Below are 56499 nucleotides of genomic sequence, written 5' to 3'. Positions count from 1 at the left end.
TTGGCCGCGTGACACCCCACATCTGTATCCGAAAATGAGAGGACTTTATGCCACTATTCATTGTCGTGGCAGGTATTGCTGTACTCCTGCTTTTAACCATAAGAATTAAATTAAATACCTTTGTTTCGTTAATCATTGTCTCTATCGGCGTTGCCATCGCCAGTGGCATGGGGCTGCATAAAGTGGTCGCCTCGGTGGAGTCTGGCCTCGGCGGTACGCTCGGCCATATTGGTTTAATCTTTGGCTTCGGTGTCATGCTCGGACGATTATTATCCGATGCTGGGGGCGCGCAACGGATTGCCCTTACCATGCTGAAATATTTCGGCGCGAAAAAGCTCGACTGGGCGGTTGTCTGTTCGGCGTTTATCGTCGGGATTGCTCTATTTTTCGAAGTCGGCTTGATTCTGCTGGTGCCGATTTTGTTCGCCATCGCCCGGGAAGCGAAAATCTCGCCGATGTACATGTGCGTGCCGATGCTCTCCGGTTTGCTGGTGGCACACGGTTTTCTGCCTCCGCATCCCGGCCCGACCGTGATCGCCCGTGAATATGGTGCGGATGTCGGGATGGTATTGATTTACGGCATTATCGTGGGCATCCCGACCTTTATTTTGTGTGGCCCGTTGCTGAATAAAGTGTGCCAGCGGTTAATCCCCGAGGCGTTTAAAAAAGAGGGCAATATTGCCTCTCTCGGCGCCAGCAAAAGCTTTACCGAGAGCGAAATGCCGGGCTTTGGTATCAGCTTCTTAACTGCCATGCTGCCGGTAATTTTGATGGCGCTGGTGACCGTTATGCAGATGGTTCGCCCGAAAGGTGCCGGTGACCCGGGCGCGCTCTACAATCTGTTCCTGTTTTTGGGGAACTCCACCATTGCAATGCTGATTTCGCTGCTCTTTGCCCTCTATACCATGGGCGTGGGCCGTGGGAAAACCATTGCTGAACTGATGGATTCATGCAGCAAAGCCATTGCCGGGATTGCCGGTTTGCTGTTGATCATCGGCGGTGGCGGTGCGTTCAAGCAGGTGCTGATTGATTCAGGCGTCGGGCAGTATATTTCCACGCTGGTGGCGGGTATGGACATTAACCCCATCCTGATGGCGTGGGGAGTAGCCGCGTTCCTGAGGATTTGCCTGGGGTCAGCCACCGTGGCGGCGATCTCCACCGCCGGGTTGGTTATCCCCTTACTGGCGTCGCATCCAAACATCAATCTGGCGCTGATCACCCTCGCGACAGGCGCAGGCTCCTGCATCTGTTCTCATGTGAATGATGCCAGTTTCTGGATGATTAAGGACTTCTTCGGTTTGACCACCAAAGAGACGTTGCTGTCATGGACGTTGATGTCCACGCTGCTCTCGATCTGCGGTCTGCTGTTTATTTTGCTGGCGAGTATGGTGATGTAAGCTTGCCCTGCCCCGGTCAGTCGTGCCGGGGCAAACTTTACACGCTCTTCAACGCCCTCAGTTAATCCTTCAGTTTGCTTTAATGCTGCCTTAAAAACGCACCCATGCTAATCTTAATAAAAGTTAATAACTTTTATTAAGGGAGAAAAGCGATGCCCTCATCGATGAAACAGACTATCAGTGCACAAATCCCTATCGAACTTGCTCAGGCAGTGGAGAGAATGGCTGAAGAGTTAGACCGGTCTAAAAGCTGGATAATCAAGGAAGCATTGACATCCATGTTGGCCGAAAGAGAACGTCGACATCAGGAAATCTTGACAGGCCTTGCAGACGTAGAAACGGGTCGTATCGTACGTCATTCAGAAATAATGGATTTTGCGGCAACATTGAAAAAAGAGTAATGCATGGAAATCTACTGGACACGTAAGGCTAAGGATGACCTGGAACGGATTTATCGTTTCGCATGCCAGTATAACCGCCTCCATGCGAATGCTGTCCTGGATCGTTTGATTGAGGGAGTGCAGAAACTTGCTATGCATCCGGCCTTAGGGGTGATGCAAATCCGATATGAACCTCGTGAAGTGCGCAAAATCCTTTTTGACGATTATGAAGTTCACTATGAACTAAAGGATGGCGATATTTATATCGTCGATCTCTGGCACACCAAAGAAGATCGTTAATATTTATTTTTCTGGCGAATATTAAAAAACAATCCCCCCTTAAATGCATTCACAAAAGAAATATAAAGCAAACCTCAACCATCCTTTCATTTAATTCATAAAACAAATAACTCAAAAATTCACAATTTAAGCATGTGACCGACCTCAATAAATTAGTATGGAATACAAACTAAATAAGCAAAATAGCTTTACAAGCTGTGCATCCCAGGCAATAAATACGCAAAAAAGGACATCAGGGAAGATTCATTTTCTTGATTAAGTATGGAAAGCAAACGAAAAGAGTATTCATGATGAATGCAGGCATTCCCAATACCTTAAGGCAGATGAACGCCACGCTGGTGGTAAATATTATTCGCCAGCATGGGCCGCTATCCAGAGCGCAGGTGGCCAAAATAAGCGGCATAACCAAAGCCACGATTTCTGACATTATTAGCGGCTTAATTCAGGAAGGCACCATTTATGAGGGCGGTGTCAGCGAGCAAACCGGACAGGGCAGAAAAGGCATCCTGCTTAATTTTGACCCCTTTGCCAGACTGGGGGTGGGGATTGATTTAGGCGGAACCAAAATCACCTATTCCATCTTCAACCTGGACGCCGAAATCTTATATGAGAAGCGTGAAGCCACATGGAAAACCAGCGATCGGGACACCTTTATTGAGCAATTGATCAACGGTGTGGCCAGCTTTATTCGTGAAAGCGGCGTGGACAGGAGCCGGGTAAGCGTCATTGGTCTCGCAACGCCTGGGATTATTGATATCAGCAGCGGCGTGGTACTGGAAGGTTCCCCCAATCTGCCCGACTGGGGCAATCTTGCCCTCGCTGACGCGCTCACGCGGAGTCTCTATATTCCGGTGGTACTGGAAAACGACATTCGGGCGGCGCTGGTCGGCGAAATGTGGTGTGGAAAATGCCGTGATATCAGCAGTGCCGCCCTGATCGGTATTGGTACCGGGCTGGGTTCAGCCCTGCTTATTGACGGTAAAATCATTCGCGGGGCGAATAACGCAGCCGGCGAAATTGGCTATATGATTTTTGGCCGTGAACAGCTCTTTCAGGACTGGCGAAATAAAGGCTGTTTTGAAAGTTACTGTTCGGGTTCAGGTCTGAGTGAACGCGCCATGACGCTGCTACGCCAGCCGATGACATTAGAGCAGATCATTCAGAACGTTGAGCAGAACGATCCGCTCGCCTGCGCGCTGATTGACGAAATGGCCGATTATCTGGCGATGGGCATTATTAATCTCGCCGCTATAGCGAATTTGCAAAAAGTAATTTTAACCGGGGGCGTTACCCATGCAGCGAATTATTTCCTGCCACGGGTACAGGCGATTCTCGACAGGCAATTGTCGACCAATATGCACGTTACGGTTGAATTATCAGAACTTCGGGAGAAAGCCCCGCTTCACGGCATTGCTATTCTGGCGCTTTCAACGCTGTACCCCTCAATCGAATTTATTCCAGAAACACAACTTTAATAATGCTGGTGAATTAACAAGGAGAATAGGATGGCAGGAATCCACTTACACCCGCACGATATTCTGGACGAAGGCATGGACGCTATTCTGCAGCGCATTGACGGCATGCAGAGTGTTGAACATCTCTTCGTCGAGCTCAATACCATTTTCGAGCGCAATCCCTACCCGACAGGCGTCTTGCCGCACAACCCGGTTCACGATTCGGTGATGGGTAACGGCATGTTGCACGTCAATATTTACAGTGGCGACGCACGTATCCAGCAAAGTATCGATCCTGGCGTCCTCGCCGGAGATGACCCTCTGTTAGCCGTGAAGCACGCCACCGAAGGCACACGTTTCAAGGTCATTCCGTGGGTCAATATTCTGAATGGCGACTTTGCCGGAGATGTAAAAAGTAACCACGTCATTGATTACCGTGGGCGGATTATTAAATATTGGCTGTGCCCGAACGCGCCGGACGTCGCGGATTACTGGCAAAAAACCTTCAGCCGCATCAAGGAAAGATATGGGTATGACACCTTCCTGATTGACCGCATTCGCTTCCCGGACTGGGCGGGCAAAGAGGTCAACCCGGCCGGACTGTTCACCTGCTTCTGCCCACACTGCCAGAACGCCATGAAGGAACAGGGGATTGACCCGCAAGCGGTAAAAGCGGAGCTGGAAACCCTCTCCGATGCGCTTGCAGACGGCAATTTCGATGTGCCGGTCGAGGCATTTCGCAACAACCCGCTTATCGCCCGCTGGATTGCCTTTCGCCAGCAGAGCGTCACCGGGCTGGTTGAACGCATCCTGAAACAGGCCAAAGAGAACATTGGCGACATCCATTTCTGGCTCGATCTCTGGCCGCCAGCCTGGAGCTGGATCCTCGGTCAGGACTACCACGCGTTGACCCGCCACGCGGATACGCTCAAACATTTTCCCTATCACAAGCTGGGTGGGGGCGCGGATGTGCAGGGGCTGGTTAATTTCTTCGCCGGCGATGAAGACACCCAGGAGCTGGCCTTCTCGGCTGTGAAAAAACTGTTCGACCTGCCCTACGACCTGACCTACGCCGACTTCAAACGATCTGGTTTCCCGATTCGTTTCGTCAAAGAACAAAACGATCGGGTGCGGCAACTTTCTCAGCCGGGCACCTTTATCTTCAGCGGTATTCAGATGTGGAATTTACCGCCCGATGAACTGCTTGACGCCGTGCACGCAGCCAAAGCGAGTGCCTGCGACGACCTGCTTTATTACTGCTATGGATGGGCCGACCAGGCGCTGTTTGACGCTATCGGCGAGGAAGAAAAAAACAAAGGAGCTGAACAATGACTAACGCGCAGAAGTGGAAGGTCTTTTTCCTGCTGTTTATGACCATGTTTTTACTGGGCGGCATTCAAAACACCAAAGGGCTGATTCTCGAACAGGTACAACACAGCATCGACCTCAATTTGGGCCAGGTGGGTACGCTTATCACGCTATTCCAGATTGGCTTCCTGATCTCCAGTTTACTGACCGGCTACCTGACCGATAAAAAAGGCCTCAAGGTGATGATGCTGATTGGCTCATTGCTGATGATAGTCGGCCTGATGGGGACCAGCCTGGCCTACACGGTCGCGCTGTTCTTCGGTTTCTATCTGGTTATCGGCCTGGGAATTGGCTCAATGATGGTATCGATCGTGACCGTCATTCCGACGTTCTATAAAGAAAAAGCCGGGATGATGTTCAACATCTCGAATGCGATGTTCGGCGTCGGGATGATTGTGACCCCGCTGATTTTGCACCAATTGTTCGCCAACAGCGTCTCATGGCGCAGCTTCTATGTCGGCATCGCCGTGATTGTGGCAGTACTGGTACTGGTGTTGAGCACCCTGAAATTAGAAAACAGGGCCCAGTCTTCCATGCAGGTCGGTGACTTTGTGCAGCTGCTGGGGCAGAAAGATGTGATGATTGTTATCGCGTTTTTGCTGTTCTACGTGGCCGCCGAAGCCGCATTCCTGAATTTCTTCCCAATTTTCTATGCCGCGCTGGATATCGACGGGCTGGATGCCGCCGGCAAAGCCGCCAAAGCCGCTTATGTGATCTCTTCCTTTGCGGGCCTGTTTACCATTGGACGCGTGATCGGCGGATTTATCACTCTGAAGCTGGGCGAGCGCAGGACATTAATCTGGTTCTCAGTGCTGTCGCTGGCCTCCATCATCGTCAGCCGGATGCTGGCCGTCGAGTTCGTCTATCTGTTTATGTTGTTCGGATTTGCCATGTCGGTGCTGTTCCCAACGGCGGCGGCCATTGCTACCCGTTTAACCACCAAAAGCGGTTCGGTGATGGGGCTGATTTATGTCGCCTCAGGCTTCGGCGGCGCGCTGGCAGGTTCAGTGATTGGTCAGATATCTGACAGCTACGGTATCGCCACCGGCTTTAACTTCATCATCGCCTTCGTGGTCGTCTTCCTTATCCTTGCAATGATAATAAGAGAAAAAGCGCAGTAACCGCAGTGCCTGTTTGGCGGCAGTCTGGACTCCACCCTCCTGAACGACTGCCGCCTTTTTTATCCCGCAAAAGTTTGCCTGTCTTCTTCATTAGCCTCGAAAAGGCTCCCCGCCATGACAGCGGGGGAGCGGCTTATTTTGAGACGTCCGTGCCAAAATAGGTGTTGGAGATTTTCTGGTAAGTCCCGTCAGATTTAATGCTCTCCAGCGCCTTGTTGATCGACTGCTGCAACGCTGCGTTGTCTTTACGAATCAGCACCCCAACCTGTTCTGCATCGCTTTGCGACGCCACAATTTTCACTGGCGCATCCGGCTTGTGCTTTTTGAAGTCGAGGAACGACAGGTTGTCGTTGATGGTGGCATCGGCACGGCCTTGCGCAACCAGTGAAACGGATTGATCGAAGCCATCGGTTCCCACTACTTCGGCACCGTATTTACGCGCCAGTTGCGCATAGTTACTGGTCAGGGTATGGGCAGATTTCTTCCCTTTCAGATCGTCAAACGTTTTGATCGCCGTGTTATTACTGTTGACGATCAGCACCGCTTTAGAGGAGATATACGGCTCGGAGAAATCGAATTTTGCCTTTCGTTCAGGGGTAATAGAGACCTGGTTAATTACCGCGTCATAACGTTTGGCATCCAGTCCGGCCACCAGGCCATCCCATTTACTTTCAACAAACTCTACCTTCACGCCGATACGTTTGGCAATTTCCTGGCCGATCTCCACGTCAAACCCCACCAGTTTGCCGGAGGCATCATGGTAGGTGAACGGCGGATAGGTGCCTTCGGTACCGATTTTAAACACCCCGGCAGACTTGATGCTGGCCAGATCGTCAGCGGCAAAGGCCGCATGAGAGGCACTCAGTTGAATGGCGGTCGCCAGTAGTGCAGTCGCGAATACTTTCATCATTAACTCCTAAATAGTGAATGCCGTGTTGTTGTTTTAAATTTCCCAGGAATCGGGAAGCGTGTCGGTCAGGGTGGAAATAAACAGCTGCGTTCGCGTTTTTTTCGCCTGGGTGAAAATGGCCTTTGAGGTGCCACTCTCCACAATGTGCCCGGACTCCAGAAAGACCACCTGATTGGCAATATTCGCCGCCAGGCGTAAGTCATGGGTCGCCATCAACATGGTGGTACCTTCCTGCGCAAGCTGGCGCAGGACAGCAACCACTTCCAGCGACAGCTCAGGGTCGAGTGCCGAGGTGGGCTCGTCGCAAAGGAGGACTTTGGGCGAAGGGGCCAGCGCACGGGCAATGGCCACACGCTGTTGCTGACCACCGGAAAGCATGGCAGGCCACGCATCGCGCTTATGCAACATGCCGACTTTGGTCAGCAACTCTTCAGCGCGAGCGGTCGCTCTTGCGACTGGCCATTTTTGCACCACCACCAGCCCACGCATGATGTTTTCCAGCACCGTTAAATGCGGGAATAACTGGAAATTCTGAAAGACCATCCCGGTCTGCTGGCAAATACGCCGAATATCTTTTTTCTTTGTTTTAACGTGGCCGTTAAATGAAATATCTTCACTACCGATTTGTACCGTTCCGGCCTGCGGTATTTCCAGCAAATTCACACAGCGTAATAGTGTGCTCTTGCCACTACCGGAAGGGCCAATTAATGCCGTGACGCTCCCTTCCGGCAGGGAAAGAGAAATATCGTGTAAGACTTTTTGCGAGCCAAAGCTTTTCTCAAGTCCGGAGAGTGTTATCATTATAATTTTCCTTCACCACGGTATTTCTTTCTAAGCGAACTTCCAGACGCGACTGTAAATACGATAAAACAGAGCTGATCAGTAAATAAAGAATGGCGGCTTCGGTATACAAAATTAATGGCTGGTAGGTTACCGCGGCAATACGCTGGGCGGCGAGGAACATCTCCGGCACGGTAATGACCGAGGCCAGCGAGGTGTCTTTCACCAGAGAAATAAAGGTATTGGAAAGCGGTGGCACCGCGACGCGTGCAGCCTGCGGCAGGATGATATGGCGCAGCGACTGGCTCCAGCTCATGCTGATAGAGTGCGCCGCTTCCCACTGCCCTTTCGGCACGGACAGCAGCGTGGCGCGGATCACTTCTGAGGTGTATGCGCCGATATTCAGCGTAAAACCAATCACTGCGGACGGGAACGCATCCAGGGTGATACCGGCATTAGGCAGCGCATAGAAAATAAGGAACAGTTGCACCAATAAAGGTGTGCCGCGAATAATCCAGACATAAAAGCGCACCAGACTTTTCAGCGGCGCAGGTCCATATAAGCGAATTAATGCAACAATAAACCCAAGAATTAACCCGAGAACAAAAGTAATAAGCGTTAAGGGAATAGTAAACGTCAGTCCGGCGTACAGCATCGGCCAAAATGAATCGAGCGCTAAAGACAACCAATCAGGCACACGTCACCTTCCCTGAAATTATTATTTTCAGTTGTAATAAGTTAAACGACATAAACTATATTAATGAGATGGAGTCTACCACGAGGTAATTCGGGACGTATCTAGATATACCAGGAATGCTTATGCGTTTAAGGCATAAGGGATTGTTTGGGATTTTATAAAAACCATTTCCTTGATTTGATGTGTTCCAAACCCGGCTTAAATTATTCGCCAACCTGACACGAGTTGCCCCGTATTTCACACAGCCAACACGGGGCAGTTTCTTCATCAAATCTGTGCCAGGCCGCCGTCGACGAACAGTTCGATGCCGTTGATATAACTTGCGTCATCGGAGGCAAGGAACAGCACCGCGCTGGCAACTTCAGACGGTCGACCAATGCGCCCTGACGGGACCTGCTCGGAAAGCCAGGATTTGGTGCCTTCCGCCTGTTCACCGCCGCCGAAGAGTTCATTCAGACCGGCGGTGTCGGTCAGGCCCGGGCTGACGGCGTTAACGCGAATACGGCGCGGTTTGAGATCCAGAATCCAGCTACGCGCGAAGTTACGCACTGCTGCTTTGGTCGCCGAGTAAACGCTAAATCCTGGGGTGCCTTTGACACTGGTGGTGGAGGCGGTCATCACGATGGAAGCGCCGTCTTTCAGCAGCGGCAGGGCTTTTTGTACCGTAAAGAGCACGCCTTTCACGTTGGTGTTAAAGGTCTGTTCGTAGTGCTGCTCGGTAATTTCGCCCAGTGCGGCAAAGTCACCGCCACCGGCGTTTGCCACCAGCACATCGATCTGCCCGTGCTGCTGTTGAATCACGTCGTACAGGTGGTCGATATCGCCCAGTTTACCCATATCGCCCCGCACGCCGACCACGCTGCCGCCAATCTCCTGCACCGCTTTGTCCAGCGCTTCCTGACGACGGCCGGTAATGAAAACTTGCGCGCCTTCATTCACGAACGCTTTTGCTGTTGCCAGGCCAATACCGCTGGTGCCACCTGTTACCACGACCACTTTATTGCTGTATCTGTTCATTTTACGCTCCGGTTTGTTCCGTTGGGTGAGTGATAATGAAGATACCAGTGGAACGATGGTGCAAAAAGAGAGCAAATATGCTACCTATCGTTCTACGAATGGAACGATGGAAAGACGATGCGTACCGACCTGAATGACTACCGCTATTTTGCCGAAGTGGTGCGCCACGGCGGGTTTGCCGCCGCAGGCAGGGCCTTGCATGAGCCCAAATCGAAGCTCAGCCGCCGGGTGGCGGAGCTGGAGTCACGTCTGGGCGTGCGGCTGATTGAGCGCACCAGCCGCCGCTTTCGCGTTACCGAGGTGGGCGAGGCTTTTTACCAGCGCTGTCGGGCGATGTTGCTGGAAGCGGAGCAGGCGGAAGCACTGATCGTCAACGCTCACGCTGAGCCACATGGTCTGGTGCGTTTCAGTTGCCCGACCGGTATGGTGGAAGTGGTGGCCGACACCTTAATGGCCTATATGCGCCGCTACCCGAAGGTGCGGCTACAGATTGTGGCCGTTGACCGGGCCGTTGATTTGATTAACGAGCGCATTGATGTTGCCCTGCGCGTGCGTACGCAGCTGAACAGCGATGCGGAACTGATTATGCGCACCCTGGGCATCTCGCATCGGATTCTGGTTGCCAGCCCGGAACTGGCGCGCCGTGCCGGGAACGATATTGCTGCTCTGAATAATTTACCCACCCTCAGTACCAATGATGACGATCTGGAAGTCGAGTGGCCGCTGGAAAACAGCGACAAGCAAAGTCTGGTACTGCGCCATACGTCAGTGATGAGCTGTAGTGATTTTTCTGCCGTCCGCTGTGCGGCGAAAGAGGGTCTGGGCGTCGCCTTTTTACCGGAGCACTATTGTCAACGCGCCCTGGAGTGTGGAGAACTGGTGCAGATTTTCCCGGCGTGGCGCAGCGTGCCGGGGATTGTTCACCTGGTGTTCACCACCCGTAAGGGCCTGCCGCCTGCGGTGAGGGCGCTGATTGATAGTCTGGCGGCGTCGTTTGCGGCACTGACGCGGTTGTGAGTATGCCGATATTTCTCCTCACACTGGCTCTCACGTTTTACAGCGATAACATTGCTCAATGAGAATAAAACTGTCACCGCGATGACAGGGTCCGGCTGAAAATCGACGAAGCGTATCCGCAAGGCCGGGGCGACGCGCAGGGATGCGCGGCGAGGGCGATTTTACACGGACGTTACCTTCGCCCGTCCCCGATTAGCCTGAAGGAATACGCGTAGTGGACCGCGTCAGCGGCGATTTTCCTGGCCGGGAGCCCGGGTCGCCAGGGTGGCGGCGGCGAGCCACCCTGGCACGTTCACGGGTTCTGGCGTGACAGAAAAGCAAGGAACATAAGGTGAACGGAATAACCATCAGAGCTGCATTTTCCCCCTCACCCTGACCCTCTCCCCGGTGTGATCTGAACCCCATAACCTGGAACAGATTCAGGTCTGAGCGTGCCACTGAGTCCGGTAATTTACCGGGCTCAGCCCTCCCAGTCCCATCTTTATTCTGTCATGGTTATAGTAATGGATGTATTTCCCTGTCGCCGTTTCCAGCTCCGACACGTTTTCATACCTTATTCCGTAGAACATCTCCGTTTTCAGCACCGCGAAGAAGCTCTCCATTGCCGCATTATCCAGACAGTTACCCCGTCGCGACATGCTCTGGTGGAGCCCGTGTTTCTCCAGCGTGCTTCGCCATTGACGCATCCGATACATCCAGCCCTGATCGCTGTGCAGTACCGCTCCCTGTCTGACAGTGCCTGAACTCAGCAGGGCATCCAGCATTTTTTCCGCCAGCACATACGCCGGACGCGATGCCATATTGGCCGCCACTATTTCCCTGTTGTAAAGGTCCATTACCACAGACAGATACAGTTTCGCGTTGCCCACCCGGAACTCCGTCACATCGGTTACCAGTTTCACTCCCCACGTGTCAGCGCTGAAGTCCCTGTTTAACAGATTGTCGACGGGCTCCAGTTCAGCGGCCCCCTGCCAGCTCCGGTATTTCTTCCTGCGTGTCAGCGCCTGACAGTCCAGCTCTCTCATCAACCTCGACACTTTTTTATGGTTAATGCGGTGGCCCTGCGCCTGCAGCTCATTTGTCACCCGCCGGTAGCCGTAGCGCCGTTTATGGCGAACAGCAGTGGACATAATGAGGTCGCATATCGGATCCGGACTGACCACACGTGCGTCGCGCTTTTGCCGGTCATACCATGTGCTTTGCGCAAGCTCAGCCGCTTCCAGCAAGCGGGACAGCCGGTGTTCGGGGATCAGTGCCCTGACGATAAGGGCTTTTTCTTTCCCTTTTGCGCTTTTTCTTTCATCAGGGCGTCCAGCTTTTCCAGATAAGCTTTTTCGGCACGCAGGTAAAGCACTTCATCAACCAGTTGTTCCGGTGTCATTTCCTCAGGCGGTTTACCGCGATGTGATGGCTTACGGATCATATGTTTATCCTCGTGACTGTCTGGCGCTAACTGTCCGTTTGCTGCGCGTCTGGCCCAGCTACTGACTGTTTTGTGATCAGGAATATTAAACCGTGCAGCCGTCATTCGCACAGAGAGATGTTCACGCTGCATGGTCTGGATGACCTGAAGGCGAAAATCATCGGAGTAAGAACGGCGTGAGGGGCGAAGTGCAGCCTCACCATGAAAGCCGTAAGCGCTGACCCAGGCACGAAGAGAGGGCTCGGGACAGCCGTACTGGCGTGCAGTGGATGTGAGGCTGTTGCCGCCCTCCACATACGCCCGGACGGCGGCCAGCTTAATGTCGAATGTGTACTTCATAAGAACCTCCGAAAAACTGGTTTGGGATTCCAGGTTTCGGGGTTCAGATCAGTGGGGCGAGGGGACCGATCGTGCTGGCATTTTTTTGTGGGGATTCCTTTCCCCAAAGGGGAAAGGGAGAAAATCAGTACCCGCGCGTTAGTTCTTAAGGCGCATCGCCTCAACAAACAGCGAAAAGGAGGTGGTGTGCTGCCGTCGGCTGGGGTAATAGAGATAATAACCGGGGAATGGCTCGCACCAGGCGTCCAGCACCCGGACCACCTCACCGCGTTCGATCTCCCCGGCCACCGCATCTTCCGGCAGGTAAACCAACCCCACACCGGACACCGCCGCTTCAATGCGATGGCGCAGCGCATTAATAGTGAGCTGCCCTTCTACCCGTACTTTCAACTCCTTGCCGTCTTTCGAGAACTCCCAGGGCAACAGGCCGCCGAGGGTCGCCATCCGCATGTTGATACAGCGATGATGTTGTAGATCTGCCGGGGTTTTGGGTGGCGGATTACGACGAAAGTAGTCCGGTGACCCGACAATCGCCATACGCATTGGCGGACTGACGGGAATCGCAATCATGTCTTTTGCGACGGACTCACCAAGGCGAATACCGGCATCAAAGCGCTGGGTGACGATGTCCATCAGCGCGTTATCGACGGTCACTTCGACGTTGATATCGGGCCAGCGAACGAGAAAATCCTTCAGCACCGGCCAGAGCACCGAATCCACCGCATGTTCCCCCGCCGTAATACGAATGTTCCCGGCGGGGACATCGCGCATCCCTTTGAGTATGTTGAGCTCGGTTTCGATGTCGCGAAAGTGTGGCCCGATGCGCTCCAGCAGCGTCTCCCCCGCTTCGGTGGGCGATACGCTACGAGTGGTACGCGTTAACAAGCGGATGCCCATACGCTCTTCCAGCCCACGCATCGAATGGCTTAACGCCGACTGCGATACGCCCAGTTTGGCAGCGGCACGGGTAAAGCTGCGCTCTTCGGCAACAACCAGAAAGGCGATAAGATCATTAAAATTTTCTTTTAGCACGGGCAATTCCGGGGCGTACGGGAAAGTAAAAAAGTATATACCCTAAATAATTCGAGTTGCAGGAAGGCGGCAACGCAGCGAATCCCCAGGAGCTTACTCTGGTAAGTGACTGGGGTGAGCGAGGAGAGCCAACGCACATGCGACTTGAAGTATGACGGGTATTTGAAGTATTAATGAATTTGCCTCATAGGTCCTTTCTGATTTACCCACTAACCCATTCTCGCCACGCTGCGTAAGCTTATCAGGACCCTTGGTTTGCGTTCTGGAGAAAAAATGAAGATTACCCGCAGTGCATCCGTGCCCTCAGCCGCTGGCCCAAAAGATTACTTCACTGGCCGTGTGCGTATTGATTCCCCCTTCAGTGCCGATGCGCCTGCTCGCGTTGGCGGTGCGACCGTCACCTTCGAAGCGGGTGCGCGCACGGCGTGGCACACCCACCCGCTTGGACAGACGCTGATCATCACCCACGGTAAAGGCTGGATTCAGTGTGAAGGCGAGGAGATTCAGGAGATGAACCAGGGCGATATTGTCTGGATACCGGAAGAGGTGAAGCACTGGCATGGGGCCACCCCGGATAATGCCATGACCCATATCGCCATTGCGGAGTCGCAAAACGGCAGCCCGGTCACCTGGCTTGAGCAGGTCTCTGACGAACAGTACCGCCGGTAAGCGGCAAACGGCACCTGACGCGGGGTCAGGTGCCTCGTCCAGTTTATTTACCTGCGTGGTTCAGTGCCGCAATTTCATCGGCGGAGAGCGTCAGGGAAAGCGCGGTGACGAAGCTGTCCACCTGCGGGATTTTGGTCGCACTGGCAATCGGTGCGGTCACGCCTGGCTGGGCAATCAGCCATGCCAGCGCCACTTCTGCCGGTTTCACATCGTGTGCTGCCGCCACCTTGTCCAGCGCATCCAGAATGCGGAAGCCACGGTCATTGAGGTATTTACCAACACCCTGACCGCGTTGGCTCTGGCTCAAATCTTTTTCGCTACGGTATTTACCGGAGAGGAACCCGGACGCCAGGCTGTAGTAGGTCACCACGCCAATGTTTTCCCGCACCGTTAACTCCTGAAGTGCGCCTTCGAAACTTTCGCGGTCATACAGATTGTATTCCGGCTGCAACACCTGGTAGCGCGGTAATCCTTTTTCATCCGCCACCGTCAGAGAAGCCTGTAGCTGCCCGGCATTCAGGTTCGATCCGCCTACGGCACGAATTTTCCCGGCCTTCAGCAGTTTTTCATAAGCACCCAGGGTCTCTTCGTAGGGGGTCTCGCTGTCTGGCCAGTGGGAGAAATAGAGATCGATATGATCAGTTTGCAAACGACGCAGCGAGTCTTCCACCGCGTCGGTAATCCAGCGGGCAGACAGCCCTTTTTTACCCGGTTCGCCGAGATCGGAACCCACTTTGGTAAACAGAGTGACTTTGTCGCGTGCGCCCGGATGGGCCGCCAGCCATTTACCGATAATAGTCTCTGATTCACCGCCTTTATTGCCCGGTGCCCAGGCGGAGTAGACATCGGCGGTGTCGATCGCCGTTAGCCCTCTTTCCAGCAACGCATCCAGTAAGCTGAAACTCTGCTTTTCATCCACGGTCCAGCCAAATACGTTACCGCCAAAAACCAGCGCGGGGATCTGTAAACCGGTGGTGCCCAGTGTTCGTAAGGTCATGCGCAACGCCCTCTCAGATGGTGGACGGAAGCGGGCATTCCCTGCCTGTCCGGTCCACAATACTCAACCGGATCATCACTGAACCGGAATCGTGATCTTTTGTTCGCGTTATACAATAGTCGCCTGGTATCAGGGCCAGGGTTAGCAAAATGTGGCTTTTTAACCGTCAAATTTCGGCTATCGATAGCAAAATGAAGGCAAAAGCAGCGCCGGTTTTAGCGCGGCGAGCGGAATACGGACAGCGTGCTGAGCTGCGCGGTAATCGCACGCAGAGGCTCGCGCAGCGCGCCGTGTAACTGGCGAATCGCCGGAGAAAACTGCTTACGATGTGGGCAAATCAGGTTCAGTGGTGCCGCTTCACCCGGCTGCTGGGGTATCAGTACCTCCAGACGCCCCGCCTGCACATCCTCACTGATATCAATCCAGGATTTATAAACAATTCCCATGCCGTCAATGGCCCAGCGACGGGCGACATCGGCGTCATCACACAGCATCCGACTTTTGACGATCAGCTGACGACGCATGCCGTCCTGCACAAAGCTCCATTTGTCATAAACATGGCTGTTCATGGTGAACAGCAGGCAGTGGTGGTTAACGATATCGTCGAGGGTCTGCGGCCTGCCGTGTCTGGCCAGATAGGCGTGTGAGGCGGCAAGCACCCGCCGGTTATCTTCCGCCAGCGGCAGGGCCACGTAGCTGCTGTTATCCAGCACACCGTAGCGGATAGCGATGTCCACCGGATCGCGAAAGACATCACTGATCTGATCCGAGAGCGATAAGCGCAGCGAAATTTTTGGGTGCTGTTCGCAAAAACGGGTGATGAGCGGTAACAGCACGTTACGCCCGATATCCGAGGGCACCGCCATGCGCAATTCTCCCTGGATGTCATCTTCGCTGCTGTGCAGGCTCTCTGCACCCGCCTGTACCACCGCGAGCATCTCCTGAGCAAACGGCAGGTACTTCTCGCCTTCTGATGTCAGGCGCAAGCTGCGGGTAGAGCGCACGAACAGGCGTTTATCGAGATCCCGCTCAAGCCGATGCACGGCGGCACTGACCTGCCCTGGCAGCAAACCTGCCTCTCTTGCTGCATTGGAAAAACTGCCCAGTGCCGCGGAACGGACAAACAGCGTGACATCTTCAAGGCGAATCATGGCGGCTCCCGGGCCGAAATATACGTAGCCCTCTTTGTGCCAGAAAACACGCGCAGCGGACAGTAGAAGCACGGTTATTTTCACTGCAAATGTGAAAGTGCTGCTCGATTAGGGCAATTTATCTCGTCGTCATTTGCGTTTATTCTCGACCCACCAGACGGGGCGGCACGCCCCTTATTTCCATTTTGCGCCAGGAGAAAGATGATGACTTTAGATGATGCGGTAGTCGCCCGTCACACGGTGAAGGCGTTTGAACCCGGTAAGTCGCTGCCTCAGGATTTGATTGATACGCTGCTGAACGTGCTGCACAACAGCCCTTCTTCGGTGAACTCCCAGCCGTGGCATTTTGTGGTGGCCTCAACCCCGGAAGGCCGCGCAGCGATGGCGAAATCCACCACCGGCGCCTTCATTTACAACGAACCGAAAGTGCTGAATGCGTCCCATGTGATTGCGCTGTGTATGCGCACCGACATTACCGAACAGCACCTGCAAAACGTGCTCGCGCAGGAGAACAGCGATGGCCGCTTCGTGGCTGACGGTGCGCAGGCCGGTCAGGATAAGAGCCGCCGCTCCTATGTCGATATGCACCGCTATGAGTCCCGCGATGTGCCGCAGTGGATGGAAAAACAAGTGTATCTGGCGCTCGGCGGGCTGCTGCTGGGTGCAGCGATGCTCGGTATCGATGCCACACCAATGGAAGGGTTTGATCAGCGCGAGCTGGATCTATCCCTCGGCCTGCGTGAAAAAGGGCTGACCAGCGTGGTGCTGGTGTCGCTGGGTTATCGTAGCGAAAAAGACTTCAACGCCGCCCTGCCGAAATCCCGCCTGCCGCGCGAAGAGGTGTTTACCTTTATTTAAGGCTTGTTTGCCGGGGGCGATACATGCCCCCGATTTCTCTTTATGAGATATTTGAGTCTCATCACACTCTGCGTTTTTTATTCTTCCGAAAAACTGTTTATCAAAAGTAGCGGTCAGCGAATTCATTGATCGCACCTATGCATTTTTCGCGCTTTGAAATTCTCGTCGCAATTCTTCTAATTATTTAGGGCATATTTGCAAAAAATTTTTAGGTGGTATCCTCACTGAAAAGTGAGTCTAAGGATGGCCATGATGAAAAAAGAACATAATGATGTCAGTAAATTTCTCAGCTACGTTCTCCGTCATCAACCAGAAGCGATTGGCCTTGAGCTGGACAGCGAAGGCTGGGCGAGCATTGATACGCTGATCGCGGGAGCGACCAGCCAGGGGCAGCAGTTGGATAAGCCCCTCATTGAAGCCGTCGTGGCAAGCAGTGATAAAAAACGCTTCGCGCTCTCCGCTGACGGGCTGCGCATTCGCGCGGTGCAGGGACACTCGACGGCTAAAGTCGATATAACGTTCAGCGAAAAAAGACCGCCGGACACCTTGTACCACGGCACTGCCAGTCGTTTTCTTGCTTCGATTCTTGCCGAAGGTCTGACCCCGCAGTCGCGACAATATGTGCATCTCTCTGCCGATCGGGAGGTGGCGATTCAGGTGGGGCAGCGTTACGGTACGCCGGTTGTCCTGGAAATTAATGCACTCGCGATGTTTGAGCAGGGGCATCAGTTCTTTCAGGCAGATAATGGCGTGTGGCTGGTCCGGCAGGTTGCAGTGGAATTTATTGGTCAGTGATGCTGGAACGCCTGCTGGCGCTTCGCTTACCAGGCCTACAGGCGCTTGCGCCGGCATTCGGAAAACAAAAGCCTCCAGGCGGAGGCTTTTTTCAGAGTTAGCGCTCAGGAATAATTAAATCCCCGCGTACCACGCAGGAACCCAGCACGCTTTTGGTTTTTTCATTGAGCCACGCCACAATGCGCGCCGCCATGGCATCCATTGAGTACTCAATGGCCGGTATTTTCGGTATGCCCGGCAAATGCAACGAACCGGCGAGGCTGAAGACCATGATGTCCCCCGGCACGGATTTATTGAACGCCTGCAATTGCGGAATGACCCGCTGGGCTTCCTGTTCGTCAGCCACCAGCAAGGCATTGAAATTCAGGGTGGTGGCATTATTGAGCAGCACCTGCAGCGCCACGGACGATGAGGTATCGTCCATGAAAATCAGATTGCGATTAAACGGCAGGAAATTGTTTTCCAGCGCGTGTTTATAACCGAGCAGCACCTGATCGGCAGAACCGCGAGCATCCGGGTGAATCAGTGCGATTTGTCTTCTGCCCTGGCTTATCAGGAAGTTGCACGCGGTTTCGGCAGCAAAAGCGTGATCAAACTGAATACTGTTGGGCGTATCCGATTCTGCACAGTCCACCAGAATGACATTGTCGTCGCTGATATCGAGCGGAAAACGCGCACCGATAATCAGGATGTCGTCGCACAGGCCGCAGGTCAGTTCATCCAGCGCGTTCATCACACCCGCTTTGGTATTCGCAAAGCGCAGCAGCAGGTGCTTTTGACTCTGGCTGAGGTGTTTTTCCAGCGCGTAGAGATAGCCCGTTGTCTGGTTGATATTTTCCTGGGCGCAGATAACGCCAATGCACCCTGTCGACTGACTCAGTAAGGACTGGGCGATAACATTAGGCCGGTAATTCAGCTCATCAACGGCTTTTAATACGGCGAGGCGACTGGCTTCCTTGACCCCGCGCGAACCACTCAACACCCGTGAGACTGTGGCTTTGGACACCCCAGCTAAACGCGATACGTCGTTGATTGTAGACATCTTTCTCCCCTGACAGACGACTTCATTGCGCCTGCAAAAACCAAGTACCACAACGGTTCATAATATAACCATCCGAAGTATATCCTTTTCTTTTTTTCATGGAAACCGATTTTCCGTTTGGACTCACTTGCTATCAAAAAAGCGTTAAATTCCGTGACCTGAATCCAGAAAAAAGACCTTATATCATCGAGATTTTGATGACTATCACACTTCTCTTGCGATCAAATGGAAACCGGTTTCCATATGTTATCCAATCGTCTCCGCAATAACTTTTTACATTCGAGGATGGTAACGATGTTCAGGATTATGTTGTGTTGCTCCGCAGGGATGTCCACCAGCTTGCTGGTGCGGAAAATGTTGGATGAGGCGAAGGAGCGGAATTTACCGGTCGAGATCGACGCCTTTGGCGTTGCCGAGTTTGATACGCAATTTCCACGATATCAGGTCGTGCTTCTCGGACCGCAGGTCAAATATATGTTAAACACGCTGTCAGAAAAGGCCGCTGCCGCCGGCATCCCAGTGCAACCCATCAATCCGATGGACTACGGGATGCAGCGTGGCGATAAAGTACTGGACTATGCCCTGTCGCTGATCGAAGCGGCGCACTAAAAGGTGAACCCATGAGTTCGTTATATCAGTCAATGATTGGCGTTATTGAGCAGTCCATTACCCCGCTGGCGGGCAAACTCGGACAGCAGAAGTACGTTATCGCCATTCGCGATGGCTTCACGGCCGCCCTGCCGTTCATGATCATCGGCTCGTTTATGCTGGTCTTTATCTTCCCGCCGTTCTCACCGGAAACCACCAACGGTTTTGCGCGTGGGTGGCTGGATTTTTCCACGCAGTACCGTGAACAACTGATGTTGCCTTTTAACCTCAGCATGGGCGTGATGACGTTCTTTATCTCGGTGGGCATTGGCGCCAGCCTGGGTCGCCAGTTCAATCTGGATCCGGTGATGACCGGCTTACTGGCATTTATGGCCTTCCTGCTGGTTGCGGCACCCTACCATGAAGGGCAGATCTCCACACAGTATCTCTCCGGCCAGGGCATCTTTACCGCACTGCTGACGGCAATTTACTCTGCCCGCGTCTATGCCTGGCTCAAGCAGCACAACGTGACCATTAAGCTGCCGAAAGAAGTCCCGACCGGCGTGGCACGTTCATTCGAAATCCTGATCCCGGTACTGGTGATTATCGGTACGCTGCACCCGCTTAACCTGTTTATTGAAGCACAAACTGGCATGATTCTGCCGCAGGCGATCATGCACCTGCTGGAACCGCTGGTCTCGGCGTCTGACTCCCTGCCTGCGATTCTGCTGTCTGTTCTGTTGTGCCAAATCTTCTGGTTTGCCGGTATTCACGGCTCGCTGATTGTTACCGGCATCATGAACCCGTTCTGGATGGCAAACCTCTCTGCAAACCAGGCAGCACTGGCGGCTGGCGCAGCACTGCCCCACGTCTATCTGCAAGGTTTCTGGGATCACTACCTGCTGATTGGCGGCGTAGGCTCGACGCTGCCGCTGGCCTTCCTGCTGCTGCGTAGCCGCGTACTGCATCTGCGTACCATCGGAAAAATGGGCGTGGTGCCGAGCTTCTTTAATATCAACGAACCGATTCTGTTTGGCGCGCCGATCATCATGAACCCAATGCTGTTCCTGCCATTCGTCTGCGTCCCGCTGGTGAACGCCGTACTGGCTTACGGTGCGACCCGCATGGGCTGGCTGGCACAGGTGGTTTCGCTGACGCCGTGGACCACGCCTGCGCCTATCGGTGCTTCCTGGGCTGCCAACTGGGCGCTGAGTCCGGTAGTGATGTGCCTCATCTGTATGGTGATGTCCGCCCTGATGTACCTGCCGTTCCTGCGCGCTTATGAGCGCTCATTGATGAAAACCGAAGAACAAAAAGCGCAGAGTAGCGCACCGATGGCGGAAACCGTCGGCAGTAACTGAACAAGGAGAGAACCATGAAATACGCATTTCCTGAACACTTCTGGTGGGGCAGCGCCTGTTCCGCACTCCAGACCGAAGGGGAAAGTACACAAGCGGGAAAAAGCGCAACCACCTGGGATGCCTGGTATGCCAGCCAGCCCTGGCGCTTCCACGGCCAGATTGGGCCACAGGATACGTCGACGTTTTACCAGCACTGGCGTCAGGATATCGCGCTGTTAAAGCAACTCAACCATAACAGTTTTCGGACTTCGTTGAGCTGGGCGCGCCTGATCCCGGACGGTACGGGCGAGGTGAATCCGCAGGCGGTGGCGTTTTATAACGACGTTATCGACGAACTGTTGGCGCAGAACATTACGCCATTCATCACCCTGTTCCACTTCGATATGCCGATGGTGATGCAGGAGAAAGGGGGCTGGGAGAGCCGCGAAGTGGTCGAGGCTTTCAGCCGTTACGCCCAGATCTGTTTTGAGCTTTTCGGTGATCGGGTTAATCACTGGTTTACCTTTAACGAGCCGATTGTGCCGGTTGAAGGCGGCTATCTGTATGATTTCCATTACCCGAACGTGGTGGACTTCAAACGTGCGGCCACCGTCGCGTACAACACCGTTCTGGCACATGCCAGCGCCGTGCGAGCGTTCCGTACCGGGCACCATGCCGGAGAAATTGGCATCGTACTGAACCTGACGCCCTCCTATCCGCGATCGCAGCATCCGGCGGACGTGAAGGCATCACATCATGCCGATCTGCTGTTTAACCGCAGTTTTCTCGATCCGGTATTGCGTGGCGAGTATCCCGCGGACCTGGTGGCGCTGCTTAAGGAGTACGGCCAGCTTCCCGCCTGCCAGCCGCAGGATGTGGCGCTAATTGCAGAAGGCAAAATCGATCTGTTAGGGATTAACTACTATCAGCCGCGCCGCGTGAAGTGTCGGGAAAATGCGGTTAACCCGGATTCCCCGTTTATGCCCGAATGGTTGTTTGATTATTACGAGATGCCGGGACGCAAAATGAACCCCTATCGCGGCTGGGAGATTTATGAACCCGGTATTTACGATATCCTCGTAAACCTTCGTGATAATTATGGCAACCCGCGCTGCTTTATTTCTGAAAATGGCATGGGCGTCGAAAACGAACAACGCTTTATTGAAAACGGTCAAATAAACGATCAATACCGTATTGCGTTTATTTCGGACCATCTGAAATGGCTGCATAAAGGGATCAGCGAAGGGTGTAATTGCCTTGGCTACCATATGTGGACATTTATTGATAACTGGTCATGGTGTAATGCGTATAAAAACCGCTACGGTTTTGTGCAATTAGATCTGAAAACCCAACAACGTACCATTAAGAAAAGCGGCGAGTGGTTTACTGCCACCGCAGGCAATAATGGTTTTGACGAAGAGTAAATGAATATGGTCGCATTAGAAGAAGCGGTAATGGAAATTATCGTTAACGCCGGTCAGTCACGCAGCTTGTGTTTTGAAGCACTGCGTGAGGCCCGTCTGGGTAACTTTACCGAAGCCAATAACCTGCTGCGTGAAGCAGACGGCTATTCACGACAGGCGCATCAGATGCAGACCAAATTAATTGAACAGGATGCCGGCGAAGGCCGGCAACCTATGACATTAATTATGGTGCATGCGCAGGATCATTTAATGACGTCATTACTGGCGCGTGAATTATCGGAGGAAATTATTCATCTTTATCAGCGTTAAGAGTGGAGAAGTGATTACGGTAAATTAGTTTAATCTGTACCCAAATTAAAAATAACAAAATCAGCTTGTTTTGATAAAGGCATGTTGTTCTGTCACATCAGGACGGGATGGTTATTGTCTGAAAACAACAAACTAAAATGAGATAATCATGAAATTAAATAAAACACTTCCAGTGGCACTGGCGGTTGCGGCTGCTCTTTGCTCTGGTTCGGTGATAGCACAAGAATTTACTCAGGAACAAATTGATGCCATCGTGGCGAAAGCGGTGGATAAAGCGCTGGCTGAACGTCAGGCGAAAATGGACGCTGCCATCAATAAAAAAGCGGACGTCATTACTGAACCGCAAACCACCGCGCAAACGCCGGATCTGGCGATCCCTTATGGCGTGAAATTCAGTGGTTATGCCCGTTACGGTGCCCATTACCAGACCGGCGATCAGAAATACGTGGGGGTCGACGGCTCGTACAACGGCTCCTCCGCGATTGGTCGCCTGGGTAACGAAGGCAACGGCGGTGAATTCCAGCTCTCCAAAGCCTTCAAAAGTTCGCACGGCGCTATCTGGGACGTCAACGTGATGTTTGACCACTGGGGCGACGAAGTTAACCTGAAAAAAGCCTACGCTGGCGTCACCAATCTGCTGGCATCCAACCCGAACGCCTACTTCTGGGCCGGTCGTGACTTCCATCAGCGTCCGCAACAGGGCATTAACGACTACTTCTGGATGAACCATGACGGCCAGGGTGCCGGGGTGAAGAACTTCGATATCGGTGGCGTACAGTTTGACGTTGCAACCGTCGCCTCCGTCGAGTCCTGTAATCCTGAAATGATTGATGATGGTGATAACCCGTCACGTATTTCCTGTACCGGCAGCTCTGGCACCGGCGACAAAGGTAACTATGCCGTCACCTCAAAAATTCACGGCATGAAAGTCGGCCCACTGGATCTGGAAATTTATGCCAACTACGGCTTTGATTCCAAAGCGATCGAGAGCGACGATCGCCTGAAAGCCTGGCAGGGCGGCGTGGTGCTGAGCCATACCAATGACAGCGGCGTGAATAAAGTTATCGCCCGTTACTCTGATAACTCAGATAACAGCGTTTACAACAAAACCGACGATCTGCAAACCATCTATGCCAGCTTCGAAGGGCTGCACAAGTTTACGCGTCAGATGCAGGTGGAGTATCTGCTTGCCTTCCATGACTACGACAACAGCTCGATTAAGACCGACAACCGTAAGAACTACAACGCCATCGTGCGCCCGATGTACTGGTGGAACGATGTCCATTCAACCTGGCTCGAACTGGGCTGGCAGAAAGTGGCGTATGACAAAGGCGGCGATAACGACGGCTGGAAAGCTACCCTGTCGCAGAACATCTCCATCGACATGGGACCGGAATTCCGCCCAATGCTGCGCTTCTACGTAACCGGCGGCGAAGTGGATAACAAGCGCACCGCGCGCGTGAACGGTACCGACGATAATAATCTGGATTCGTTTAATATCGGCGCGATGTGGGAAGCCTGGTTCTAATTGCTTATATGTATGGGGATACGGGGTTCCCGGAACAGAATACGAGCACGGACAATCCCCTCTCCTCTTTGGGGAGAGGGTAAGGGTGAGGGGAATATGCGGCTGTGAGGGCCATTCCGTTCACCTTATGTTCCTTGCTTTTCTGTCACGCCAGAACCCGTGAACGTGCCAGGGCGGTTCACCGCCACCGCCCTGGCGACCCGGGCTCCCGGCCAGGAAAATCGCCGCTGGCGCGGTCCACTTAGCGTATTCCTTCAGGCTTATCGGGGACGGGCGAAGGTAACCTCCGTGTAAAGTCGCCCTCGCCGCGCATCCCTGCGCGTCGCCCCGGCCTTACGGATACGCTTCGTCGATTTTCAGCCGGACCCTGTCATCGCTGTAAGTTTTTTATTCTCATGCCAAATAGCCATTGCAGCGAAATGAAAATTACCGGAGAAGTCTCTCCGTTTGAGGAGCACGGATGCGACCCCGATCACAATCTCCTTATGCTATGATGCGCGGCTTAATAATAAGCAATCAGCATGGCAGGACTGGAAAATGGGTTCCACAAAGAAAGGGATGCTTTACGTACTGGCGGCCGCCGTTCTATGGGGTAGTTCAGGCGTATGCGCGCAGTACATCATGGAGAGAAGTCATATTGATGCCCCGTGGCTGACAATGGTGCGTCTGTTGTCTGGCGGTGTGGTACTGCTCATCCTCTCGTTCTTTAACGGCGACAAGATTTTCTCGATCGTTAAAAATCGCAAAGACACCCTGAGCCTGCTGTTTTTCTCACTGTTTGGTGCGCTTATCGTGCAACTGACCTTCCTGGTCACCATCGAAAAATCCAACGCCGCCACCGCGACCGTGCTGCAATTTCTCTCGCCAACCATCATCGTGATGTGGTTTGCGCTGGTGCGTAAAAAGAAGCCCAGCCTGCCGGTGACGGCGGCCATTGGTACCTCGCTGCTTGGCACCTTCCTGCTGGTAACCCACGGCAACCCGACAACGCTGACCGTCTCTACCGAAGCCTTGATCTGGGGTATCGCCTCGGCCTTTTCTGCGGCGCTTTATACGACTTATCCGTCGGCGCTGATTGCCCGCTACGGTACGCTGCCGATTGTGGGTTGGAGTATGTTCCTGGCCGGTCTGATGCTGACGCCGTTTTATGCCGGACGTGGCAATGACTTTGTTATCGACGGCAACCTGGTGATGGCGTTCTTCTACCTGGTGATGATTGGCACCGCGCTGACCTTTAGCCTGTATCTCAAAGGGGCGCAGATGATTGGTGGATCCCGCGCCAGCATTCTGAGTTGTGCCGAACCGCTGAGCAGCGCCCTGCTGTCGGTCGCGCTTTTAGGCATCGCTTTCACCCTGCCGGACTGGCTGGGCACCTTGCTGATTGTCTCATCCGTGCTGCTGATTTCACTGGATTCCAGAAAACGGGTTCAGGTTTCGGCCTGAGACCCTCAGAGCCGCATGCTTCCCCCCTCACCTTCAAGGGCTAGGGAATCCCCACAAAAAAATGCGTGCACGAGCGGTCCCCTCACCCCACCAGCTGAGGAATCCCCAGAAAAAATGTATGCACGGACAGTCCCCTCGCCCCTCCGGGGAGAGGGTTAGGGTGAGGGGGAAAATGCAGCGCTGAGGGGCATTCCGTTCACCTTATGTTCCTTGCTTTTCTGTCACACCAGAACCCGTGAACGTGCCAGGGTGGTTCACCGCCACCACCCTGGCGACCCGGGCTCCCGGCCAGGAAAATCGCCGCTGGCGCGGTTCACTCAGCGTATGCCTTCAGGCTTATCGGGGACGGGCGAAGGTAACGTCCGTGCAAAGTCGCCCTCGCCGCGCATCCATGCGCGTCGCCCCGGCCTTGCGGATACGCTTCGCCGATTTTCAGCCGGACCCCTGTCATCGCGGTGACAGTTTTATTCTCATAAGGCAGTGTTATCGCTATAAAACGTAATATTACCAGGGATCCCTCAGCCCTCAGGGAGAGGAGAACGCTCTTGCCCGGATTAGCGACTCACTTCACCTTCACTTTGCTCGCCACCAGCAGCGCGGTGAGCAGCATCAGCGAACCGGCCAGCACCAGCGGTGAAAGCAGGCCCAGATTATCAATCGCATAGCCACCCACGGCGGCGCCACAGGTATTCGCCAGTTGAATCACTGCCACCTGAATCGACCCGGCTTTTTCAGCCTGGTCAGCCAGCGAACGGGTAATCCAGGTCGACCAGCCCACCGGAATCAGCGCAAACGCCAGCCCCCAGACAATGGCAATGCCTGATGCAACGACCTTATCGCTGCCCCAAAGAATCAGCACCAGCGCGCTAATTGCCAGAATCAGCGGCGCGCAGGCTAGCGCCAGCTTCACCGAGCGCTTTAGGATGTGCGAGGAGAACGAGGTACCCACAAAACTGGCAATACCAAAGCTCAGCAGCACCAGCGTCAGGCCGTCGACGTCGAACCCGGCCATATTCATATAAACCGGGCGAATATATGTAAAGAAGGAGAACTGCCCGGCGAAAGCCATAAAGATGGCGATCATTCCCGCCAGTACGCCGGGGCGCTTAAGCAAACCGAACATATTCTGATGATGTTCGGTTTGCCCCGGCATCGACGGCAGCGCTTTCCACACCCAGGCGATGCACAGCAGACCCATCACTGCCGCGCCGTTAAAGACATGACGCCAGCCGATAATGCCGCCAAGAAAACTGCCCAGCGGTGCGGCAATCACCAGCGCAATCGACACCGCACCGAAAATCACCGATAACGCTTTCGGGATCGTACGCGCCGGAACCAGACGCAGGGTCAGTGACGCGGACATCGCCCAGAAACCGCCGAGTGCCAGCCCCAACAGGGCGCGGCCGACCAGCATCAATGCAAAATTACTGGCAAACGAGACCAGCAGGCAGGAGAGCGTCAGCAGAATAGAAAAGGCGATCACCACATAGCGCCTGTCCGTTTTGCCGATGATGTTGGTAATAAACAGGCTGGCAAACATAGCAACAAACGCCGTGACGCTCACCGACTGACCGGCCACGCCTTCAGAAACGCCTAAGTCTTGCGCCATTGGCGTCAGCAGGCTGACCGGAAGAAACTCCACGGTAATTAAGCACGCGACACAAAAAGCCACGGCAAAAACCGCCGACCAGTTGGGCCGGGTGACGCCGTTGTGTAGGGGTTGCGCGCTGGATGTCTCAATCATTTTTGTAACCTGCCGTGGTGTTTTACCGTGAAAGTCGCGCAGTGTAACAAACAACGATGTGATCTATTTAACAGTTTGGCAACTTTTTGCTGCCTTTACGTACGACAATCAGTGAAGCCAGTGCACCCCGTCTTCGGGAACGAACAGGGTGTTGTAACGCATCTGGAAGGCGTTAAGTTCTGACACCTCTGGCTCCAGCTCTCGCAGAAAACCGAGGGCGAGGCGGATTTGCGCATCGGTTATGGGTACGGCCAGGCGCGCTTTTTGTAAGATCCGGTGCCAGTACTGCAGGTTGCGTTCGCTGCCGTCAACGATAAACACTTCCCAGATAAACAGTACCTGAGCGGCATTTTGCAGATGGGCTTCGTCCGGGCGGGCTAAGTAGCGGATAAATTCGTTGCCCGCACTTTTTCCCATCTGGTCAATCATGGTTTCTACCGGTACGGGCGTAATAGACAGCCGCTCACTTAAACGGCGCACGGCTCTGCGTGGTTCAGACGTTAACACTCTGAATCCGATGATAAAAACCGCAACCAGCGTCGCGAGCGTTAACCAAATCATGAAAACTCCTGCCACGTCATAGGAGGCACATCATAAAAGTAAATCGGCCAAAAAGAACAGCCTTAACCGCAGGTTACGGGGTAAATTGTCGCGTGAGGATCAGGCAGATGAGTGAAGTGGAGCGCTAACGCTCATAAAAAGGCCCGGTCAAGCCGGGCCAAGGATCGGAGCGTATCTTACTCGAAGAAGACCGCCAGCTTATTAAACATGCCTGGCGACGACTGATTGCGCACCACCTGCACCACATCTTCCAGTTTCTCAATCTGGCTTATCATCTGCTGCAGACGTTGATCGTCATTCACCAATAGCCAGATGCGGCTGTGCTCACTCTCTTTAATCGGCAAACAGAGGATGCCTTCGACGTTAAAGGCGCGGCGGGCAAACAGGCCGCAGACGTGGGTCATGACACCCGGATGGTTGCGCACGGTGAGTTCAAGGATGACGTTGTCAGAAGTTGTCTGTTGCATGGCTTATTCCCCCACCATTTCAGTATTAGCCGCACCCGGCGGCACCATCGGATACACTTTTTCTTCAGCGTCGATGCGCACATGGATCAGCGCCGGACCCGGGCGCGAGATAATCGCCTGCAACGCGGCATGCGGGTCAGATTCCGCATTCAGGTCGCAGCTTTGCAGGCCAAAACCGGCGGCAATCTGCATGAAGTTGATCATTCCCGGGTAGGTCGCCGCGAACACGCCCTGCTTGTAGAACAGGCTTTGTTGCTGATGCACCAGTCCCAGCGCTTCGTTGTTCATCAGGATGATTTTCACGTCCAGATTGTTCTCGGCGGCGGTCGCCATCTCCTGAATATTCATCATCAGGCTGCCATCGCCGGAGAAACAGATGACTTTACGGTCCGGGTTCCCCAGCGCCGCACCAATGGCCGCAGGCAGGCCAAAGCCCATGGTCCCCAGCCCCCCTGAGGTCAGCCATTGACGCGGGCGGTTCAGCGGATACGCCTGCGCGGTCCACATCTGATGCTGGCCCACGTCGGTCGAGATAATGGCGCTGTCGTCCACACAGGCGGCAACGGCGTTGATCAGGCCATAGTGCGTCAACGGATCGCCCGCCTGCGGAATGGCCGACGGGAACTCCTGCTGCAACTGGCTCACCGTGCTGCGCCACGCTTCACGCGCCTGCGCGTCAATATGCGGCAGCAGTTGCGCGACCACGTCACCCACGTCTCCCTGAATGGCGATATGCGGCTGCTTGATTTTGCCAAACTCGGCACGGTCGATATCGACGTGAATGATTTTGGCATTCGGGCAGAACTGCTCGGTTTTGCCGATCGCCCGGTCATCAAAACGTGCGCCCATAACAATCAATAAATCAGACTCTTGCAAAATAAAGTTGGTGCTGCGCGCGCCGTGCATCCCCAACATGCCCAAAGACAGGGGATGCGCTTTTGGCAATACGCCCAGCGCCATCAGCGTCATGGTGGTCGGCAGGTTGGCTTTTTCTGCAAGCTGACGAACGGCTTCTGCCGCATTAATCACCCCGCCGCCCAGGTAGAGTACCGGACGTTTTGCCGCGTTGATCATCGCCGCCGCGTCCTGCACGCTTTGCGGTTCGAACGCCGGGGCTGGCGCTTTATCGCCCGGCTCTGGCAACTCGCTCAGTTCGATAGTGGCGGTCTGAACATCTTTAGGAATATCTATCCACACCGGGCCTGGACGACCGGACTGCGCAATGCGGAAGGCGTCACTCACAACCTGCGGAAGCTCGGTGATGTCGCGAACCAGATAATTGTGCTTGGTGATGGGGATAGAAATACCGTAAGTGTCGACCTCCTGGAACGCGTCAGTGCCAATCATCGAAGCCGGAACCTGGCCGGTGATGCAAATCAGCGGGATGGAGTCGAGCCGCGCATCAGCGATGGCGGTCACCAGGTTAGTGGCACCCGGCCCGCTACAGGCAATACAGACGCCCGGTTTGCCCTGGGTACGCGCCATACCCTGCGCAATAAAGCCGGCACCTTGTTCATGGCGCGCCAGCACGTGACGGATTTGGGTGCTCTGACTTAATGCATCGTATAACGGGAGAACCGTGCCGCCAGGAATACCCGTTACCGTGGTAATGCCCTGGCGTTCCAGTAAATGAACGATCAGCTGTGCGCCGGTGTAGCGTGTTGTTGTGCCCGAACTTGCCATGCTCCAGTCCTTTTTCTTCTGGGCCGACTTTCCGGGCTGGTTAAAACAGAAAACCCCGCCCGGTTTGCGCCGGCGGGGTTTTGGAATCGTGTGTTGTTCCAGTCCCTACGGCGCGTTGCCGACGACCACCACCACACGCACGACGACCACCGCGGCGTTGTGCGCGGTTTTTAGTAGGTTCATCGTCATAGTGGAAGCGTTCATTTAGGAACTCGTGTTTGAATGAGTTAACAGGATTTATACAACCACAGGAAATCTTTTTGAACAACCGGTTTTTAGGGCTCAAAAAGAAAGTGGGTTATTGATCACATTTCCCTGGCCGGTGTCTGAAAACAAAAAACCCCGCCGGAGCGAGGTTTTAAGCCAGAGTATTGCGGGTGGTAGCCGCAAAGCACACTGTGTTACGTCAACAGTGAAACTATACGATTAATTCACCCTGTACGCAATTTCAGCACACAATTCAGGCAGTCTGAGTATGTGACAAGATATAAATTTCGTCCAGAAATAACTGTAAATATATACAGTGATTATTTATACTGATTCTGCTTTTCACAGTGTGAATAAGGGGCCGCGTTGATACTGGCGCATATCAAGTCCTGACTGAAACGGGTGGTGCCGTCAGTGCCTTAACCCCTTGAGAGCACACTGTGTTACGCCAACAAAACGGCTAGTTACAGGCAGCGGAAAGGTACGCCAGCCGGTCGTGCTCCTTTTGCCGAAAGGAGAAGCGTATGAGCAATACGGATATGGTTGTTCTTATCCTTAAACTCATTGTTGCTTTGTTGCAACTGCTTGATGCGGTCCTGAAATTTTTGCAGTAGTTCAGGTTCAAGTCGCACCAAAGGGGGACGGGAAACCGTCCCCCTTTAATAACCCTCATCAGCACAGGAAACCCTGGCCGATACCAAAATTCGTGTTACATTTTTATGACATTCACCGCGAATTTCTGCTTATGACCCTCTCGGTTTTTTGTATTTTACTGTTCGCCGCCCTGCTGCATGCCAGCTGGAACGCCATCGTTAAAGCGGGCAGCGACAAGCTCTACTCCGCCATTAGCGTAAGTGGGACTGCCGCCGCCATGGCACTGGTTATTTTACCGTTCTCGCCGCAGCCTGCGCTTGCCAGCGTGCCTTACCTGGCCATCTCCTGTGCTTTACAGGTGGTCTATACCGTTCTGGTCGCCAAAACCTACCAGGTCTCTGATATGAGCCAGACCTATCCGCTAATGCGCGGAACAGCCCCGCTGTTGGTGGCGATGATCAGCGTGATATTTCTCGGCGATGCTTTGTCCACTCTGGCCTGGGGAGGCATTGGCGTTATCTGCTTGTCCATTCTCGGCATGGCCTGTAACGGGCGAAACAGCTCCCGAAAGGGGATCTGGCTGGCGCTGTTGAATTCCTGCTTCATCGCCGGTTATACGCTGGTCGATGGTACCGGGGTGCGGCTTTCCGGCACCGCGCTGGGTTACACCCTCTGGACGTTCTTCCTGAACGGTTTTTGCTTACTGCTTTGGGCAATGCTGATGCGCAGGCAGGAGGTCTCACGCTACCTGCTTACGCACTGGAAAAAGGGCGTGCCGGGCGGCATTGGCACTATGGGTTCCTACGGGCTGGCGCTCTGGGCAATGACGCAGGCCCCGCTGGCCGTGGTGGCCGCGCTACGTGAAACCTCGATTCTGTTCGGCGCTTTTATCGCCTTCGTCCTCTTGAAAGAGAAAGTCTCCGGCCTGCGTATTTTTGCCGCCTGTGGCATTGCGCTGGGGGCAATTCTGCTGCGTCTCTCGTAATCTCAGACTGGCAACAAATCTTGCCGGACATCGTTTATAAAACCTGCCTGTCTTGTGCGGCATTAAATGGCCGCCCTGCTTGCCTTGTCACATTGCCGTGGTAGATTCCTCTCGCATTTCACGGTTATGGCAGCAGCCTGTCCTTTAATATCTACTTTTTACGATGCAATCAACGAATGAAAAGAGAACGTAACGTCAGTTTGCTTCTGATGCTGGTCCTGCTGGTGGCGGTTGGGCAGATGACGCAGACCATTTATATCCCGGCGATTGCCGGTATGGCGCAGGATCTGCACGTGCGCGAGGGGGCAGTACAAAGCGTGATGGCCGCTTACCTGCTTACCTACGGCGTCTCACAACTGTTTTATGGCCCACTCGCCGATCGCGCGGGGCGGCGACCGGCAATCCTGTTTGGCCTGAGCCTGTTTATGCTGGCCACCCTGGTCGCACTGTTTACGCAGAGCCTGACGGTGCTGATTGTCGCGAGTGCTTTTCAGGGAATGGGGACCGGCGTCGGTGGCGTCATGGCGCGCACACTGCCACGAGATCTCTACTCTGGCACCGAGTTGCGTCACGCGAATAGCCTGTTAAATATGGGCATTTTGATAAGTCCGCTGCTGGCACCGCTGATCGGCGGATTGTTGACCACGGCATGGAGCTGGCGTGCCTGTTACCTCTTTTTACTGGTGCTCTGCGCGGGTGTCACCTGGAGCATGGCGCGCTGGATGCCGGAAACCCGCCCCACGGGCACCTTGAATATGCGCCTCATCACCCGCTACAAGACCCTGCTCGGTAACGGCATGTTTAGCGGCTATTTGTTGATGCTGATTGGCGGGCTGGCGGGTATTGCAGTGTTCGAAGCCTGTTCAGGGGTGCTGATGGGCTCGGTGCTGGGGCTTTCCAGCATGGCGGTCAGCATTCTGTTTATTCTGCCCATTCCGGCGGCCTTTTTTGGCGCGTGGTTTGCTGGTCGGCAAAACAAGCGCTTCTCAACGCTGATGTGGCAGGCCGTCGGCAGTTGCCTGCTGGCAGGCGTGATGATGTGGATACCCGGCTGGCTTGGGGTGATGAATCTCTGGACGTTACTGCTGCCCGCTGCCCTGTTCTTCTTTGGCGCAGGCATGCTGTTTCCGCTGGCCACCAGCGGCGCCATGGAGCCGTTTCCCTTTCTTGCGGGTACGGCAGGTGCGCTGATCGGCGGGCTGCAAAATATGGGTTCCGGCGGGCTGGCCTGGCTTTCTGCAAAACTGCCGCAGACCAGCCAGTTTAGTCTCGGGATGCTGATGACGCTCGCGGGGCTGCTGATTCTGCTGAGCTGGTTGCCGCTGGCGATGCGCCAGGGGCAACATGAGCAGACTGTCTAGTATTACGATGGCCCGGCCTCGCGTCGGGCGTGTCGCATTCAGGCGAAATCATCAGCTTCAGTAAGGGCTCGGTGGTCGGACGCCAGTCCCCTTCTTCCCCATCATAAAATTGCGTATCGGCGTTGATGGCATAGGGAATTTGTGCCCTGTTCAGCTCACATGCCATAAAGGTCGCGAAGGCGATTTGCGATTCAACGGGGGCATTTTTTATGGTCTCACCCACCGACCAGCCGCCCACCCAACTAACATGCCCGGTTTTCTGCTGCCAGCGCACTGCCGTGTTGATGCGCGTTCGGATGGCTGCTTTTTCAGCTGCCGTACCGGACGTCCACGGATATTTGCCGTTATTCTTCAGCGGCCCCCAGGGGAAAATATGCCACTCAGCCAGCAGGTAGTTCTGGCTGTGCGGGGGCAGTTTTAAGGTGTTGAGCTCTTCAGGTGCCGCACGCAATCGCGGGGCAATGAAAATCATGCGTTGAGCGTTAATCTCATGCACCGTTCTGATGATGTTTTCATACGCCCGATTCAGCCCCGCCTGGTCACGGTTAAGCTTATCCGCCGGATCGTAAATCAGATCAAAGCCCAACTGCGGGTGTTCGGCACCAAAATATGTGGCAAGCGTCTTCCACCATGCCACCAGTTGGGCTTCATTTTTCACATTGGGATCGGCTTTAAAGGCATCGGCCTGGTAGGAAATAATAGGGATGAGGCCGTTTTGCTCGCAGGCTTCCACCAGTTTGCGCAGGTGGATAAGTCGGGCTTCGGTCAGCGTATCCGCAACACGAATGCGCACATGGCGAATCCCTTCTGCATAGAAGTCACGCGCCACCAGCGGATCAAACTCCCGGATACCCCGATCGGTCCGCGCCCAGTCGACGTCCAGACCGACCCCCAGCTCACGGGCGTAGCGCGCCGCGGTAAGTGGCGTATCGGCAGCAAACGCAGGGGCCACTGCCAGGAGCAGCGCCACAGCTAACAGAGGTTTTAACACGGTTGACCTTGCCAAAATCGGTGGTGATTACATGTATTTAGCATGCTTTATGGCCTGAGTTATAGTGCGAAAAAGTAATAATTCGCTGCTAAATAGCCAAATGTGAGGATAGCAGTCATCCCCCGGCCTTAACAGTAGCGTTCCGGGCAAAAATCGACGAAGGTAGGGTTTTCCCTTTTTATATAATCAACACCATGAATCACTTCGATATTCATAGCCTCATCACGCGTTTCCCGCTGATCGCCTCTCTGCAAAATTTACAGGAGACCGTCTGGTTTAACCCCAGCACCACGTCTCTGGCGCAGGGCTTACCGTATGTTGGCCTGACCGAGCAGGACGTCGATGCGGCCCATGCCCGGCTGGCCCGTTTTGCGCCTTATCTGGCGAAAGCCTTCCCGGAAACCACCGCCACCGGCGGAATGATTGAATCAGACGTAGTTCCCATTCCGGCCATGCAAAAAAGGCTGGAACAGGTGTACGGGCAACGTATCTGCGGTGAGATGTTGCTGAAAAAAGACAGCCACCTGCCGATTTCCGGCTCCATCAAAGCCCGTGGTGGTATTTATGAAGTGCTGACGCATGCGGAAAAACTGGCGCTGGAAGCAGGACTGCTCAGCACACAGGATGACTACAGCGTGCTGCTCTCCCCTGCATGCAAACAGTTCTTTAGCCAGTACAGCATTGCCGTTGGGTCGACCGGTAATCTGGGGCTGTCGATCGGCATCATGAGTGCCTGTATTGGCTTTAAGGTGACGGTGCATATGTCCGCCGACGCCCGTGCGTGGAAAAAGGCCAAACTGCGCAGCCACGGCGTGACGGTCGTAGAGTACGAAGAGGATTACGGCGTGGCGGTGGAACAGGGGCGCAAAGCCGCTGAAACGGATCCGAACTGCTTCTTCATCGACGATGAAAATTCACGCACGCTGTTCCTCGGCTACGCGGTTGCCGGGCAGCGTCTGAAAGCGCAATTTGAAAAACAGGGTCGTGTGGTGGATGCGGCGCATCCGCTGTTTGTCTATCTGCCGTGCGGCGTCGGTGGCGGTCCTGGCGGCGTGGCCTTTGGCCTGAAGCTGGCGTTCGGCGACCACGTACACTGCTTCTTCGCCGAACCCACTCACTCGCCCTGTATGTTGCTGGGGGTCTACACCGGCTTGCACGATGCAATATCAGTACAGGATATCGGCATCGACAATGTGACGGCGGCGGACGGCCTCGCCGTTGGGCGGGCATCGGGTTTTGTCGGCCGTGCGATGCAACGACTGCTGGAGGGTTTCTATACGCTGGATGACCAGACGATGTACAACCTGCTTGGCCTGCTGGCCCAGGAAGAGGACATTCGGCTGGAGCCGTCGGCGCTGGCTGGAATGCCAGGACCGCTGCATGTGAGTGCCAGCGATGAATATCATCAATTGCAAGGCTTAACGCCAGAACAGATGGCGAATGCCACGCACGTGGTCTGGGCGACCGGTGGCGGCATGGTGCCGGATGCCGAGATGGCGCAGTATCTGGCGAAAGGGCAGTGCTAACGGTGTCGCAATTACAATGCGAGCAGGATATGGCGCAGATGGTTCACCGCAAAAAGTAACGCGAGGGAGAGCACCGCCAGCGCGATCAATAGTTTATCGCGCACGGCTTTTGGCCTGGCAAAATCGCTGCTCTCCACGTCCATGAGTGTCCGTTTGCGCGTGTAGCGCCATAAGATGATGGCGACGGCGGTCAGAATAGCGATCGAGATCCAGAAGGTCGCTCCGGATTGCTGCCAATTGTGTCTTACCGCAAAGGCCAGCAGGGCGCTGTAGCCTAAAAAAGTGCGCAGCCATGCCAGCGAAGTGCGCTCCGGCTGCAAACCGGGGTCCGCTTCGCGCCTTGCCCTGCGGCTATCCTTCATACCACACCAGCCCCATCACCACTGCCGCGACGATCATCAACACACTGCTTAGGGTCAGCAGGCTGCGGGTGTAAGGCAGATCTTCTTTCAGGCGCATCGCTTTTTCATTTTGCAGCCAGCGCAGGTAGCCGTATACCGCCAGTCCACCGGAAAAAAGACACAGCATCAGCGCCAGTACCTGACGAATCAGCGGCGTGGCAAACTCCGGTGCCAGTTGGTCGAGCCCCACGCCTGCGGCCAGAAAGCCCAACGCGGTACGGATCCAGGCGAGAAAGGTACGCTCATTCGCAAGCGAAAAGCGGTAATCTGGCGCTTCTCCGGGCAGGGACGATTTCATGAAAACTCCTCAACGTCGTGTCTACAGATAAGGCGTTTGCCGCGCACGTTCTTATGAAGTGCTACTATCGGGAACAACAAACTGGCATCTAAATGGAGCAATACGCAATGGTTATGCAGAATAAGTTCGGTTCACTCGGTCTGTTGTTGGGTGCCGTTGCATTATTGATGGGGCTTATCCACTATTCAATGGGCCCTTTTTCCGCTCCTGCTCCCAGCGTCGAAAAAGTGATTGCTGAGAAGATCATCGCCGTGAAAAAGGGGATTGTTGCAGGCTTAAAAGGCGAAGAACCGCAGACCAACGCCACGGCAAACAAGCCTGCGGATATTGATAAGATCATTGATAATACAGGTATCGTGCTGGCCGTTGTGGCCCTGTTTTGCGCGTTCATCGCGGGCATGCGCAAGGAGCATCGCTGGGGCGTGTACGGTGCCCTCTGTTTTGGCGGCGGTACCCTTGCGTTTCATGCGCTGTTGTTCGGCATCGGGGTGGTTCTGACGATTCTCCTCATCCTCGCCGTCATCTCCTTTTTCACCGGAACCTCCCCCTTCTGATTGGGCTAACCCATTCCCCAGAACAGCACCGCCAGCAACTGCGGCGTGATGATGCGCAGGAACATCACCAGCGGGTAGACGGTGGCATAGGAGAGGGCAGCAGCGCCGCTGGTGGGGTGTAAGCCGTTCGCGAACGCCAGCGCCGGCGGATCGGTCATCGACCCGGCCAGCATACCGCACAGGGTCAGGTAATTCATTTTGCCAAACAGACGCGCCAGCACGCCGACGGTCAGGAGCGGAATGGCGGTAATAAAGATGCCGTAACACATCCAGTTCACGCCGTCGCCGTGGGTGAGCGTAGTGATAAAATCACCGCCGGACTTCAGCCCAACAACCGCAAGAAAAAGCACAATCCCTAACTCACGTAGCGCGAGGTTAGCGCTCGGTGGCATAAACCAGTAGAGCTTACCGATGCTGCCAATACGCCCAAGAATCAGCGCCATAATCAGCGGGCCGCCCGCCAGACCGAGTTTCAGCGCCACCGGAAAACCCGGCACAAAGAGCGGGATCGACCCCAGTAATACGCCAAGACCGATGCCGATAAAGACCGGCAGCATTTGCACCTGCTGGAGCTTGTGCTGCGCGTTACCCAGTTCAGAGGCCACCGCATCGATGGCGGCCTGGCGGCCCACCAGATTCAGAATGTCACCAAACTGCAGGCTGGCGTCGCTACTTGCCACCAGCTCTACACCGGCACGGTTAAGACGTGAAATCACTACGTCGTAACGCTCTTTAAAGTGCAGGTCGCGGATGCGCTTGCCGAGGACCTTCTCATTGGTAACCACGATACGTTCCACACGCAAATCAGTGCCGCGCGTCGAGAGCGAGGTTTCAACCTCCTGGCCCATCACCAGTTGGGCGCTATGCAGATCTTTCGGTAATCCCACCAGGTGCAGCAAGTCACCTAACTGAATGAGCGTGCCGGGAGAAGGCACCATCAGCGTTTCATTCCGTTTCAGGCGCGAACAGATAATCTTGTCGCTATTGAGCATCGGTACGTCCTGAATCGCCATGTTGTTGAGGTTCGGATTCTCAACGCGAATGTTGATGGTTTTGATTAGCGCGCTGCCGTTGCTGGTGCCCGCGTCATGCAGTTCGGCTTCGCGCTCAACGTTGACCCGGAACCCGACGCGTAACAACCACATGGTGAGTAAAATGCCGCAAATGCCGAACGGATAGGCCATCGCGTAGCTCATCCCCATCTGATCGAGGACAGTCGTCGGCGTCCCCAAATCGTGCAGGATTTGCTGCCCGGCCCCGAGCGCCGGAGTGTTGGTCACGGCACCGGAGAAGATACCGAGGATAACCGGGAGCGGGATATCAAAGAGTTTATGCAGAATGGCGGTCACCAGCCCGCCGAGGATGACAATCAGGATGGCGAACAGATTCAGGCGCAGCCCGGAGACGCGCAGGGAGGCGAAAAAGCCTGGCCCGACCTGGATTCCAATGGTGTAAACAAACAGGATAAGGCCGAACTCCTGAATGAAGTGCAGCATCGGGCCACTGAGCGTCACCCCCGCCTGATCGACAAAGTGGCCGACGATAATCCCGCCAAACAGGACACCGCCAATCCCGAAACCGACACCGCGAATTTTAACGTTGCCGATCCATAATCCGACCACCGCGACCAGAGCCAATACGCTTACAGTTAACGCTATATCACTCATAATGGTTCCCTGTGAATAACATTGTAAACACAAGGGATTCTCTCAGAGCGGCAGCGGGATGTATGGGCGATGGCGCACAAAACAGCCCCGAAGACGCGGGGCTTAAGAGTCAATGCGACATTTGCGCTTCGAAATCACGATGTAGCAGGGTTATCCGGCCAATGTCCGTATCTAGAGAACACAATTCGAGTCCGTTACAATGTGCGCTACAGAAATGGAAAACATCAAATTTCCGTTTCTCCAGGTTGCGTGCTACCGCTCCCGGCTGACGAACTTGCCAGCTATCATAGCGGTACAAATTGGCAGAAAGTTCAGAAATATTACGCGTAATTTCCAGCTCAGGAAAACCGTTCAATATCGCCTGCATTTCATGGAAATCGTCTTCATTTAGCCAATTGATGCCACGTAAAACTTCGTAGCGGATCAAAGGGGTAATGAAAAGAGCCACATCAGGTTCTGATGCTAATTCAGCAAGCCTCTTAGTTGCCGATGCTTTTATTTCAGCAGAGGTGGTGCCACTTTTATCCAGTGCCGCAATCAATAGATTCGTATCCAGCAATACTTTCCTTGTCATTATTGTTTCCCTTGCTGATTGAGCAACCGTAACAGATCATCTTTCGCCGTTTGTTGTTCAGCAATACTGCTGTTCTGAAGCTTCAGTTGATTGATATCAACACTAAAGACATCTTTTAGAATATCAGCAAGAGCGGCTTTATTCGGTGCCGGGATCTTTCTGGTTTTCACTACACCATCATCATCACGGTAAAGGTTGTAGGCCTCACCATCTTTCAGTTGGGCAAGAACCACGGAAGAGTGAGTTGTAATGTAAAATGTTGTATTAGGAAAAAGGTTTTTTAACAAAGGAATAATATTGGCCTGCCATGAAAGGTGCAGATGGCTTTCTATTTCATCAATCAGAACGATGCCTTTGACATGCTGTATATTGGTTTCATTCGTGAAATAGCTATATCCAGAAACAATGGCCTGAATGAGTTTAAGAATGGAGGTAAATCCAGAGCTTAGCTGGGTTAACTCGCGCTTTTGGCCTTCGATTTGAATACTGACCCGGTCATCACCCGTTATTTCAAGGAACTCAGCATCGATTCGATTATCAATTGCATGTAACAACCGCATGACGGTTGAGATTTCAACCTCACGGTTATCTTCATTTTTTTGCCAACGATTCGAAGAGCGGGCCACAGAAATAAACCACTCCTGAATGCTGGTGGACATATTCATGGAACCAAAACGCGACTCCATATCAGCCACTAGTGCGTTAAAATAGATTTTTCTGCGGCCATCAAGAGAGCCTACTGATAAATTATTGGCTGCAGTAGAGTCAGATATCGAGCCCCGAGATTGCGCCCCCAGAAAGACAACGGGGAGTTTATGATTTTTTTGGCTAAACGTATCTTTGATATTTCCCCAAAGTGGGGAAGGATCCGAGCCTCTATCAAGAATCCACAGTGACGGCGAATTCTGCTGAAAACGTTTAAAACGGAAATGAGCAAATCTGAACGGTTCAAGCGTTTTGTTTACCGTTGAGTTGGTGAAAAACAGGACCTGAAAAAGCGCTTCCAGCATTTTGGTTTTACCCACGCCATTGGCACCAATAAACGTGTAGATCTGCTGATGGGGTTCAAGCGCTAGCTGAACGTGACCGACACCAGTAAGCCCTTCAAACTCCAATTTATCACCCAACATAGTCCGCTCCAGAAAAGGCCTTTTGTTCAGTGTATCTCTTCACTACCTACCGGGCAAAAAACAAAAATCCCCGAGGCAAAAAGCAAAACGGCCACCCGAAGGTGACCGTTTTTAGTGTTTGCGCCCTCTCCCGTAGGAGAGGGGCGGGGTGAGGGCATCAAGCCGCACAAACGACCCTTAGCTATTTAAGGCCGGACGCTCGCTGATGGCGATACGCTGCGGCGCAATGGCTTCCGGTACGTTACGGGTCAGGTCGATATGCAGTAGCCCGTTGTTAAAGGTCGCCCCGGAAACTTCCATATGTTCAGCCAGCGTAAAGCTCAGGGTGAAAGGCTGAATCACCAGCCCCTGATGCAACCATTTTGGCTCGTTCGCCGGTTTTTCAGGCGTGCCTTTGATCACCAGACGCGTGCCTTCAAGCTGGATATCCAGATCCTGCTGGCTAAAACCGGCCAGCGCCAGGGTAATGCGGTAGTGGTTGTCATCGCCTTTTTCAATGTTGTAAGGCGGGAACGCTTGTTGGTCAGCGGTGTTTTGCAGAGCGTTAGCCAGTTTGTCAAAACCGATCCACTGACGCAGTAATGGGGATAAATCATAGTTACGCATAATCTGTTTCTCCTTCTGAGAAGCGAGTGGGTTCCTGCAAGCCTCGCGGCTCGCATCTGCTCCCTGTCGGCGAGCAAGCTAGTTCAAATACATTCAGGTACTTAGTTAATCTCGATGCGGCGCGGTTTATTCGCTTCCGGGACGACGCGCTCAAGATCAACATACAGCAGGCCATTCACCAGATTCGCGCCTTTCACATGGATGTTTTCAGCGAGCTGGAATTTGCGCTCAAAGTTGCGCTCGGCAATGCCCTGGTACAGATAGGTGCGCTCTTTCTGCTCGGCAGCGTGTGCGCCTTTCACGATCAGTAAATTGTCCTGGGCGGTGATTTCCAGTTCGCTTTCTGCGAAACCGGCAACCGCGATCGCGATGCGATAGTGATTTTCGTCAACCAGTTCAACGTTGTACGGAGGGTAGCCTCCATTACTTTGGCTCTGATTATTTTCCAGCAGGTTGAACAGGCGGTCGAAACCAATAGCAGAACGATAAAGCGGGGAGAGATCGAAGTTACGCATAAACAAAAGCTCCTGAAATCAGCGAGATAAACAATTGCCCTCCACAATGGACAGGCTGCTGTAGCTCAACACCCTTACGGCGTGTCTCCGGGCTACATTCTTAAAATTGGGTTAGTCACGGGCTTTTCAAGGGTCATTTTCTGACTTTTTTTTGCAGTTTCTGGCACTTTGCATAGACTGGGATCACAGCACAAAATGCCAAATTGCGAATGCCGCCACAGAGCGGAGCTCGAGGACTGTGTTTTTAACAGCAAGGCAGCTATAACGCCTTATGCCGTCCTCATAATGCACATAACTATGATTGACTCATGATGAAAAATATTCTGATAGTTTCAGCGTTACTTGGCGGGATGGTGTTAACCAGCGGGTGTTCCAGTGTGATGTCACACACCGGGGGTAAAGAGGGTGTTTACCCTGGCATGAAAGCCAGTTCGACCATGCTTTCGGATGATGACACTAACATCGGTATGAAATCCCTGGTCGTTCTGGATATGCCTTTTACGGCGGTAATGGATACCCTCCTGCTGCCGTGGGACATGTTCCGCACCGACAGCTCAATCAAATCCCGTGTGGAAAAAAGCGAGCAATCAAACCTGGCGACGAACAATGTCATCCCGCCAGCACCGATGCCCGCCCCCTGATTTACAGGCCCGTTTCCGTTACCCACAGCTGACGGAAACCCTCCACCTCTTCCATCCAGGCGATCTGTTTCCCGTCCGGTGAGAACACGATCGCGTCTGCCGACGGGCTATTTGCGTGATCGGCAGTCAAAAAGGTGATTTCACCGCTGAGTGCATCGCAGAGCGCAATACGGTTTTCGACAATACAACCCAGCGCCTTGCCTGTTGGATGCCAGTTGAACGCAGACTGAATGCCAGTGGTTAGCTGAGTCAGCTGCTGTGGCTCTCCCCCCTCGGCGGATATCAGCCAGAGCTGCACAACGCCCGCGTCGTCTCGCATCAGAAACGCAATGTGCGTCGCCTGCGGATTGCTGCGCACCCAGTGCCGCGGAACGTTAACCAGCCCAGGCCAGGTGCGCTGATGGGTGAACGTTAGTCGCTGCTGAATAATGCCTTTCGGCGGCGCAGGCAGGGTGGTTGCCGTCCCCTCCAGTGGCGCATCGCCCGCCTGTTTCCAGCCGGACGCACTCTCAGGCAACGTCACAATAAACAGTTCTGGCACTTTCTCGCCTTTTATCGAAAGAGTATCGCCAATAAACGCAATCCTGCCGTTACCGACCCAGCCCTCTTCGTAGGCCCGGTTAATCTCATCGCTGCCAGGCATGGGGTTAACGGTTGTATGACTGACCAGCACGCACCAGTGACTGCCTGCATATTCACGCGGATGCTTACCACCAGGCGCCACCGGGCCATAGGGCACGGCTACCCCCACATTACGCAGGTCACAACGTGTGTCCCACTCATGCATCACATGATCGTTATAGGTAAAGCTGACGTTTTCACCGTCAGGGCTGAAAACATGGACATGACTGCCGCCGCGCAATGCACCTGGGGTATAGGGCGCGGTGATATCCATCGCATCCAGATTCGCGGTTTTGCCGTGGGTAGTGATGACACCCCGGCGGTGGTGGAAATCATAGTGCCAGTCGGCATCCGGGTTTTCCGGGCCGTGGATAAACACATATTTTTCATCATGAGGATGAACCGTCACGACGCCAACGTGCGCACCTTCAGACGCCTGGTAGATAACCTCGACCACGCCAGTATGAATATTGACGCGCTCAATGGTTTCACCGGTAAACGAGGCGCCGGAGGGGCGAACATCAAACACCAGCCACTGGCTGTCGGGTGTCCAGGTGTGAATATTGGTGAGTTGATGATGACGGGGTGCGGTGGTGATCTGTTTCATGTAATGAATAACCCTGATGCCATGTTTTGCATCAGGGTATCGCAAGGCAGAGGGATTAACCTACCCGTTTTACATCGCCCACCAGCAGAATGTAAGAGAGCGCGCCCACCAGTGCTACCACTGAGATATAGACCAGCGCCGGGCCGAAACCGTAGTCCTGCGCCAGGTAGCCAATCACCAGCGGTACGGTAATGCCGCCCAGACCACCGACAAAGTTAAACACCCCGCCCGTCAGGCCAATCAGGCGCATCGGCGCCAGGGAAGAGACCAGCGACCAGGTGATAGAAGCAAAACCGTTACCAAAGAAAGCGATGGCCATCAGGGTCATAATCCATACCGGATCGTTGGTATAGTTGGCCCCCATGATGCAGGTTGAGATCAGCAGCCCGCAGATAATGGGTGTTTTACGCGCCACGCCCAGGGAAAAGCCTTTACGCACCAGACGGTCAGCCAGCCAACCAGAAAGCAGCACGCCAAAGAAAGCAGCGAGGAACGGCACGGTGGTCATGAAACCGGCTTTCAGTGCGGTAATGCCTTTTTCCTGAGTCAGATAGTTCGGGAACCAGGTCAGGAAGAACCACAACGTTGAGGTCACGGCAAACTGCCCCAGATAAACGCCCACCAGCTTGCGATGGAATACCAGCTTCCAGTCCGCTTTGGTTAACGGCTGGCGCGCCTCTTTTTTGACCGGCGCATCGCCATCAATCAGCCCACCGCCTTCGCGAATGTACTCAAGCTCTGCCGGACTCACGCTTTTGGTCAGACGCGGCGGCTGATATACCTTAAACCAGATCAGTGACCAGACGATGCCGATGCCGCCGGTGACAATGAACACCCAGTGCCAGCTCAACATCTCCTGAATCCAGATAAGCAGCGGCGTCAGGAACGCCAGTCCGACAAACTGCCCCGAGGTATAGAAGCCGACCGCAGAGGCGCGCTCATGCTCCGGGAACCAGCTGGTCACCATGCGGTTGTTGGTCGGGAAAGCAGGTGCTTCGAAAATCCCGGTAATGGCGCGCAGGCCAATCAGTGACATCAACCCTGTCGCAAAGCCCTGGAAAAGCGTGGCAACCGACCAGCCGAAAATGGCAATAAAGTAGGTTAAGCGTGACCCCACACGGTCGAGGAACCAGCCGCCGGGGATCTGGCAGAGGGTGTACAGCCAGGCAAAGGCAGAGAAGACATACCCCATTTGAGCCTTACTGATACCAAACTCTTCCTGAATATGGGCCGACGCCACCGCAAGGTTAGCCCTGTCGACATAACAAATAACAACCGTAATAAAGATCATCACCAGCGTCAGGTAACGCCGACGACCGACTTTTGCAGCAGTAACTGAAATATCCATCGCAATCTGTCTCCAGATTTTGGGCATAGCGAGGCCGCTCACCATGCCCTGTAGTTTCAGAGGGTGTGTTTAATTTTTATAAATAAGAGGAATGTCCTAAATAATTCGTGTCGCAGGAAGGCGGCAAGATTGCAAATCCCCAGGAGCTTACATAAGTAAGTAACTGGGGTGCGCAATCGCAGCCAACGCATCTGCGGCGCGAAGTATGACGGACATCACCATTCGGCGACGGTGCCGTCTTCATTCCGCCAAACCGGGTTACGCCAGTCTGGCGCATGCTTACTCAACTCGATGACTTTCTCTTCATCAATGTCCACGCCAAGGCCTGGTTTCATTAAGGGTTTAAAGAAGCCGCCTTCCATGTTGAAGTCTTCTTTGTTTTTCACGAAGTCGAGCAGCTCAGCACCTTTGTTGTAGTGAATGCCCATGCTCTGCTCCTGGAATACTGCATTGTGGGAGACAAAGTCGACGTGCAAACAGGCCGCCAGCGCCACCGGCCCAAGCGGACAGTGCGGTGCCAGTGCCACATCGTAGGCTTCCGCCATGCCAGCAATCTTGTAGCACTCGGTAATACCGCCTGCGTGCGATAAATCCGGCTGCAAGATGCCAATTCCCCCCGCTTCCAGGACACGTTTAAATTCAAAACGAGAGAACATACGCTCGCCAGCCGCAATTGGAATATGCGTTTGCGCGGCGAGGCGCGGATAATATTCCGCCTGCTCGGCCAGTACCGGCTCTTCAATGAATAACGGACGATACTGTTCGAGTTCTTTGATCAGGACTTTGGCCATTGGCGCGCTGACGCGGCCGTGGAAATCAAGACCAAACTCAATATCGTTACCAAAGGCTTCACGAATTTGCGCCACGGTATTGACCGCCCTGTCCACCGCACGTGAGTTATCAATCACGCCCATCTCTTCGCAGCCGTTCAGCTTGAAGGTATCAAAGCCGATGTTGCGCAGGGTTTTAATGCCGTCAATAACCTCTGCCGGACGGTCACCGCCAACCCAGCTGTAGGCTTTGATTTTGTCGCGCACCAGGCCGCCCATCAGCTGCCAGACCGGTGCGTTATTGACTTTACCTTTGATGTCCCACAGCGCCTGGTCAATCCCGGCAATGGCACTCATCAGAATCGGGCCACCACGATAGAAGCCCGCGCGGTACATCACCTGCCACAGGTCATTAATACGCGCCGGGTCCTGACCAATCAGATAATCACTCAGCTCATGTACCGCCGCTTCAACCGTACGGGCACGTCCTTCGATGACCGGCTCGCCCCAGCCTACGATCCCTTCATCGGTTTCGATTTTGAGGAACATCCAGCGCGGGGGTAAACGGTACGTGGTGAGTTTCGTTATTTTCATTTCACTGCCTCTCGATACGCTTTCACAAATGCTGCCGCCTGCTGGGCGGTACGCTCTACGGACTGCCCGGCGCGATAGAGATCGCTGCCCAGCCCCGCGCCGACACAACCGGCTTTCATCCATTGGGCCAGGTTTTCTGGCGTGACGCCGCCAACGGCAAAGACCGGCACGCTGGCGGGTAAGACCGCTTTCAGCGCTTTGATGTAATCCGGGCCAAAGGCCGACGACGGGAAAATCTTCAGCGACTGGGCGCCCGCTTCAAGCGCAGTAAAGGCTTCTGTCGCCGTGGCGCATCCCGGGCAGACGGTCATGCCGTAGCCCACCGCGCGGCGAATGACCTCAGGGTTGATGTTGGGGGTGACGATCAGCTTGCAGCCCATCTTCGCCAGGCTATCCACCTGCTCCGGCTGTAACACGGTACCTGCGCCGATCAGCGCTCTGTCGCCAAACGCATTCACAACCGCTGGAATGCTTTTTTCCCACGCCGGGGAGTTAAGCGGAATTTCCACCGCGTCGAATCCAGCATCGATCACCGCGCCAACGTGAGCCAGGGCCTCGTCGGGGGTGATGCCGCGCAGAATCGCGATAAGGGGAAGATCAGTTTGCCACTGCATGAGCGATGCTCCTTATTCCTGTCTGAAATGCGGTGTCGCCAGAAATGACCACGGCTTTGCGGCCCATCGCTTCCAGCGCCTGTTGATACCGGTTTGCCAGCGCGCTGCCCGAGACAATGGTGACCTGAGGTGCGCTGAAGTGCGCCGCCATGCTGACCACTTCCGCACCAATCAACAGGCCGGATAAAAACTCGCTGACCTGTTCACGCGGCAGATTGCCGAGCACATGGGCGGCGCGAACTTCAAAGAGTTGCGGCAGGATGGCTGGCGTGGCGAGACCGCGCGCCAGACCGGCGCTGAAAGCCTCAGCAGAGGTTTCCTGCTCGGGCAGGCCTGCGCCCACCAGCGAATGATTCAGCAGCAGATGATGCAGTTCACCGGTCATCACCGTACGAAAATCATGAACCTGCCCGGCATCGGCCTGCACCCATTTGCAGTGGGTGCCGGGCATGACATAGACAGAAGAAGGAGAGAGTGACACTGCGCCCAGCAGTTGCGTTTCTTCGCCGCGCATGACGTTACGGTTGTCATCGCGGGAGACGCAAAGGCCGGGAATAATCCAGATCTTGTCGCCAACAGAGGTGAGTTGCTCACCAATGGCAGAGAAATGCGCTGGAACCGGTAAGTAGGGGGCAATTTTCCAGCCCACATTACTACCTATCATTCCAGCCATCACGACGGGCGTGGCAGCATCGCGCCAGCCGTGGGTCACTTCTGCTAACACCGCCTGCGGGGATTTACCGTTCAGTCTTGTGACCCCTGCTTCGGATTGCCTGCTCTCCAGGCACTCTTCGCCCTGATACAGCCAGGCGCGCAGATTGGTTGATCCCCAGTCAATGGCGATGTAGCGAGATGTCATGTGATTTCCTTCAACCTTTGTGTCGAGCTGGCAATCATGGCCAGTGCCGCCTGCTCTGCCGCATTACCGTCCTGATGCCGTATCGCATCGAACAGTGCTTTATGTTCCTGGAGCGTTTTCGGCATGTTGCCTTCATCACCCATCCAGGTTCGTTCAAATACCGCCCGCTGAAGCGAGCTAATGGCCACGGTCAGTTGCTGTAATACCGGGTTGTGCACCGACTCCAGCACCGCTTCGTGGTAACGAATATCCGCCTCATTGAACGCATCGCGATCCTGGTTATTCGCAATCATGTCGTTCAGTGCTGCCTCAATTTGCGCGAGATCGCTGGAAGTGGCCCTCTCCGCTGCCCAGCGGGCAATTGCAGGTTCCACCAGGTTTCTCACCTCACTCATCGCACTGATGAGTCGCGGGTCATAGTCATGCTCCAGCACCCATTGCAGTACCTCGGTATCGAGGTAATTCCACTGGTTGCGCGGTGTCACAAATGCGCCGCGATAGCGTTTTATCTCGATCAGTCTCTTCGCCATTAACGAGCGAAAGACTTCGCGAATGATGTTGCGCGAGGTTTCAAACTCCTCGCAAAGTTCTGCTTCCGCCGGAAGTGCCGATCCGGGGACATATTTTCCACCGACAATCTGGTGCCCCAGCGTAACGATGATGCGGTCGGTTTTGGTGAGAGTCATGGCGTGCCCTTATTCACAGTGTGTGCATGCCTACTTTACCTCGACCGGTGATATTCGCCTCATCTTTGCAGTACAAACCTGGCGTGCTCTCATTCCGATGGATCATAATGTAGTACAATCAATGATGGTTGTACTACAATTTAGATCGCAAAACGTACTACAGATCACAGAATTGCTCTCGTTACACTTCACTCTGACTTCACGTGCGCCATTTATTCTCCTCATCAATGAAAGGAGGGGATATGCAACATTTTGACGTAGCGATTATTGGTCTGGGGCCTGCGGGCGCGGCGCTGGCCCGGCAGCTGGCAGGTAAGAAAAGCGTGCTCGCACTGGATAAAAAGCAGCAGCGTGGCACGGGCGGGTTTATGAAACCCTGCGGCGGATTGCTTGCACCGGATGCGCAACGTTCGTTTATTCGCATGGGGATTACGATGCCGAAGCATGTGATGGCCGATCCGCAGATTTTTAGCGTACAAACGCTGGATGTGCAGACGGGAGTGGCGCGCAACTACCAGCGCAGCTATCTCAATATCGACAGGCACGCCTTTGATTTATGGATGAAATCGCTGATTCCCGCTTCGGTTACCGTTCATCACGACGCCTTATGCCGCAAAATCTGGCGTGAGAACGGCCTCTGGCATTTGAGCTACGTCGTTGAAGGCGTCACCCGGCACGCCACGGCGACTTATCTTGTTGGCGGTGATGGAGCAAACTCTATGGTGCGACGCCAGTTATACCCAACGCATGAAATCCGCAAATATGTTGCGCTACAGCAGTGGTTTAAGGACACCCATCCGTCGCCGTTTTATTCCTGTGTCTTCGATAATCACACCACCGATTGTTATGCATGGAGCATTTCTAAAGACGGATTTTTCATCTTTGGTGGGGCGTTTGCTATGAAAGAAGGACGTGAACATTTTGAGGCGCTCAAAACTCGCCTCGTACCGTTCGACTTTCGCTTTGGCGAGCCGGTCAAAAACGAAAAATGCACCGTGCTGTGCCCGTCACGCTGGAAAGATTTTGTGTGTGGAAAAGAGAATGCCTTTTTGATTGGCGAGGCGGCAGGATTTATCAGCGCCAGCTCTCTGGAAGGAATCAGCTACGCGCTGGACAGTGCGGAAATTCTGGCTGGCGTTCTGCATCAGGCACCTGAAAACGCCAATGCGGTATATGAGCGAAAAACGCTGGGATTACGCATCAAATTGCTGGGAAAAGTGGTCAAAAACCGTTGTCTGACGACGCCATGGATCCGCAGCGCAATTATGAAAAGCGGGGTAAGCCATATTCGTGTTACCCAGGACGACGTCACCAAGGCAAGGGCGTAATGGCCCTTGCCTGTCGCGAAGATCAGTTCAGCACAAACTTCTCAATGGCGTACGCCACCCCATCTTCGAGGTTCGATTTGGTGACAAAGTTGGCCACCTCTTTAACGGAGGGAATGGCGTTATCCATCGCAACACCCATGCCGGCATACTCGATCATCGCGATGTCGTTTTCCTGATCGCCAATGGTCATTATCTCTTCCGGTTTGATGCCCAGCACGTCAGCCAGTGATTTCACGCCCGTGCCTTTGTTCACGCGCTTATCGAGTATTTCCAGGAAGTATGGCGCGCTTTTCAGCACGGTATATTTCTCTTTTACTTCCGCCGGAATACGCGCGATGGCTTTATCCAGTATCTCCGGTTCGTCGATCATCATGACTTTCAGGAACTGCGTGTTCGGATCCATGTTTTCCGGCTCACTGAACACCAGCGGGATGGTCGCGACATAGGATTCATGCACCGTGTAGTAACTGATGTCGCGGTTAGCGGTGTAGAGCGTGTTGCGGTCAAGCGCATGGAAGTGAGAACCGACTTCGCGGGACAGCTTTTCCAGATACAGGTAATCGTCATAACTCAGCGCTGTTTGCGTCACCGTGCTGCCGTCACTGGCGTTTTGTACCAGTGCGCCGTTATAAGTGATGCAGTAATCCCCATCACGCTCCATATGCAGCTCTTTGACGTAAGCGTGCACCCCGGCATAAGGACGGCCAGTGGTCAGTACCACTTTGACGCCGCGTTCGCGTGCAGCTGCAATAGCGTTTTTAACAGCAGGAGAGATGGTATGGTCGGGTAACAGCAGTGTTCCGTCCATATCGATTGCGATAAGTTTGATAGCCATGAGATCCCCGGAGTAAATAATTCCAGACTCATGCTAACGCGATTTAGCTCAAAAAACAGCAAAAGAGTCGGGGGAAAAGGGGCCAGGATCGCAGCGAGAGATTCCTCTTTTTACCGGCAAAAAAAAGCCCGGAGGCATGATGCCACCGGGCTTTTAATTTTCAGTGCGGATTAGATATCGATATTCGCCGCTTTCAGGGCGTTCTCTTCGATAAAGGCACGGCGCGGTTCAACGGCATCGCCCATCAGCGTGGTGAACAGTTGGTCAGCGGCAATCGCATCCTTAACCGTCACACGCAGCATACGGCGGCTGTCTGGATCCATGGTGGTTTCCCACAGCTGATCCGGGTTCATTTCGCCCAGACCTTTATAACGCTGAATGGAGAGACCACGACGAGACTCTTTCACCAGCCAGTCCAGCGCCTGCTCGAAGCTGGCGACCGGCTGCTTGCGCTCACCACGTTCGATAAAGGCATCGTCTTCAATCAGACCACGCAGTTTCTCGCCCAGCGTGCACAGACGACGATATTCTGCACCGGTCACGAACTCGTGATCCAGCGGGTAATCGGTGTCCACACCGTGAGTACGCACACGGATGATCGGCTCGAACTGCTGCTGTTCCGCGTTTTCGCGAATGTCGAATTTCCACAGGCTGCCGTGCTGTTCGTTCTCGTTCAGCTCAGTTACCAGCGCATTCACCCAGCGGGTCACGGTCTGCTCATTAGCCAGATCGCCTTCGTTCAGCGTCGGCTGATAAACCAGCTCTTTCAACAGCGTGCGCGGGAAGCGACGTTCCATGCGGCCAATCATCTTCTGCGTTGCGTTGTATTCAGAGACCAGACGCTCCAGCGGCTCACCGGCCAGGGCTGGTGCACTGGCGTTGGCGTGCAGAGTCGCACCGTCCAGAGCAATGGAGATCTGGTACTGGTCCATCGCTTCGTCATCTTTGATGTACTGCTCTTGCTTGCCTTTCTTCACTTTGTACAGCGGCGGTTGAGCAATATAGACATGGCCACGCTCAACGATTTCCGGCATCTGACGATAGAAGAAGGTCAGCAGCAGGGTACGGATGTGCGAACCATCGACGTCCGCATCGGTCATGATGATGATGCTGTGGTAACGCAGCTTGTCCGGGTTGTACTCATCGCGCCCGATGCCGCAACCCAGTGCGGTAATCAGGGTGGCAACTTCCTGAGAAGCGAGCATTTTATCAAAGCGCGCTTTCTCAACGTTCAGGATCTTACCTTTCAGCGGCAAAATGGCCTGGTTTTTACGGTTACGCCCCTGCTTCGCAGAGCCGCCCGCTGAGTCCCCTTCCACCAGGTACAGTTCAGAGTGGGCCGGGTCGCGTTCCTGGCAATCAGCCAGTTTGCCTGGCAGGCCAGCCAGATCCAGCGCGCCTTTACGGCGGGTCATTTCACGCGCACGGCGTGCTGCTTCACGGGCACGGGCAGCATCAATGATTTTGCCGACCACGATTTTGGCGTCAGACGGGTTTTCCAGCAGGTATTCGTTCAGCAGTTCGTTCATCTGCTGTTCAACCGCCGATTTCACCTCAGAGGAGACCAGCTTATCTTTGGTCTGAGAGGAGAATTTCGGGTCCGGTACTTTGACCGAAACAACGGCAATCAGGCCTTCACGGGCGTCGTCACCGGTGGCGCTGACTTTGGCTTTTTTGCTGTAGCCTTCTTTGTCCATGTAGGCGTTCAGGGTACGGGTCATTGCCGCACGGAAGCCTGCAAGGTGCGTACCGCCGTCACGCTGCGGAATGTTGTTGGTAAAGCAGTAGATATTTTCCTGGAAACCGTCGTTCCACTGCAACGCCACTTCGACGCCAATGCCGTCTTTTTCAGTGGAGAAGTAGAAGATATTCGGGTGGATCGGCGTTTTGTTCTTGTTGAGGTACTCAACAAACGCCTTGATGCCGCCTTCGTAGTGGAAATGATCTTCTTTACCGTCGCGCTTGTCGCGCAGGCGGATAGAAACGCCGGAGTTCAGGAAGGAGAGCTCGCGCAGGCGCTTAGCCAGGATCTCGTATTCGAATTCAACCACGTTGGTGAAGGTTTCATGGCTTGGCCAGAAACGGACCTGGGTACCCGTCACCTCAGTGTCGCCCGTTACTGCTAACGGAGCCTGCGGCACACCATGAACGTAGGTCTGCTGGTGAACTTTGCCTTCACGGCGAATCAGCAATTCCAGTTTCTGCGACAGGGCGTTTACCACGGAAACGCCTACGCCGTGCAGACCACCGGATACTTTGTAGGAATTATCATCAAATTTACCGCCTGCGTGCAGCACGGTCATGATAACTTCCGCCGCCGACACGCCCTCTTCCGGGTGAATACCGGTTGGGATACCACGGCCATCATCGGTAACGGACACGGAGTTGTCAGCGTGAATCGTTACAACGATATCTTTACAGTGACCTGCGAGCGCTTCGTCGATAGCGTTATCCACAACCTCAAATACCATGTGGTGCAGACCGGTGCCGTCATCCGTATCGCCGATATACATGCCCGGGCGCTTACGTACCGCATCCAGCCCTTTCAGGACTTTGATACTGGAGGAGTCATAAGAATTCGACATCAACGTTTCTCGCTCATTTTGTCTTGGGTTAATCCGTTATTTTACCCTTTTCCACGGTGAACATCTTCGAATTTTTGTCCGACATGTCCAGAACGTGTTCAGCGCTAATGGCACTGACAAAAACCTGCGACTGTGAAGCTTTTAAGCGGCTGGCCAGCAATCCGCGCTTTTCGTCATCAAGTTCTGAGGCAAAATCATCTATCAGGTACAAACACCGTCGTCCACTCTCGCGTGTCAGGAACTCCCCCTGCGCCAGACGTAAGGCGCACATCAGGAGTTTTAGCTGCCCACGAGAAAGCGTGTCTTCAACCGGCGCACCGTCAGCACGAATGCGAAAATCTGCTTTGTGCGGACCGTGCGCGGTGTAGGTCAGCATGCGATCGCGCTCGAAGCCTCTTTCCAGCACTTCCGCGTAATCGGTCTCCTTTTCCCAGCCACGCTGGAAAGAGAAGGTCAGATTGAACTCTGGCAGAAACTGTTTGCAGGTATCTGCCATGTCTGCCGCAATGGCAGCACTGTATTCGGCCCGCCAGCCGCTGATTTGCTCCGCCAGCGGAATAAGCTCTTTATCCCACGGGCGCAGCTGCCCGTAATGACCGACCTGGCGCAGCGCAGCATTGCGTTGCTTGAGCAACCGCTTAAGGTTACTCCAGGCAGTGAAGAAGCCGCTCTCGTTGTGAAAGCAGCCCCAGTCGAGGAACGCTCTTCGGTATTTGGGGCCGCCGTTGAGCAAAGTAAACCCTTCTGGGGTTATCAACTGCATTGGCATCAGCAACGCCAGTTCCGCGACTTTGTGTCCGTCGGTTCCGTCAATGCGTACCGTACTGTCACCGAGCTTGTCTTTCGTCAGACCAATCGACGTCTCACGCTCGTCCCCCAGCAATCGCCCATGAAGAACAAACGAGGCCTGCTCGTGGCGAATCACGCGACCGATCTGCAAGCTGCGAAACGCCCGGCCATGACCGAGCGTATAGATGGCTTCCAGCACGCTGGTTTTACCACTGCCGTTGGCACCCACCAGGAAATTAAAGCCGGGAGATAAGGCGAGATCCGCATTTTCGATGTTGCGGAAGTCTTTGATGAGTAATCGGGTAAGCGACATATTTCAGAGCATCGTCCAGGGGCGTGAGTGTCGCAGCCAGTTCGTCTACCGCCAGCGCGCCGAAAGCGGAGCGTACACGAAGTACGTGAGCATTTCGAGCACTGCCGGGAGGCGAAATGGCAAGTAAACCAGCCCCATTTCAGATACTACAGTCTCATTGGCATGACAACGTAGGCTGCGGATTGCGAAGCCGCATCCTCAATCTGCACGCTCGACACTGAATCGGTCAGCAAAATGCGCACGTTCTCGCATTTCAGCGCATTAAGCACATCCAGGATATAGCTGACGTTAAAACCAATCTCCATTTCGCTGCCAGCGTAAGTGACATCCAGGATCTCTTCAGCTTCTTCCTGCTCAGGGTTGTTCGCCGTGATTTTCAGTTGGTTTTCGCTGACATACAGACGCACGCCACGGAATTTCTCATTTGAGAGAATGGCCGCGCGGGCAAACGCCTGCTTGAGAATATCGCAACCTGCATCGAGGTGCTTGTCCGGGTTTTTCGGCAATACGCGGCGATAATCCGGGAAACGTCCATCAACCAGCTTCGACGTAAAGATGAAGTCGCCGACGTGCGCACGAATATTATTGCTGCCAATCTGCACGCGCAGCGGGTTTTCGCCGCCGTCGAGCATACGCATCAACTCAATGACACCTTTACGCGGCACGATCACCGAATGGTTCGGCAGGCTCACGCCGATAGGCATCGAGCAAACGGCCAGGCGATGGCCGTCCGTCGCGACGGTACGCAGTTCTTCGCCTTCGGTCTCAAACAGCATGCCGTTTAAGTAGTAACGCACATCCTGATGCGCCATCGAAAACTGCGTTGCTTCGATCAGGCGTTTCATGGTCGTCTGAGGAAGCGTAAATTCGACTTCGCTCTGCCAGTCATCCAGATTCGGGAAATCCGCGGCAGGCAAGGTGGAGAGTGAGAAACGGCTGCGTCCTGAACGGACCAGCATACGTTCACCTTCCAGCTGCACGGCGATTTCTGCCCCTTCCGGCAGGCCACGGCAGATATCAAAAAACTTACGCGCCGGTACGGTTGTCGCACCAGGTTCATGCGCTGCCTGTAAGGTTACGCGAGCAACCATTTCCATTTCGAGATCGGTACCGGTCAACGACAGGATACCGTCTGCCACCTGCAACAGCAGATTACCGAGGATTGGCAGCGTAGGACGACCGCCCAGCGGGCCACTGACTTGTTGCAGCGGCTTTAAAAGATGTTCACGTTCAACGGTAAATTTCATAGCGTCACTTTCATCGCATCAGGAAGACAATGTTCTGATTAAATTGGAAAAATCTTCTTTGATATCGTGGCTCTCTTCACGCAGCTGCTCGATCTTACGGCAGGCGTGCAGCACGGTAGTGTGGTCGCGACCACCAAACGCATCACCGATTTCCGGCAAGCTGTGGTTAGTCAGTTCCTTCGCCAGCGCCATCGCCATTTGACGCGGACGAGCCACCGAACGGGAGCGGCGTTTAGACAGCAGGTCCGCCACTTTAATCTTGTAGTACTCCGCCACCGTCTTTTGAATATTGTCGATGGTGACCAGTTTTTCCTGCAGCGCCAGTAAATCACGCAGCGCTTCGCGCACGAAATCAATGGTGATCGCTCGCCCGGTAAAGTTGGCGTTGGCAATCACGCGGTTCAGCGCGCCTTCCAGCTCACGCACGTTAGAGCGCAGACGTTTGGCAATAAAGAACGCCACCTCACCCGGCAGACGGATATCGTTCTCGTCCGCTTTTTTCATCAGGATCGCCACGCGGGTTTCCAGTTCAGGCGGCTCGATCGCCACCGTCAGTCCCCAACCAAAGCGGGATTTCAGACGATCTTCAACACCGTTGATCTCTTTAGGATAACGATCCGATGTCAAAATGATCTGCTGGTTGCCTTCAAGCAGGGCGTTAAAGGTGTGAAAGAACTCTTCCTGAGATCGTTCTTTATTGGCAAAGAATTGAATGTCATCAATAAGCAGCGCGTCGACGGAGCGGTAGTAGCGCTTGAATTCTTCAATGGCGTTGTTCTGCAGGGCTTTTACCATGTCCTGAACAAAGCGCTCGGAGTGCATATAGACAACTTTGGCATTCGGCTTACGCGCAATAATGCCGTTCCCTACCGCGTGTAACAGGTGGGTTTTACCCAGGCCCGTTCCGCCATAGAGGAAAAGTGGGTTGTACGCACCGCCCGGATTATCCGCCACCTGACGGGCCGCCGCGCGGGCCAGCTGGTTCGACTTACCTTCAACGAAGTTATCAAAGGTATGTTTGAGGTTAACGTTAGAGCGGTAAGTAGGTTCCGCCGGTGCAGGGACATTGTCCCAGCCTGGACGTACCGGAGGCGCAACGCGCTGCGGTTGCTGCACGTGATGCGTTTGCACGGGCGCTGCAACATGGGCAGGCTCACGGTGCGACGGCGTGGCAGGCTTGGAACCCACCTCAAAACGCAGTTGTGGCACATCGGTGCCGCAGAAATCATTCAACAGTCCGTTGATGTTATTCAGGTATTTGTCTCTTACCCAATCGAGTACAAAACGGTTTGGCGCATACAAGGCCAGCGTGTTATCGCTCAGTTCCGCCTGCAATGGGCGGATCCACATGCTGAATTCTGTGGCTGGTAACTCATCCTGCAATCGGGCAAGACACTGCTGCCAAAGCGAAAGTGACAC

General features: G+C 54.1%; 57 protein-coding genes. 23 read left to right on the top strand and 34 right to left on the bottom strand.

What is annotated here, in order from left to right; all coding sequences use genetic code 11:
- The first annotated feature begins 47 nt into the window (after window positions 1-47).
- From ACUY4Q_RS00285 to ACUY4Q_RS00260, 6 genes are all read left to right on the top strand, one after another.
- Window positions 48-1397 carry a GntP family permease gene (locus tag ACUY4Q_RS00285; RefSeq protein WP_458045172.1) on the top strand — a complete coding sequence of 450 codons (1350 nt, stop codon included), beginning with the start codon at window positions 48-50 and terminating at the stop codon, window positions 1395-1397.
- A gap of 152 nt (window positions 1398-1549) precedes the next feature.
- Entirely contained in the window at window positions 1550-1798 is a 249-nt protein-coding gene (locus ACUY4Q_RS00280; RefSeq protein ID WP_458045171.1) for a CopG family ribbon-helix-helix protein, read from the top strand.
- A gap of 3 nt (window positions 1799-1801) precedes the next feature.
- Window positions 1802-2077: a type II toxin-antitoxin system RelE/ParE family toxin gene (locus tag ACUY4Q_RS00275; RefSeq protein ID WP_458045170.1), complete on the top strand. Its 276-nt coding sequence runs from the start codon at window positions 1802-1804 to the stop codon at window positions 2075-2077.
- Between the two features lie 287 nt (window positions 2078-2364).
- Window positions 2365-3552 (top strand): ROK family protein, encoded by a 1188-nt coding sequence (locus tag ACUY4Q_RS00270; protein ID WP_458045169.1) that lies wholly within the window; start codon window positions 2365-2367, stop codon window positions 3550-3552.
- 30 nt (window positions 3553-3582) lie between these two features.
- The gene (locus ACUY4Q_RS00265; RefSeq protein WP_458045168.1) at window positions 3583-4863 is read left to right on the top strand and encodes a hypothetical protein; all 1281 of its coding nucleotides are present in this window, start codon (window positions 3583-3585) and stop codon (window positions 4861-4863) included.
- Complete coding sequence (locus ACUY4Q_RS00260; protein ID WP_458045167.1) at window positions 4860-6020, top strand: MFS transporter; 1161 nt, start codon at window positions 4860-4862, stop codon at window positions 6018-6020. The genes ACUY4Q_RS00265 and ACUY4Q_RS00260 overlap by 4 nt, the downstream gene beginning before the upstream one ends.
- Before the next feature lie 133 nt (window positions 6021-6153).
- Here the strand turns inward: ACUY4Q_RS00260 and ACUY4Q_RS00255 are convergent, their stop codons facing one another.
- The 4 genes from ACUY4Q_RS00255 to ACUY4Q_RS00240 all read right to left on the bottom strand — a co-directional run bounded on the left by ACUY4Q_RS00255 (window position 6154) and on the right by ACUY4Q_RS00240 (window position 9424).
- Window positions 6154-6927 (bottom strand): amino acid ABC transporter substrate-binding protein, encoded by a 774-nt coding sequence (locus ACUY4Q_RS00255; protein WP_458047439.1) that lies wholly within the window; start codon window positions 6925-6927, stop codon window positions 6154-6156.
- Window positions 6928-6963: 36 nt separating this feature from the next.
- Window positions 6964-7731, bottom strand: coding sequence for an amino acid ABC transporter ATP-binding protein (locus ACUY4Q_RS00250; RefSeq protein WP_458045166.1), 768 nt, complete (start codon window positions 7729-7731; stop codon window positions 6964-6966).
- Window positions 7709-8407, bottom strand: a complete 699-nt coding sequence (locus ACUY4Q_RS00245) for an amino acid ABC transporter permease (protein ID WP_458045165.1) — start codon at window positions 8405-8407, stop codon at window positions 7709-7711. The genes ACUY4Q_RS00250 and ACUY4Q_RS00245 overlap by 23 nt, the downstream gene beginning before the upstream one ends.
- A gap of 267 nt (window positions 8408-8674) precedes the next feature.
- Window positions 8675-9424, bottom strand: coding sequence for an SDR family NAD(P)-dependent oxidoreductase (locus tag ACUY4Q_RS00240; protein ID WP_458045164.1), 750 nt, complete (start codon window positions 9422-9424; stop codon window positions 8675-8677).
- A gap of 117 nt (window positions 9425-9541) precedes the next feature.
- On the opposite strand from ACUY4Q_RS00240, the gene ACUY4Q_RS00235 reads away from it, so the two are divergent.
- Window positions 9542-10441: a LysR family transcriptional regulator gene (locus tag ACUY4Q_RS00235; protein ID WP_458045163.1), complete on the top strand. Its 900-nt coding sequence runs from the start codon at window positions 9542-9544 to the stop codon at window positions 10439-10441.
- 419 nt (window positions 10442-10860) lie between these two features.
- Here ACUY4Q_RS00235 and ACUY4Q_RS00230 read toward each other — a convergent pair whose 3' ends face one another.
- From ACUY4Q_RS00230 to ACUY4Q_RS00220, 3 genes are all read right to left on the bottom strand, one after another.
- Window positions 10861-11676: an IS3 family transposase gene (locus ACUY4Q_RS00230; RefSeq protein ID WP_458047302.1), complete on the bottom strand. Its 816-nt coding sequence runs from the start codon at window positions 11674-11676 to the stop codon at window positions 10861-10863.
- 14 nt (window positions 11677-11690) lie between these two features.
- Window positions 11691-12203 carry a helix-turn-helix domain-containing protein gene (locus ACUY4Q_RS00225; RefSeq protein ID WP_072042734.1) on the bottom strand — a complete coding sequence of 171 codons (513 nt, stop codon included), beginning with the start codon at window positions 12201-12203 and terminating at the stop codon, window positions 11691-11693.
- A 138-nt stretch (window positions 12204-12341) separates the two neighbouring features.
- The gene (locus ACUY4Q_RS00220) at window positions 12342-13235 is read right to left on the bottom strand and encodes a LysR family transcriptional regulator (RefSeq protein ID WP_458045162.1); all 894 of its coding nucleotides are present in this window, start codon (window positions 13233-13235) and stop codon (window positions 12342-12344) included.
- 273 nt (window positions 13236-13508) lie between these two features.
- Between ACUY4Q_RS00220 and ACUY4Q_RS00215 the strand changes: the two genes are divergently transcribed.
- Complete coding sequence (locus ACUY4Q_RS00215) at window positions 13509-13904, top strand: (R)-mandelonitrile lyase (RefSeq protein WP_458045161.1); 396 nt, start codon at window positions 13509-13511, stop codon at window positions 13902-13904.
- Window positions 13905-13947: 43 nt separating this feature from the next.
- On the opposite strand, the gene ACUY4Q_RS00210 is transcribed toward ACUY4Q_RS00215, so the two are convergent.
- Both ACUY4Q_RS00210 and ACUY4Q_RS00205 read right to left on the bottom strand, forming a co-directional pair.
- Window positions 13948-14901 carry an aldo/keto reductase gene (locus tag ACUY4Q_RS00210; RefSeq protein ID WP_458045160.1) on the bottom strand — a complete coding sequence of 318 codons (954 nt, stop codon included), beginning with the start codon at window positions 14899-14901 and terminating at the stop codon, window positions 13948-13950.
- Window positions 14902-15116: 215 nt separating this feature from the next.
- On the bottom strand, window positions 15117-16052 hold the full coding sequence (locus ACUY4Q_RS00205) for a LysR family transcriptional regulator (RefSeq protein ID WP_458045159.1): 936 nt from the start codon (window positions 16050-16052) through the stop codon (window positions 15117-15119).
- A gap of 204 nt (window positions 16053-16256) precedes the next feature.
- Here ACUY4Q_RS00205 and nfsB point away from each other — a divergent pair, with 204 nt between their 5' ends.
- Window positions 16257-16910, top strand: coding sequence for an oxygen-insensitive NAD(P)H nitroreductase (gene nfsB / locus ACUY4Q_RS00200; RefSeq protein ID WP_458047438.1), 654 nt, complete (start codon window positions 16257-16259; stop codon window positions 16908-16910).
- A 252-nt stretch (window positions 16911-17162) separates the two neighbouring features.
- Window positions 17163-17705 carry an RNA 2'-phosphotransferase gene (locus ACUY4Q_RS00195; protein ID WP_458047437.1) on the top strand — a complete coding sequence of 181 codons (543 nt, stop codon included), beginning with the start codon at window positions 17163-17165 and terminating at the stop codon, window positions 17703-17705.
- Between the two features lie 97 nt (window positions 17706-17802).
- Here the strand turns inward: ACUY4Q_RS00195 and ACUY4Q_RS00190 are convergent, their stop codons facing one another.
- Complete coding sequence (locus ACUY4Q_RS00190; protein WP_458045158.1) at window positions 17803-18747, bottom strand: LacI family DNA-binding transcriptional regulator; 945 nt, start codon at window positions 18745-18747, stop codon at window positions 17803-17805.
- 294 nt (window positions 18748-19041) lie between these two features.
- Here ACUY4Q_RS00190 and ACUY4Q_RS00185 point away from each other — a divergent pair, with 294 nt between their 5' ends.
- From ACUY4Q_RS00185 to ACUY4Q_RS00160, 6 genes are all read left to right on the top strand, one after another.
- A complete protein-coding gene (locus tag ACUY4Q_RS00185) occupies window positions 19042-19356 on the top strand; it encodes a PTS sugar transporter subunit IIB (RefSeq protein WP_458045157.1) in 315 nt (104 codons plus the stop codon).
- Between the two features lie 11 nt (window positions 19357-19367).
- On the top strand, window positions 19368-20696 hold the full coding sequence (locus tag ACUY4Q_RS00180) for a PTS sugar transporter subunit IIC (RefSeq protein WP_458045156.1): 1329 nt from the start codon (window positions 19368-19370) through the stop codon (window positions 20694-20696).
- A gap of 14 nt (window positions 20697-20710) precedes the next feature.
- Window positions 20711-22099 carry a 6-phospho-beta-glucosidase GmuD gene (gene gmuD, locus ACUY4Q_RS00175; protein WP_458045155.1) on the top strand — a complete coding sequence of 463 codons (1389 nt, stop codon included), beginning with the start codon at window positions 20711-20713 and terminating at the stop codon, window positions 22097-22099.
- A gap of 6 nt (window positions 22100-22105) precedes the next feature.
- A complete protein-coding gene (locus tag ACUY4Q_RS00170; protein ID WP_437433110.1) occupies window positions 22106-22408 on the top strand; it encodes a PTS lactose/cellobiose transporter subunit IIA in 303 nt (100 codons plus the stop codon).
- A gap of 148 nt (window positions 22409-22556) precedes the next feature.
- Window positions 22557-23936 carry a carbohydrate porin gene (locus ACUY4Q_RS00165; RefSeq protein ID WP_458045154.1) on the top strand — a complete coding sequence of 460 codons (1380 nt, stop codon included), beginning with the start codon at window positions 22557-22559 and terminating at the stop codon, window positions 23934-23936.
- A 537-nt stretch (window positions 23937-24473) separates the two neighbouring features.
- Window positions 24474-25379 carry an EamA family transporter gene (locus tag ACUY4Q_RS00160; RefSeq protein WP_458045153.1) on the top strand — a complete coding sequence of 302 codons (906 nt, stop codon included), beginning with the start codon at window positions 24474-24476 and terminating at the stop codon, window positions 25377-25379.
- A gap of 562 nt (window positions 25380-25941) precedes the next feature.
- Here ACUY4Q_RS00160 and nepI read toward each other — a convergent pair.
- The 5 genes from nepI to ivbL form a co-directional block, all read right to left on the bottom strand.
- Window positions 25942-27123, bottom strand: a complete 1182-nt coding sequence (gene nepI / locus ACUY4Q_RS00155; RefSeq protein ID WP_458045152.1) for a purine ribonucleoside efflux pump NepI — start codon at window positions 27121-27123, stop codon at window positions 25942-25944.
- A 108-nt stretch (window positions 27124-27231) separates the two neighbouring features.
- Window positions 27232-27684: a DUF1198 domain-containing protein gene (locus ACUY4Q_RS00150; RefSeq protein ID WP_458045151.1), complete on the bottom strand. Its 453-nt coding sequence runs from the start codon at window positions 27682-27684 to the stop codon at window positions 27232-27234.
- 176 nt (window positions 27685-27860) lie between these two features.
- A complete protein-coding gene (gene ilvN, locus ACUY4Q_RS00145) occupies window positions 27861-28151 on the bottom strand; it encodes an acetolactate synthase small subunit (protein ID WP_458045150.1) in 291 nt (96 codons plus the stop codon).
- A gap of 3 nt (window positions 28152-28154) precedes the next feature.
- Entirely contained in the window at window positions 28155-29834 is a 1680-nt protein-coding gene (ilvB, locus tag ACUY4Q_RS00140) for an acetolactate synthase large subunit (RefSeq protein ID WP_458045149.1), read from the bottom strand.
- A 105-nt stretch (window positions 29835-29939) separates the two neighbouring features.
- Window positions 29940-30038: an ilvB operon leader peptide IvbL gene (gene ivbL / locus ACUY4Q_RS00135; protein WP_103281084.1), complete on the bottom strand. Its 99-nt coding sequence runs from the start codon at window positions 30036-30038 to the stop codon at window positions 29940-29942.
- 527 nt (window positions 30039-30565) lie between these two features.
- On the opposite strand from ivbL, the gene tisB reads away from it, so the two are divergent.
- From tisB to emrD, 3 genes are all read left to right on the top strand, one after another.
- Complete coding sequence (gene tisB, locus ACUY4Q_RS00130) at window positions 30566-30655, top strand: type I toxin-antitoxin system toxin TisB (RefSeq protein WP_458045148.1); 90 nt, start codon at window positions 30566-30568, stop codon at window positions 30653-30655.
- A gap of 131 nt (window positions 30656-30786) precedes the next feature.
- On the top strand, window positions 30787-31620 hold the full coding sequence (locus ACUY4Q_RS00125; protein WP_458045147.1) for an EamA family transporter: 834 nt from the start codon (window positions 30787-30789) through the stop codon (window positions 31618-31620).
- Between the two features lie 176 nt (window positions 31621-31796).
- Entirely contained in the window at window positions 31797-32981 is a 1185-nt protein-coding gene (gene emrD / locus ACUY4Q_RS00120; protein ID WP_458045146.1) for a multidrug efflux MFS transporter EmrD, read from the top strand.
- On the opposite strand, the gene ACUY4Q_RS00115 is transcribed toward emrD, so the two are convergent.
- A complete protein-coding gene (locus ACUY4Q_RS00115; protein ID WP_458045145.1) occupies window positions 32884-33972 on the bottom strand; it encodes a cellulase family glycosylhydrolase in 1089 nt (362 codons plus the stop codon). The two genes, emrD and ACUY4Q_RS00115, sit on opposite strands and share 98 nt — an antisense overlap.
- A 194-nt stretch (window positions 33973-34166) precedes the next feature.
- Between ACUY4Q_RS00115 and dsdA the strand changes: the two genes are divergently transcribed.
- Complete coding sequence (gene dsdA / locus ACUY4Q_RS00110; RefSeq protein ID WP_458045144.1) at window positions 34167-35498, top strand: D-serine ammonia-lyase; 1332 nt, start codon at window positions 34167-34169, stop codon at window positions 35496-35498.
- 11 nt (window positions 35499-35509) lie between these two features.
- On the opposite strand, the gene ACUY4Q_RS00105 is transcribed toward dsdA, so the two are convergent.
- Window positions 35510-35860, bottom strand: a complete 351-nt coding sequence (locus ACUY4Q_RS00105; protein WP_458045143.1) for a DUF202 domain-containing protein — start codon at window positions 35858-35860, stop codon at window positions 35510-35512.
- Complete coding sequence (locus ACUY4Q_RS00100; RefSeq protein ID WP_458045142.1) at window positions 35850-36197, bottom strand: YidH family protein; 348 nt, start codon at window positions 36195-36197, stop codon at window positions 35850-35852. The genes ACUY4Q_RS00105 and ACUY4Q_RS00100 overlap by 11 nt, the downstream gene beginning before the upstream one ends.
- A gap of 107 nt (window positions 36198-36304) precedes the next feature.
- Between ACUY4Q_RS00100 and yidI the strand changes: the two genes are divergently transcribed.
- The gene (gene yidI, locus ACUY4Q_RS00095) at window positions 36305-36751 is read left to right on the top strand and encodes an inner membrane protein YidI (protein ID WP_458045141.1); all 447 of its coding nucleotides are present in this window, start codon (window positions 36305-36307) and stop codon (window positions 36749-36751) included.
- 5 nt (window positions 36752-36756) lie between these two features.
- Here the strand turns inward: yidI and ACUY4Q_RS00090 are convergent, their stop codons facing one another.
- The 5 genes from ACUY4Q_RS00090 to ibpA form a co-directional block, all read right to left on the bottom strand.
- Window positions 36757-38418 (bottom strand): putative transporter, encoded by a 1662-nt coding sequence (locus ACUY4Q_RS00090; protein ID WP_458045140.1) that lies wholly within the window; start codon window positions 38416-38418, stop codon window positions 36757-36759.
- A 109-nt stretch (window positions 38419-38527) separates the two neighbouring features.
- Entirely contained in the window at window positions 38528-38992 is a 465-nt protein-coding gene (locus tag ACUY4Q_RS00085; RefSeq protein ID WP_458045139.1) for a PIN domain-containing protein, read from the bottom strand.
- Window positions 38992-40122, bottom strand: coding sequence for an AAA family ATPase (locus ACUY4Q_RS00080; protein WP_458045138.1), 1131 nt, complete (start codon window positions 40120-40122; stop codon window positions 38992-38994). The genes ACUY4Q_RS00085 and ACUY4Q_RS00080 overlap by 1 nt, the downstream gene beginning before the upstream one ends.
- Window positions 40123-40299: 177 nt before the next feature.
- On the bottom strand, window positions 40300-40728 hold the full coding sequence (gene ibpB / locus ACUY4Q_RS00075; protein WP_458045137.1) for a small heat shock chaperone IbpB: 429 nt from the start codon (window positions 40726-40728) through the stop codon (window positions 40300-40302).
- A gap of 101 nt (window positions 40729-40829) precedes the next feature.
- Window positions 40830-41243, bottom strand: coding sequence for a small heat shock chaperone IbpA (gene ibpA / locus ACUY4Q_RS00070; protein ID WP_458045136.1), 414 nt, complete (start codon window positions 41241-41243; stop codon window positions 40830-40832).
- 308 nt (window positions 41244-41551) lie between these two features.
- Here ibpA and ACUY4Q_RS00065 point away from each other — a divergent pair, with 308 nt between their 5' ends.
- Window positions 41552-41884, top strand: coding sequence for a YceK/YidQ family lipoprotein (locus ACUY4Q_RS00065; RefSeq protein WP_458045135.1), 333 nt, complete (start codon window positions 41552-41554; stop codon window positions 41882-41884).
- A gap of 1 nt (window position 41885) precedes the next feature.
- Here ACUY4Q_RS00065 and ACUY4Q_RS00060 read toward each other — a convergent pair whose 3' ends face one another.
- The 6 genes from ACUY4Q_RS00060 to dgoR all read right to left on the bottom strand — a co-directional run bounded on the left by ACUY4Q_RS00060 (window position 41886) and on the right by dgoR (window position 47983).
- Window positions 41886-43112: a YidR family protein gene (locus ACUY4Q_RS00060; RefSeq protein ID WP_458045134.1), complete on the bottom strand. Its 1227-nt coding sequence runs from the start codon at window positions 43110-43112 to the stop codon at window positions 41886-41888.
- 55 nt (window positions 43113-43167) lie between these two features.
- Complete coding sequence (locus ACUY4Q_RS00055; RefSeq protein ID WP_458045133.1) at window positions 43168-44505, bottom strand: MFS transporter; 1338 nt, start codon at window positions 44503-44505, stop codon at window positions 43168-43170.
- 170 nt (window positions 44506-44675) lie between these two features.
- Window positions 44676-45824 (bottom strand): galactonate dehydratase, encoded by a 1149-nt coding sequence (dgoD, locus tag ACUY4Q_RS00050; RefSeq protein ID WP_458045132.1) that lies wholly within the window; start codon window positions 45822-45824, stop codon window positions 44676-44678.
- Window positions 45821-46438, bottom strand: coding sequence for a 2-dehydro-3-deoxy-6-phosphogalactonate aldolase (locus tag ACUY4Q_RS00045; protein ID WP_458045131.1), 618 nt, complete (start codon window positions 46436-46438; stop codon window positions 45821-45823). Before ACUY4Q_RS00045 ends, dgoD begins: the two co-directional genes overlap by 4 nt.
- The gene (locus tag ACUY4Q_RS00040) at window positions 46422-47297 is read right to left on the bottom strand and encodes a 2-dehydro-3-deoxygalactonokinase (RefSeq protein ID WP_458045130.1); all 876 of its coding nucleotides are present in this window, start codon (window positions 47295-47297) and stop codon (window positions 46422-46424) included. The genes ACUY4Q_RS00045 and ACUY4Q_RS00040 overlap by 17 nt, the downstream gene beginning before the upstream one ends.
- The gene (gene dgoR, locus ACUY4Q_RS00035) at window positions 47294-47983 is read right to left on the bottom strand and encodes a D-galactonate utilization transcriptional regulator DgoR (protein WP_458045129.1); all 690 of its coding nucleotides are present in this window, start codon (window positions 47981-47983) and stop codon (window positions 47294-47296) included. The genes ACUY4Q_RS00040 and dgoR overlap by 4 nt, the downstream gene beginning before the upstream one ends.
- A gap of 242 nt (window positions 47984-48225) precedes the next feature.
- Here dgoR and ACUY4Q_RS00030 point away from each other — a divergent pair, with 242 nt between their 5' ends.
- A complete protein-coding gene (locus ACUY4Q_RS00030) occupies window positions 48226-49311 on the top strand; it encodes an FAD-binding protein (protein ID WP_458045128.1) in 1086 nt (361 codons plus the stop codon).
- A gap of 22 nt (window positions 49312-49333) precedes the next feature.
- Here ACUY4Q_RS00030 and yidA read toward each other — a convergent pair whose 3' ends face one another.
- From yidA to dnaA, 5 genes are all read right to left on the bottom strand, one after another.
- Entirely contained in the window at window positions 49334-50146 is an 813-nt protein-coding gene (gene yidA, locus ACUY4Q_RS00025) for a sugar-phosphatase (RefSeq protein WP_458045127.1), read from the bottom strand.
- 170 nt (window positions 50147-50316) lie between these two features.
- Window positions 50317-52731: a DNA topoisomerase (ATP-hydrolyzing) subunit B gene (gene gyrB / locus ACUY4Q_RS00020; protein ID WP_458045126.1), complete on the bottom strand. Its 2415-nt coding sequence runs from the start codon at window positions 52729-52731 to the stop codon at window positions 50317-50319.
- A gap of 28 nt (window positions 52732-52759) precedes the next feature.
- The gene (recF, locus tag ACUY4Q_RS00015; protein ID WP_458045125.1) at window positions 52760-53833 is read right to left on the bottom strand and encodes a DNA replication/repair protein RecF; all 1074 of its coding nucleotides are present in this window, start codon (window positions 53831-53833) and stop codon (window positions 52760-52762) included.
- 146 nt (window positions 53834-53979) lie between these two features.
- Window positions 53980-55080: a DNA polymerase III subunit beta gene (dnaN, locus tag ACUY4Q_RS00010; protein ID WP_458045124.1), complete on the bottom strand. Its 1101-nt coding sequence runs from the start codon at window positions 55078-55080 to the stop codon at window positions 53980-53982.
- Between the two features lie 18 nt (window positions 55081-55098).
- On the bottom strand, window positions 55099-56499 hold the full coding sequence (dnaA, locus tag ACUY4Q_RS00005; RefSeq protein ID WP_458045123.1) for a chromosomal replication initiator protein DnaA: 1401 nt from the start codon (window positions 56497-56499) through the stop codon (window positions 55099-55101).

The organism is Phytobacter cepae, from assembly GCF_054165735.1.
This window is presented reverse-complemented; position numbering and strand designations above follow the sequence as displayed.

Coding starts and splice junctions, on each gene's coding strand:
- nepI (WP_458045152.1), bottom strand. CDS start 27,123: ATGATTGAGACATCCAGCGCGCAACCCCTACACAACGGCGTCACCCGG.
- tisB (WP_458045148.1), top strand. CDS start 30,566: ATGAGCAATACGGATATGGTTGTTCTTATCCTTAAACTCATTGTTGCT.
- ibpA (WP_458045136.1), bottom strand. CDS start 41,243: ATGCGTAACTTCGATCTCTCCCCGCTTTATCGTTCTGCTATTGGTTTC.
- ACUY4Q_RS00205 (WP_458045159.1), bottom strand. CDS start 16,052: ATGATTCGCCTTGAAGATGTCACGCTGTTTGTCCGTTCCGCGGCACTG.
- ACUY4Q_RS00270 (WP_458045169.1), top strand. CDS start 2,365: ATGATGAATGCAGGCATTCCCAATACCTTAAGGCAGATGAACGCCACG.
- ACUY4Q_RS00275 (WP_458045170.1), top strand. CDS start 1,802: ATGGAAATCTACTGGACACGTAAGGCTAAGGATGACCTGGAACGGATT.
- ACUY4Q_RS00255 (WP_458047439.1), bottom strand. CDS start 6,927: ATGAAAGTATTCGCGACTGCACTACTGGCGACCGCCATTCAACTGAGT.
- ACUY4Q_RS00040 (WP_458045130.1), bottom strand. CDS start 47,297: ATGACATCTCGCTACATCGCCATTGACTGGGGATCAACCAATCTGCGC.
- ACUY4Q_RS00125 (WP_458045147.1), top strand. CDS start 30,787: ATGACCCTCTCGGTTTTTTGTATTTTACTGTTCGCCGCCCTGCTGCAT.
- dnaN (WP_458045124.1), bottom strand. CDS start 55,080: ATGAAATTTACCGTTGAACGTGAACATCTTTTAAAGCCGCTGCAACAA.
- recF (WP_458045125.1), bottom strand. CDS start 53,833: ATGTCGCTTACCCGATTACTCATCAAAGACTTCCGCAACATCGAAAAT.
- ACUY4Q_RS00085 (WP_458045139.1), bottom strand. CDS start 38,992: ATGACAAGGAAAGTATTGCTGGATACGAATCTATTGATTGCGGCACTG.
- ACUY4Q_RS00080 (WP_458045138.1), bottom strand. CDS start 40,122: ATGTTGGGTGATAAATTGGAGTTTGAAGGGCTTACTGGTGTCGGTCAC.
- ilvN (WP_458045150.1), bottom strand. CDS start 28,151: ATGCAACAGACAACTTCTGACAACGTCATCCTTGAACTCACCGTGCGC.
- dsdA (WP_458045144.1), top strand. CDS start 34,167: ATGAATCACTTCGATATTCATAGCCTCATCACGCGTTTCCCGCTGATC.
- ACUY4Q_RS00030 (WP_458045128.1), top strand. CDS start 48,226: ATGCAACATTTTGACGTAGCGATTATTGGTCTGGGGCCTGCGGGCGCG.
- emrD (WP_458045146.1), top strand. CDS start 31,797: ATGAAAAGAGAACGTAACGTCAGTTTGCTTCTGATGCTGGTCCTGCTG.
- ACUY4Q_RS00250 (WP_458045166.1), bottom strand. CDS start 7,731: ATGATAACACTCTCCGGACTTGAGAAAAGCTTTGGCTCGCAAAAAGTC.
- ACUY4Q_RS00060 (WP_458045134.1), bottom strand. CDS start 43,112: ATGAAACAGATCACCACCGCACCCCGTCATCATCAACTCACCAATATT.
- ACUY4Q_RS00170 (WP_437433110.1), top strand. CDS start 22,106: ATGGTCGCATTAGAAGAAGCGGTAATGGAAATTATCGTTAACGCCGGT.
- ACUY4Q_RS00190 (WP_458045158.1), bottom strand. CDS start 18,747: ATGTCTACAATCAACGACGTATCGCGTTTAGCTGGGGTGTCCAAAGCC.
- ACUY4Q_RS00225 (WP_072042734.1), bottom strand. CDS start 12,203: ATGAAGTACACATTCGACATTAAGCTGGCCGCCGTCCGGGCGTATGTG.
- ACUY4Q_RS00280 (WP_458045171.1), top strand. CDS start 1,550: ATGCCCTCATCGATGAAACAGACTATCAGTGCACAAATCCCTATCGAA.
- ACUY4Q_RS00185 (WP_458045157.1), top strand. CDS start 19,042: ATGTTCAGGATTATGTTGTGTTGCTCCGCAGGGATGTCCACCAGCTTG.
- gyrB (WP_458045126.1), bottom strand. CDS start 52,731: ATGTCGAATTCTTATGACTCCTCCAGTATCAAAGTCCTGAAAGGGCTG.
- ACUY4Q_RS00045 (WP_458045131.1), bottom strand. CDS start 46,438: ATGCAGTGGCAAACTGATCTTCCCCTTATCGCGATTCTGCGCGGCATC.
- ACUY4Q_RS00240 (WP_458045164.1), bottom strand. CDS start 9,424: ATGAACAGATACAGCAATAAAGTGGTCGTGGTAACAGGTGGCACCAGC.
- ilvB (WP_458045149.1), bottom strand. CDS start 29,834: ATGGCAAGTTCGGGCACAACAACACGCTACACCGGCGCACAGCTGATC.
- ACUY4Q_RS00215 (WP_458045161.1), top strand. CDS start 13,509: ATGAAGATTACCCGCAGTGCATCCGTGCCCTCAGCCGCTGGCCCAAAA.
- ACUY4Q_RS00105 (WP_458045143.1), bottom strand. CDS start 35,860: ATGAAGGATAGCCGCAGGGCAAGGCGCGAAGCGGACCCCGGTTTGCAG.
- ACUY4Q_RS00100 (WP_458045142.1), bottom strand. CDS start 36,197: ATGAAATCGTCCCTGCCCGGAGAAGCGCCAGATTACCGCTTTTCGCTT.
- ACUY4Q_RS00160 (WP_458045153.1), top strand. CDS start 24,474: ATGGGTTCCACAAAGAAAGGGATGCTTTACGTACTGGCGGCCGCCGTT.
- ACUY4Q_RS00285 (WP_458045172.1), top strand. CDS start 48: ATGCCACTATTCATTGTCGTGGCAGGTATTGCTGTACTCCTGCTTTTA.
- gmuD (WP_458045155.1), top strand. CDS start 20,711: ATGAAATACGCATTTCCTGAACACTTCTGGTGGGGCAGCGCCTGTTCC.
- ACUY4Q_RS00180 (WP_458045156.1), top strand. CDS start 19,368: ATGAGTTCGTTATATCAGTCAATGATTGGCGTTATTGAGCAGTCCATT.
- dgoD (WP_458045132.1), bottom strand. CDS start 45,824: ATGAAAATAACGAAACTCACCACGTACCGTTTACCCCCGCGCTGGATG.
- ACUY4Q_RS00265 (WP_458045168.1), top strand. CDS start 3,583: ATGGCAGGAATCCACTTACACCCGCACGATATTCTGGACGAAGGCATG.
- ibpB (WP_458045137.1), bottom strand. CDS start 40,728: ATGCGTAACTATGATTTATCCCCATTACTGCGTCAGTGGATCGGTTTT.
- ACUY4Q_RS00150 (WP_458045151.1), bottom strand. CDS start 27,684: ATGATTTGGTTAACGCTCGCGACGCTGGTTGCGGTTTTTATCATCGGA.
- yidI (WP_458045141.1), top strand. CDS start 36,305: ATGGTTATGCAGAATAAGTTCGGTTCACTCGGTCTGTTGTTGGGTGCC.
- ACUY4Q_RS00055 (WP_458045133.1), bottom strand. CDS start 44,505: ATGGTGAGCGGCCTCGCTATGCCCAAAATCTGGAGACAGATTGCGATG.
- ACUY4Q_RS00260 (WP_458045167.1), top strand. CDS start 4,860: ATGACTAACGCGCAGAAGTGGAAGGTCTTTTTCCTGCTGTTTATGACC.
- ACUY4Q_RS00195 (WP_458047437.1), top strand. CDS start 17,163: ATGAAAAAAGAACATAATGATGTCAGTAAATTTCTCAGCTACGTTCTC.
- ivbL (WP_103281084.1), bottom strand. CDS start 30,038: ATGAACGCTTCCACTATGACGATGAACCTACTAAAAACCGCGCACAAC.
- yidA (WP_458045127.1), bottom strand. CDS start 50,146: ATGGCTATCAAACTTATCGCAATCGATATGGACGGAACACTGCTGTTA.
- dgoR (WP_458045129.1), bottom strand. CDS start 47,983: ATGACTCTCACCAAAACCGACCGCATCATCGTTACGCTGGGGCACCAG.
- ACUY4Q_RS00210 (WP_458045160.1), bottom strand. CDS start 14,901: ATGACCTTACGAACACTGGGCACCACCGGTTTACAGATCCCCGCGCTG.
- ACUY4Q_RS00165 (WP_458045154.1), top strand. CDS start 22,557: ATGAAATTAAATAAAACACTTCCAGTGGCACTGGCGGTTGCGGCTGCT.
- ACUY4Q_RS00065 (WP_458045135.1), top strand. CDS start 41,552: ATGATGAAAAATATTCTGATAGTTTCAGCGTTACTTGGCGGGATGGTG.
- nfsB (WP_458047438.1), top strand. CDS start 16,257: ATGACTTTAGATGATGCGGTAGTCGCCCGTCACACGGTGAAGGCGTTT.
- ACUY4Q_RS00090 (WP_458045140.1), bottom strand. CDS start 38,418: ATGAGTGATATAGCGTTAACTGTAAGCGTATTGGCTCTGGTCGCGGTG.
- ACUY4Q_RS00235 (WP_458045163.1), top strand. CDS start 9,542: ATGCGTACCGACCTGAATGACTACCGCTATTTTGCCGAAGTGGTGCGC.